Raw genomic sequence first — 57,671 nt, 5'->3', positions numbered from 1 at the left:
ACAGCCATGCAGGCTTGCTGGGCCGTGTCATCGAGAGTAACTATAAAGGCAGTACCTTAGACTCGATTATCGAGCTGGCCAATGGTCATATCATCAAAGCCTCTGAGTTTTTTGATGAAGACGATCCTAGCTTTGATTATAAGCTCAATGAAGCGGTCAAGGTGGCGTGGGTCGATGGCTGGGAGTGGGTATTGCCCGAAGACCATTTAACAGAACCACAAGCACCTGAGCAAAGCGTGGCTATACAAAAAACAGCCATACAAAAGGATGTCAGCTAATGGCGCGTACTAGCCGTTTTAACTTGGGCAATAAAAGCCCGTTTCGTACAGCAACGCTATGGCTCATCTGGGGTTGGCTGCTGATATTTGCTTTGTTGCCAAACATCTTGGTCATCGCGGTCAGTTTTTTGACCCGTGATAGCAGCGCCTTTATTAGTCTGCCTGTCAATATCGACAGCTATATACGTATGGTGGATCCGCTGTATTTTGAGGTGTTTGTTCATTCCCTCTGGATGGCTGGTATCACCACGGTGATTTGTTTATTACTCGGCTATCCGTTTGCTTGGCTGGTCTCCAAAGCCCAGACGCGCTGGCAGCCGCTGCTGATGATGCTTTTGATTTTGCCGTTTTGGACCAACTCTTTGGTGCGGACTTATGCGCTCAAATTATTGTTTGCCAATAATGGTTTGATCAATAAGTCCCTACTGACGCTGGGTATCATCGACGCGCCTATCGATATCTTGTACACGCAAGGCGCGGTGATAGCAGGCCTGACGTATTTACTGTTCCCGTTTATGGTGCTGCCGCTGTATGCGGTCTTTACCGATCTGCGTAACGACATGCTGCTGGCTTCGCAAGATTTGGGTGCGTCGAAAACCCAGACCTTTTGGCACGTGGTGCTGCCACTGACCACGCCTGGGATTATCTCAGGGGTGCTCTTGGTGCTGCTGCCTGCGATGGGGATGTTTTATGTGGCAGACGTGCTGGGCGGCTCGCGTAACCTGCTGGTGGGTAACATCATCAAAAACCAGTTTTTGGACGCGCGTGATTGGCCCTTTGGTGCAGCGGCAAGCGTGCTGTTGACACTGGCGATGGCCGTGCTATTGCTGGCTTATCGTGCCAGTAGCCGCCGCATTGGTAAGACTGATTTTAATGAGGTGGCCTAATGCCTAATAACCAACGCCACATCAAACCGCCGAGCCTCGGCAGTATCGCAGCCAAAGGCTATCTTGGCTTGATTTATGCTTTGCTATATCTGCCCATTATCGTCTTGGTGGTGATGTCATTTAATAAATCAAAAATCGGCTACAACTGGGGCGGCTTTAGCCTCAAATGGTACGAGTCGCTATTTAACAACCAAGCGATGCTCGATGCATTTTGGCATTCTATCGTCTTGGGTTTAGTCGCTGCCACCGTCTCAACCCTAATCGGCACGCTCACCGCCCTTGCCCTACATCGTTACGACTTTCGCGGCAAAGGCTTATTGAACGGGCTGCTATTTGTGCTGATGATGTCGCCTGAGATTGTCCTTGCGATTTCACTGTTGGCCTTATTTTTATTAATTGGTCTGCAGTTAGGCTTTGTTTCGCTACTGCTTGCCCATATTACCTTTTGCTTGCCCTTTGTGGTCATCACCGTGTTTGCGCGCCTAAGCAGCTTGGATGAGCGCTTGATGGAAGCGGCGCGCGACTTGGGCGCTAGTGAATCGACCATGGTACGCACCGTCCTGATTCCTGTCATCTTGCCGGCGGTGATGGCAGGTTGGTTGCTCGCCTTTACCTTATCACTCGATGATGTGGTGGTATCGACCTTTGTCACAGGGCCTAGCTATGAGATTTTGCCGCTGCGGATTTATTCGATGGTACGCGTCGGCCTCAAACCTGAGGTCAACGCCATCGGTACGTTACTACTGGTAGCCTCTTTGGTACTGGTCGTCATCTCACAGCTATTATTACGGCGACGCTAGACGTTGAAGGCTGGCTAATAGCAAGCACTTGATAGAAATATTTGAGTGGAATTCACTGATATATTGTTTATAATGAATTTTTCTCACCCAAGTGCTTAGGTTATCTTATGTTAGAGCTTCGTCATCTCAATACATTGACGGCACTGCGCGCGCATGGCTCGCTGGCTGCGGCCGCCGATGAGCTGCATGTCACCGCCTCTGCCGTCTCGCATCAGCTAAAAGAGCTGGAAAACTATTATGATGTCAGCCTCGTCAATCGCCGCACGCGCCCGCTGAGCTTTACCCCAGCAGGCAAGATAGTGCTGGCATTGGCCGACAGCATCCTACCGCAAGTCACCCGCACCAAATCCAATCTAAAACGCCTCGCCCATGGGCAAGCTGGTCGCCTGCGCCTGGCCTCTGAGTGCCATAGCTGCTTTGATTGGCTGATGCCAATACTCAACCAGTATCGCCGCGAGTGGTCGGATGTAGAGCTGGACTTTGCCACAGGGTTTGAGCCGGAGCCACATCATCTATTGATGGAGGGCGATATTGATCTGCTAATCACCACCAGTGATTTGCCGATAGAGGGTATCAGCTATCAGCCGCTATTTGAGTATGAGAGCCGTTTGGTACTGTCGCCCACACATGACTTGGCGGCGCAAGACTTTATCGCGCCTCATGACTTAATCGATGAAACCTTGATCGCTTATCCCGTCGAAGCCAAACGCCTCGATATCATCGCAGGCTTTATGACGCCAAGCGATGTGAGTTTCAAAAATGTCCGTACCACAGAGCTGACAGCAATGCTGATACAGCTGGTCGCCAGTGAGCGCGGAGTTGCGGCTCTCCCTGATTGGGTGGTGGCGGAGTATGAGAAAAAAGGCTGGGTGGTATCTCGTCCATTGGGGGACGGCGTGCATTGTCAGCTATATGCCGCAACGCGCACGGCCAGTCAAGATATGGCTTATATGCAGGGATTTGCGAGTTTGTTAGAGGGTATTGTAAAGCCGGTTTAAAGTTTTATTTACCATAATCACTCTTTATGGGTAAAAGTTCGGTACCCTAGTGAGGACTTGAAGCATTGGCTGTATGATAATGGTATCAGTGATTTTTCTCACTGAAATAGTCGCAGTGTACTTCGTTGTGTACATGCAGTGAGCTTTTGAATAGTAGATCACGTTATTTTTATTTACCGTAAACGCTATTATAGGAATAAGTACAGCTAACGTCATATTGGCTGGCGCTTTCTTCCCTGTTTCATTTTCATATTCGCTAGCATCAATCCCGACAATATCAATACCATTGCCAGCATCTTCCACCATTGCACAACCTCTCCTGTGAGCAGCACGGAGGTTGTCATACCGAATACTGGCACCAATAGAGCAAACGGCATAACCTTAGAAGCCGTATTTTGACTAAGCAGATGCGCCCACAGTCCAAAGCCTATCAGCGTTGAGATATACACAATAAACCCAAGTGATAACCAAGACTTAAGCGATGCCTTAGTAAACGTCGCCAGCTGCCATGCCTCGGTCTCAAATATGAGAGAAGATAGCGTTAAAATCACGCAAGCGATCAGACCACCCCAAACCACGAGAGTGAGAGCAGACAACGCGGATGCCTTATTCTTTCCAGTATTAGACGAAATAATAGCTCCGTCTGATCCTTGCTGCGTCGCTTGTGTTGACACCTGTTTTGAAGCAATGTTACCAAAGCTCCAGCCTATGGCCGCAATTAAGATACAGACAAACCCAGCCAAAGGCATATCACCACCAAGATTTAACGCAATGACGCTAAGCCCTAGAACACCAACCAGCATACCGATGATTTGCATGCGACTCACTGCCTCACCTAGTATAAAATACGCCAACAATACGGTGATAAAAATTTGAACTTGTAACAATAGTGCCGTCAATCCTGCTGATGCCCCTAAGTGCATGGCAGTAAAGACAAAAGCATACTGCATGACAAACGTACCGATAGCATAGATAAATAATGTACGGTTAAATTTTGGCGGCTTCAGTAAGAAAACCAGTGGTACAGCGGTAAAGAAAAAACGCAGGGCGGTGAGCATTAGCGGTGGAAAGCTTTCAAGTCCCCATGCAATAAAGGTAAAGTTCACACCCCAAATAAAGGTGACTAGTACAGCCAATGCGGTGTATATAGGAGTCATATCGTTGGCCTAGAAAATTATGGCTGGTTATATCTTGTATTAACCATAGGATGTTTTTAGAGAGTGAGTACTACACTTACAAACAATAGAATGGCAATGAGCATCAATGTTACGCCGCCGATTTTTGTAATTAAGTATAGATTATCTTGAGCTTTCCATAGATATCGACTGGCTAAAGCAAATACTTCTGCATAGCAGAAATGGATCAGTAAGACCAAGAAGCAAAAAGCTGAAGCTAAAATCAAAAATTGAGAAAGATAAGTTTGCTCAGTATCGATAAATTGCGGAAATACAGCCATAAAAAATAAGATAGGTTTTGGGTTAGAAAGGGAGGTTAGCAAACCTTCTTTGAATAACCTACCAGCACTTGTGCTACTCACGTCTGAAGTGTTGTCAGACTCTAGGGCAAATGACTTTCTTTTTCCAAAGGCCATTTTAAAACCCAAGTAAAATATATACATTGCGCCCAACAATTGAATGGCCAAGAATATTTTCTTTGATGTTGCAATCACTAGTCCAATACTAGTAGCTGAGACAATCGCTACACCTAGCATTCCTAGAGACAGACCTAAGATGCCATAAGCGGTCTTTTTTCGACCATGCGTCAGGGAGTTTGTAATACTTAGAATGACACCAGGACCTGGGCTAGCAATAGTGGCAGAAGCGATAAGTACGTATAAAGCAATATTATTCATTAAACACGACTACCAGAGTAAGCTTTTGTTGGTATTCTAGCATCTAATTTAGATATCAAACTATGCTTATTTTAGAAAGGACAGTCATTTTGAAAAACAAAAGAGCATACCCCAAGGGAACCAGTCATTTCACCCTTCGAACCTATTAACAGACCACTTAAAACAGACTGGTATAATAGAACCACTTATATCAACCCCCTAAGTAAGCAATATCTAGTAAAAATCATAAAACCAGCTTAAAAAAATAAAACCCAAGCGCGGTCGCCAGCAGTGTCAGCCCAACGTGCAGACCGATCAATGCCAGTCCTGCCAGCAGCCGCCCATCATAGATAAAGCCAAACACCTCAGCGCTAAAGGTGCTAAAGGTCGTCAGCCCGCCCAAAAACCCAGTTATCACAAATACCCGCACATGATCAGGCAAACTACTTCCCATACGCTCAAACCATACTAGCGCCAGACCGATCAGCAGACCGCCCAACACATTCGCGCCAAGCGTACCAAGCGGTATCCAGCTATGTACGGGATTAAAACGCGACAGCCACGCCCGCAGGCAAGCGCCAAGTGCTGCTCCCAAACCGATGGCAAGCCACTGCATAGATTATCCTTCCTTTGTATGGCTTTTAAACTGTATATGGCTGCTAAACATTACACCGCAGGCAGTTCCGTCATCGGCCAACGCGGTACGCAGCTGACGGCTAGATCATCGGCCTGCCCTGCTTGCAGGCGCTCATAGCCTGCATAAGCGATCATCGCCCCATTATCGGTACATAACGCCGGCGGCGCATAATGCACGGTAGCATTGATCTTGGCCAGCTCACGCTCCAAGGTCTCCCGCAAGTGCTTATTGGCACTGACCCCGCCCGCGATCACTAGGCGACTCATCTCTACTTGTTTTAACGCCTTCACGCATTTTTTTACTAGCGTATCGACCATGGCATGTTGGAAGCTGGCGGCAATATCGGCGCGCACTTGTGGGTCGCTGTCAGAGCCAGCAGTGTCTTTGATAAGATTATGCACCGCTGTTTTCATACCGCTAAAAGAAAAATCCAGTCCACGATGCAGCATCGGACGCGGCAGCTCATAAGCACTGGGGTCGCCATTTTCGGCTAATTTAGCGATATTAGGGCCACCAGGATACGGCAGGCCGAGCATTTTGGCCGCTTTATCAAAGCACTCACCCGCGGCATCGTCGATCGACTCACCTAGGATTTCATATTGCCCAATACCCTGTGCGGCGATCAGCTGCGTGTGCCCGCCAGATACCAGTAGCGAGACAAATGGAAACGCTGGCGGATTGGCACCCATCAGCGGCGCCAGCAGATGCCCTTCCATATGATGGACCCCTATCGCAGGGATATCCAAGCCATATGCCAAGCTGCGCCCAAATAGCGCGCCCGTCATCAGCGCGCCGATTAGGCCTGGGCCTTTGGTATACGCGACGGCATCGAGCTCGCTTTTTTTGACATCGCACTGCTCGAGCAGCTCATTGAGCAATGGCACCAGTTTGCGAATATGATCGCGGCTGGCAAGCTCGGGTACCACGCCGCCATAAAGGGCGTGCAGCTCTATTTGTGAATACAGCACTTGCCCGACCAAACCTTGATTGTCGCTACCCATTTGCTCACTGTCAAAGATCGCCAGCCCCGTCTCATCACAAGACGTTTCTAAACCCAATACCTTCATATTTTTGCCTTTATCATACCTTGGTCTGCGTGTTGGTTTTGACCACGCTTTTATCTGCGACTCTCTATCTAAGCACTTGCACAAAAAAAACCGCCATTGTCTGTCACAATGACGGCCAGTTTAGCAAATTTCAATGGCTCATATCGCCTAAATCAGCTCACGGCAGCTACCATATAATCGACCGCTGCATAGACCTCCGCTTCGCTTACTTTGCCAGTCGCCTGCGCGGGCATCTTGTTAAAGCCCTGTGCTGAGTGCATATGTAGCGTCTCTATACCCTTAGCAAGACGCGGCGCCCACGCTGCTTTATCACCGTATTTTGGTGCATCGAGCAGACCTGCTTCGTGGCAGACTTTACAGTTGGACTCGTATAGCTTCGCCCCTGCATCAGCTGCCAACACTTCAGGCTCATCTGGGGTTGGTGGCTCGACTGCTTCGGCCGGTTCAGCTGTCGTCGTTGCTGGCGCTTCTGCCGGCACGGCTGGCTCAGACGTCTGCGGTTCAGGCGCGGCGGCAGGTGCCTCCTCTACTACCGTGCTCGTTTCGGCAGACGCGTCAGCGGGCGGCTCGGCAGTATTATTATCACTACAAGCGCTTAGCATCAACAATGCACTGATGCTGATGGCCGATACGGTCAATGTATTTATACGCTGTGGTTTGTTCATCATGATCACACCTCTATTTGCTATTGTATGTCGATGGCTGCCGACGACAGCGCATACACTGATAGACCATCAAGAGAGCGTTATTCGTTGGTCGCAGGCTCAGCATCGGCGTCTGCTTCCGCATCATTAGCTGGCATGTCAGCTGCGCTATCGGTAGCAGCGGCCTCAGTGGTGCCAGCATTTGTCGCCTCACCTTGGGTGTCTGTGCTTTCAGCATCGGTACTTTCGGCATCAGTGCTTTCTGTCGCCATCGGCGCTGTCTCTGGGAAATCCATCTGTTCAGCGGCAGGAGCGTTGCTACGTGCAAGCTCAGAGGCCTCATCGACACGGTCTTTGGCCAACACTTGATGCGACTCGCCTTCTTTGTCGCCACTACATGCGCTGATACCAAAGCCTAAAGCGACGACAAATGCGGTGCTTAGCGCCGTACTTAGTACTGATTTTTTCATTGCAACATCCTCAATAAAGTGCACATAAAACGATTGATATGATGCAAATAATCATAGCATAAACTCTACCCAAACCGTTATAGACAGTAGGTTTTTTTCTTGATGGCCACACTTGCCAAAAGCAGCTCTACTGATGCATATAGTAGTCCATCTCACCTTGCACTGACCAATCACACCTTATCAAACATTATTCGCTTTTGTTTGGTATTCATGACGCCGCCATACTGTACCAGTGGACAAAAAGGGCGCAACTTAATGATAATTATGAATTAATCAGCAAAAACCATTGACTTTATTGCTATTTTTTATTAGAATACTCGCCCTTGTGCTCTAGCACAAAATTGTCCTAGTTTGAGCTGATGCCGGTAATCTTGAGATATTACGGCTAAATACTACTATACAGCCAAACTAATGCCCTTATATCTCATCCTAATCAAGGAGTCTTCATGCCTGCAGTTAAGGTTAAAGAAAACGAACCAGTTGACATCGCTATCCGTCGTTTCAAACGTGCTTGTGAAAAAGCCGGCGTACTATCAGACGTACGTAAGCGTGAGTTTTATGAAAAACCAACGCAAGTACGCAAGCGCAAAAAAGCCGCTGCTGTAAAGCGTTATAAGAAAAAATTGCAACGCGAAACCATTCGTACCACTCGTATGTACTAATCACTTATTTGATTAGCTAAATACCAGCGTTACAGGAACGCCACTGCTATCGATTGATATCAGTGGCGTTTTTTGTGCTACAATTTTTGTTATTATTACTGATATAGTCGATCCGATATAAAAACGATACAGTGAGATGAAGAGTTGTTTTTCGCAGCATCTGTCGGCGTAGGCACAGCAAGCAAGAAAAACAGTTTTTCATTGAGCGGCTTGATAGCCATGTATCTGATTTATTTGGATTCAAATATATATTGTTATCAGCTCATACGGTATTCATAAAACTATACTCATAAACCATACCCATAAAAAACACCAGCACAGGCTGTTTTTATGGCACGCCTCCCTAGTCTCTAATCCATAAGGATAATAACAATGAGCCAACTCAAACAAACACTGTCAGACAGCATCAAAACTTCTATGAAAGCGCGTGAGCTTGAGCGCGTCAAGGTGCTACGCAATGTGCAGTCAGTCGTCAAACAAATCGAGATCGACCGCCAGATCGAGCTAGACGATGCCGCCGTCTTAGAGGTACTACAAAAGCAGCTAAAACAGCGCCAAGAATCACTCGGTATCTTTACCGAAAATGGCCGTGATGATTTGGCAGCCAAAGAGCAGTTTGAGATCGATGTCATTAATGAGTTTATGCCCGCCCAGATGGACGATGACGAGCTTGCCGCTTTGGTCAATGCAGAGATTCAAGCGCAAGGCGCAACATCGATGCGCGATATGGGTAGTGTCATGGGCGCGCTAAAGAGCAAAACAGCAGGCCGCGCCGACCCTGCCACCATCTCAAAGCTGGTCAAAAACGCGCTACAAGGCTAAGCGCTGAAAAGCTAAACACTGTAAATCTAGGCACTACAAATCTCAGTATAATGGTTTCGCGCGAGCAGCTGTATCTCAGTGAGCATTTACATCAGTAACCGCCCCAATCAGTAACCGCCTAAGGCTCAAAGTCTTGGGCGGTTTTTACATTTTTGATCTCAGCTTTGATATTGGCCAGTAGTGGGCGCGCGCTACCAGCTTGCGCAGTGTTTTGGAGATTGTCTGCCAGCTGCTTGGCTTGTGTCAATGAGGTAAGCGCGGCATCATAACGCCCACTCCACAGCTGGTCATGACTGCGATAGCGCAGCGCATTGATGGTGGCGATATTGGCCAGCTTTGGTGTGATGGTGGTTTTGGCCAGTTTTTCGTTGGCCAATTGCAGGCTTTGCCACGCATAGCGGTCACTTGGCTGCTGCTGAGTTAAAGGCTTGAGTAATGCTTGCGCTTGGAGCGGCTGATTGCTATTGGTCAGCGCCTCTGCCAAATAGAGTCGCAAATCACGGCGCTCAGGATATAGACGCTGCTGATTGGCCAAAATGTCCGCCGCTTTTGCCCAATTGCCTTGCTCAGCTAACAACTGGCTATGAGTAATCGATAAAAGTGGCTCAAGCCCTTGACGCTGAGCTGCGGGCAGTTTGTTTAGCGCTGCAAGCACCTCATTGGCATCATCAAAGCGCTGCTGTTCACCATACCACTGCATCAATGCCAGCTTGGCCCCAGCGCTGTTTTTGGCCGCTGTCGTTAGCACCGTTTCTGACGCATGCTTACCTGTACTCTGTACGCGCCAATAGAGCAGGTCAAACAGTGCTTGGTGGCGCTGCTGCTCAGCCAATGATAAAGGTGGATAGTGCTGGGCTCGGCTTTGCGATTCGCTCAAACGCTCGTTGCTTAGTGGATGCGAGCGCACAAAGCTTGGTAAAAATCGATTTTCAACTTGATTGAGCTGGCTTTGCTGATTCATGGTGGCAAAAAATCTTGGCATCGCCCTTGGATCATAGCCCGCTTGGGTCATAATTTGCATGCCCACACGGTCGGCCTCGCGCTCGTTATTGCGGCTAAACGCCATGCTACTGTTCATCGTCGCAGTCTGGCTCCCCATCATCACGGCCGCGGCAGCATCTCCATCGACCGCCGACGCTGCAATGGCTGCCAGCATACCGCCTATCTGCATCAGTAGCGCTTTTTTGCGCTCGTCTGCCCCGCTCTCATAGTGGCGCTGACTAATATGAGCAACTTCGTGAGCAACGACGCTTGCCAGCTCATCCATACTACTGGCGGCGAGTATCGTCCCCGTGTTGATACCGATGACGCCCCCTGGCGCGGCAAAAGCGTTGATACTTGGATTATCAATAATGACCAAGCCCATCGGTGCCTGCTGTCTTGCTTGTGCATTGAGTCGCCATGTCATGTCTTTGACGGTCTCGTGTATCCACGGGTCATGCTCCATCTTGATGCTTTTATTGATATTGCGTAGTGACCATTCACCGAGCAGCTTATTTTGATACTGCTCAGCAAAGCTCAGCCCTTGCCCGCGTAAGCTTGGCAAGCTTAGCCCTTGTGTGTCGGTGGACTGCCACGAATCATAAGGCGCAGACAGCGCTTGGCGCAGATCGCTGCCGGCGGAGTGGCTACTCTTAGGGGTCACAGCGGTCATCGCCGATATGGTCAATATCGCCGCTGATAGGATAGATAAGGATAGCCGGTGAGCCATGCTGCGCCTATGGATAGAGACAGCATCAGGCGTCAGCAAAGTCGGCGACGATACTAATTCAGGGGCGACTGTACGGCCTTTGAGCGATTGATGAAAATGAAACAAATGCGCATCCTATACAAATAAATCCTAACGTCGTTTCGACTATACGAGCTTGTTTGGGCAAAATCAATTGTCCCGCGCCTGTGACTACCAATCACCACGCAGACCGTCACGATTGTGCAACATGACTGTGCAATCGTTATATCATTATCATTATCGTTATCATTCTAACGAACCGAACATGACGTTGACTATATTCAACTGCAATTGCCCCTGCGCTATTTGTTATAATGACAAGCCATCACCCCTCTCTCAAGTTAAAACCCTCGCATATGATAAGGTTTGTTTATGTCTGCCGATAGTCAGCCCATCACCCGCCCCGCCTCTGACGTTATTTACTTCGCGGCGGATTTGTCTGCAACTGAGCAACAGCAAAGCTGCGAGCTGCTACGCTTGCTGGGTGGCGCAGTACTCATCAGCGATACGCCGCTGGATATGACACCGCCGCGCCTGACAATAAAAAAACTGGTCGACGGCCGCGGACTGGCCTGCCCAATGCCGTTATTAAAGACCAAAGTGGCTCTGCGTGAGGTGGCAGCAGGCGAGTCGCTATACGTGGTGGCGACTGATCCCAACTCACAGGCAGATATCGCCGCATTTTGTCGCCAAAGCCAGCAAACGGGCAGCGCAGCACCCTTGTCTTTAAGCGTCCATGAAGTGACCCATCAACCTGCCAATGATGATAAATCTGTCGCGCATTTCGATACAATATATCACTTCATCATTACCAAAACCGATAGCAACTAACGATGGCTATCCTTTACAATTACAACTATAAAGATTTTTATCTGACTATTTGCTTAACTATTTAACCAAGGTCAAAAATATGGCTAATCCTTCTAATAATGCTGCAAAAACGAGTAAAAAAGACGAGGCAGCGCCGATAAAAAATGAAGCACGCGATGCGGCGCTAAAAGCCGCTGCCGAGCGGCCACCCTATGACGCCAGTACCCTTGGCGACACCAGCACCCGTGACTTGGTGCCTGCGATGCCGACCCACTTGTCCGCGCCAGGCGTCAACTTGGGCGCCTATATCAATACCGTTCATCAAATCCCCATCTTGACACCGACCCAAGAGCAGGAGCTGGCTCATCGCTACTATGACGAAGGCGATGTAGAAGCGGCGCGCTTATTGGTCATGTCACATCTGCGTTTTGTCATTCATATCGCTCGTAGCTATTCAGGCTACGGATTGCCGCAGGCGGACTTGATTCAAGAAGGTAACTTGGGACTGATGAAGGCGGTCAAACGATTTGATCCTAATAAAGGCGTACGTTTGGTATCCTTTGCCGTTCATTGGATCAAGGCAGAGATTCATGAGTTTGTGATTCGTAACTGGCGTATCGTCAAAGTCGCCACCACCAAGGCGCACCGTAAGCTGTTTTTTAATTTACGCAGCTTAAAAAAAACCAATAACCAGCTGACGCTAGAAGAAGCGGATGCCATTGCCAAGGACTTAAACGTCACGCGTAAGCAAGTGCTAGAGATGGAATCGCGTCTGACCTCTTACGACGCCTCATTTGAAGCGCAATCTAGCGATGATGACGATGGCCGCTATGCGCCGCAGTTGTTTTTAGAAGATGGCATCGATCCCGCCGAGCAGCTCGAAGAAGAAGACTGGGAAGAAAACAACTCCTCAGCACTGCTTGCTGCGATGGGCACATTGGATGATCGCTCACGTGACATCGTCGAGCAGCGCTGGCTTTCTGAGCAAAAATCCACCTTGCATGAGCTGGCAGCAGTCTACTCTATCTCAGCGGAGCGCGTACGCCAGATCGAAAAAAACGCCATGGACAAGATTCGCGATGCCATGACCATCGATAGCGTTATCTTACCCGATGACATTCAATAGACAGTACAAAGTACATGGCAGCAAATAGTACAGAGCAGTAGATAGTGCAGAGCATGATGCAGTACATAACACGAGTTTTGCTATGGTAAATTGGATAGGAATTGCGGCGATTAATATGGCCATTGCCGTGGCTCTAGGGGCATTTGGCGCGCATGGTCTAAAAAACCTCGTCAGCCTGCAACAGTTAGAGTGGTGGCATACCGCAACGCTGTATTTATTTGTCCATGCGCTCGGTCTGCTGATCGTCGGCGTATTGATACGTCTAAGGTACGCGACGCAAGCCCCCGCATGGCTGCTACAAGTCGGTATTATCATATTTGCTGGTAGCCTATATGCGATGACGCTGGGCGCGCCGCGCTGGTTTGGCGCTATCACGCCTATCGGCGGCGTACTGATGATAGCAGGCTGGCTATGGTTAGCGATATCCGCGTTTACCATCAAGCCGGCAGCCGCAAAATAGCTTATCAGGGCTGATAGCCATGATAAAAAAATGATAAAGAGTAAGGCGACTGATAGTATGACCCATATGTCAGCGCCGATAAAAGGAACAAGACTGCATTAGGGAGCATCTGTTATGAGTACTATTAGTGTCAATGGTAAACATCTACAAACCACACACCAGACGGTGCAGCTGGTCATCAATGAGCTTGGCCTGAGTAAAGGTCGCTATGCGGTAGAAGTCGACGGCGAGCTGATACCAAAAAGCGAGCTTGCTGGCATGCGTGTCAAAGAAGGCATGAGCATCGAAGTGGTACAAGCCGTCGGCGGTGGCTAGGTCTTAGCGACCGTATAGCTATTTACTCTGCCGTTACGTATCGTCAGTTCGATATAAAATCGCTATGCTGATAATAAACGGCTCTGATTAAATAGTTCTGATATAGCAACCGGCTCTGATATAGTAAATGGCACAAAAGAAAAGACCTTAGCTCATAAGTGCTAAGGTCTTTTCTTTTATGCCGTTTATTTGTTTATAAGAAATTAAGGCCTAATAAGGTAATGACATTATAATAGTAGTTGTGTTGTCCTACGCCCTATTAGACCTTAATAGGATCATACCGCTGGCGCTATCTCGGCTGGCGTCACATCTTGATAACGTCCATCACGCCCTGCCCCTTGTGTTTTCTTACGCTCTTGACGGGTTTTGTACTTACGGACTTGTCTATCGAGCTTGTCTGCCATGTCGTTGATGGCTTTGTACATATCATCTTCAGACGCTTGGACAAACATCTCTTGACCCGCCACTCGCATAATGGCTTCGGCCTTATGGCTCTTCATGCCGCCGTCACTGGCGCCGCTATTATCGAGCGATAGTATCACTTTAATACTCTGTATCTGATCAAAATGTCGCTCTACTTTTTCTAGCTTTTCGCGAACTGCCTTGTCCATGGCTTCGGTAACACTGATATGATGACCACTGATAGAAACATTCATATTATTGTCCTTTTGTTTATAACTCACAATCAACAGATGACATAGCCGTCCTGCCTGTATCACCCTGCCTTACCAACAACTCATTAATCAAATCTAAGACCCTTGTTAGCTATGCCTCTGATAGATAGACCGTTAGCCACCAGTATCTTTAGCAAAAATCAACGTATCCTTATATCGTCTCTTTGGTTGCTAATGAAGATAAATACCGTCAAGGTAAATACATTCTATAAATACGTACTGAGGTTAAACTCTTAGATTTTGTACTTGGGTTTCGTTGTTGGTATGACTCTAATTTGTCATGAAAGCGGCGTAGTAGCAAGCCATTAAATTGTAATTAAATGTAATAAAAACTGTTGTTTCTATCAAGTTTCTATATAATCAAAAAATTTTATTTTTTATATCTAGATATAGAGTGCAGCAACACAGTAGCATGGTCTATGGCTGATATTGACGCAAAAAAATAACGCCGCTCATATCGTGATACTAGCGGCGCTATTTTAGTTTTTGAGCATATAAAATGAAATGGACTGAAGACATATCTATTCGAAAATAAGCGCCTGAACATGAGTGCTTGATGATAAAAAGATGCGTTAATATTTTTGTTTACGCTGGGTGGACGAGCCGATATTCATCGCTTCACGGTACTTGGCCACCGTACGCCGAGCGATATCGATACCATCCGCCAATAGCGTCTCTTTGATACGGCTGTCTGATAAGGGCTTTTTGGGGTCTTCGTCGGCGATCAGCTGTTTTATCATGGCGCTGATAGCGGTCGATGAGATATCACCATCTGCGCTACTGACATGCGAAGAAAAAAAGTGCTTAAGCGAAAATAAGCCCTGCGGTGTCAAGATGGTTTTGCTGGTGGTCAAACGTGAGACCGTCGATTCGTGCAGCCCGACCTCATCGGCAATGACTTTGAGAACCAATGGCTGCATGGCGGTGGCACCCTGCTGCAAAAACGCTTGTTGATGATGCACGATGCTGGTCGCGACTTTTAGTAGGTTTTGATTGCGCTCTTCGATACTCCTGATAAACAATCTGGCATCGGTGAGGTTGTCACGCAGGTACTGATTATCAGGGCTATCATCACCGCGCTTGACCAAGCTGGCGTACTCTTGATTGACCCGTAGCTTGGGTAGCGTCTCAGGGTTTAGGCGTACTTGCCAGCCGGCCTCCTGCGCGTCAGGCAAACCCGTAGGGCGACGAATGGGCGTGACCAGCACATCGGGTATGTCGTAGCTGTCTGGCGACTGAGCATGGTCGGGCTGGTTTTTTTGAAAGACGACGCCTGGTAGCGGGGTCAATGTGCGCAGTAACGTCAAGGCAGGCATGATGTCCTCAGAAGTCAGCCCTGTGTACTCAGTCAATGCCTTGATATTATTGCTGACCAGATACTCACTAGCAGATAAAAGCGCGTGAGCTTCTTTTAGATATGCGGTACTGGGATCGAGCTTTGCGAGCTGCAGGGCAAGGCATTCGCTTAAATCACGAGCGCCAACGCCCAGTGGATCGCAAGACTGGACAATACGAAGCACGGCCAGTATCTCATCGCGCTCGACCCGCTCCTCCCACTGATAAAAGCTGGCCATGGTATCCAAGCTCTGTAACAGCTCATCGATATCGAGCCGAACAAACCCCATCTCATCCATCGAGTCTATCAAATATTCAGCGATCAAAGTATCGGTGTTTGATAAACGCTTAAAGTTTAATTGCCAGCGCACATGGTCTTGAATAGTGGCAGAGGTGCCCCCTTGATAGCTATCAAAGTCCTCATTCGCGTGCTGCGCGCTGCTGGTCGTCTGACTGCTCGCGGCGGATGCATAGTTATCGGTATTATAATTATCGGCACTATAGTTATCTGTACGATAGTCAGTAACATTGTCATCATCATTGTAGGCCGCTGCGTCGAAGTCCTTTAGACTATCATCACCTGCAGGAGCGCCGTTTGTCTCCAGACCAGCTGTCGCCAAACGGTCAATGTCTATGTCTACGCCACTATCTGCCCCATACTCGCCCGTCTCTTTTGCTGTGCTACTAAACGCATCGGTGGCCGTCGTCTGATTCCAGTCATCAAGCGTTAAGCTATGCTCAGCTGTCTCCATACTGTCGTTCGCGCCGCTGTCAGAGCCCTCACTGTCGCCATATTCTTCACCGTCCTCGATGCGTTCGAGCAAAGGATTGCTATCGAGCTTGGCCTGAACCTCTTGCGCCAGCTCAAGACTAGAGAGCTGCAGCAACTTAATGGCTTGCTGCATCTGCGGGGTCAGCTTTTGTGAGGTACTCAGCGTGGTTGCCAATCCGAACGACATACTCATGGGTGGCTTATTACACTCCGACGATGGTGATAGTCAATAAACAACTGGCTAAAATTGTGATTTAGCCCTAACAGGACACGACGATAGCATTTTCTGTTGCAATTTTGCTACGATAATTTATGCCTAGCCCAGATACGCTTATTTTACTATTACTATAAAACCTTCTAAAATCAATGTTTTCGCTATCATTGCTGGCATGCTGACGCAGCCGACTGGCAAAGCCTACAAAATCTCAATATTAGGGCGCGTCCTCAATTCAATCGATAGTTATCTAAATGGGCTAAAATAAACACCAACATAAACGACAACTAAAACACAATTGAGAATATTATGAACCACAACCAAGCGAACGACCAATCATTTGCCGTCGCTGCCATTCAAATGAATAGCCAGCAGGACATCGAGCAAAACCTAGCAGACATTGAGACGGCCATTAGCGCCGCTTCCCAGCAAGGCGCTCACATGGTGGTGTTACCAGAAAACTGCTGTAGCATGGGGCAACAGTCTGCCACAGCCGAGCGCTTCGATGAGCTATCATCGACGATAGCAGGCTATGCCAGTACTCATGGTATCTATGTGCTGGCAGGCTCATTGCCTTGTCCTTATCGCCCTGATGGTATTGTCGTCCCTGATGGTAGGCTGCGTCAAGTCAGCCAAGTGTTTGCCCCTGACGGTACGCGCGTGGCCCGCTATGACAAGATTCATCTGTTTACCGCGACAGTCGCTGACAAAACAGGCAGCTATAATGAAGCGGCGACCTTTGAGCCTGGCACCCAAACCGTCGTGACGCCGCTAGAGACTGAGGATACAGTCTACCAGCTGGGTATGATGGTCTGCTTTGATTTGCGTTTTCCAGCGTTGGCTCAGCGCCTGCGTCAAGCTGGGGCAGATATGCTGAGTGCTCCTTCAGCCTTTACCTATTTGACTGGGCAAGCGCATTGGTCACTGCTGCTACGGGCACGGGCACTAGACAGTCAATGCATAGTGATTGGGGCGGCGCAAGGGGGAGACCACACTTATCAGGACGGTCACACACGGCAGACATGGGGACATGCTGCCATCACCGCCTATGATGGCACGGTGCTCAGCAGCTACGATGACAGCGAGCTACAAAAAGTGAGCGCCACAGAAAACCAGCGCTATGCCATGGTGATGGCGTCTTTAGACAAATCGCAACAGCAGCAAGGACGACAAAAATTGCCGATTTTTGACTGTCATCGTTTGGCATAAAGCCGTCTGACGAATAATTTGATGATTAAATTGTTAATAGGGCAATGCCGTCACAAGGCACAAGGCACAAGGCACAAGGCACAAGGCACAAGGCACAAGACGATAGAATCTTATAAACAATGCCAAGTCTACTCGGTATCACCATCAACTTGTGTGTGAGTGGCACGCGGATGAGCGCGGTCATAAACCTGCGTGAGCTTGGCAAAATCAACATGGGTATAGATCTGTGTGGTGCTGATATCACTGTGCCCGAGCATTTCTTGTACTGCACGCAGGTCGCCACTGCCTGAGAGCATGTGTGAGGCAAAACAGTGACGCAGCAAGTGTGGATACATGTTTTGGGCGATACCAGCGCGGGCAGCGGCTACTTTTAGACGCTGCTGCACCGCTCTGGTCGATAGGCGGGTGCCCAGCTTTTCGCTGATAAACAGCGCGGTGTCCATCTGCTCAACCCACAGCTCACGGTGCGGCAGATAGCGGCGTATGGCCTCAGCGGCTTTGCGCCCTAGCGGTAGCAAACGCGTTTTGTTGCCTTTTCCTGTGACGCGCACGCGTAAGTCAGACAAATCGATATCGCTCACATCAAGTGCCACCAGCTCGCCGACACGAAGACCACTGCTATAGAGCAGCTCAAACATCGCCTTATCACGTAACCAAAGGCGCGCCTGCTCTGGAGTATCGGGCACTTCTTGCTCAAGCAATTGGGTGAGTAAATCGACATCCGCGATAGATGGTAGAGGTCTGGCACTGCGTTTGAGCTGATAGCCAGTGGTTGGGTTGATACGGGCTAGGCCCTCTTCTATCAGCCAACCATAAAAATGGCGAATGGCGGACAGCTCCTGTTGGACGCTGGCCAGAGCAAGCTTGTCTTCATCGAGGCGCTGGCTGATATGCTGAGCCAACTGGCGCTTATCACAGCGCGTCCATGTCAGACGCTTGCCCCGCAAAAACAGCGCCAACTGATTTAACCCAGCAAAATAAGCCGTCAAGGTGTGCTCAGAATGATTGCGTACCGACAAGGTGTTGAGCCAGCGATGCACTGGGGACAGCAGCTCACGCAGTGCCGCATCGGCCTCTCTGCTTGTCGCCAGCGAGCCTGAGCGCCGCGCTTGTGAGGCGTCGTCTGCTGCTAATGCCGCCGCTCGCCCTAAGTCTGTATCTACCTCTTTATCTAAGTCTTGTTTTTGACTGGTGCGTCGCTGCGTCTTGTTATGAGACGTCCTTTTGCTGGACATGACCATTGCTGTTACCTACTCGCCAAACGTACATGCTGGGCAGTTTTTATTAACCCTCAGAGCTTGGTTTGATACCCGCTTGCGCCATCAGCCCATCCGGACTAAACACTCCTTCGTAGACAAAGGCCGTCGGGCCGGTCATCATCACCGAATAACCAGGCTGCCACTTGATAATCATACTACCGCCATATAGCTGCGCGCGTATCTCTTCGCCCTCGTCGAGCCAGCCTTCACGAATACCGACGGCCACCGCCGCACAGGCACCTGTACCACACGCTTGGGTCTCGCCCACGCCGCGCTCATAGACACGCAAGCGAATGTGCCGCTGATTCATGATTTGCATAAAGCCGACATTGACTCGCTCTGGAAAAGCAGGGTGCGACTCGATGGCTTTGCCTAATGTCTCGACATCGGCGCTTAGGACGTCATCGACCTTGATCACCGCATGGGGGTTGCCCATATTGGCCACATAAAGCTGCACAGGCGTGCCATCGACATCGAGATGATAGGCGTTTTGAATCTTGGTGGTGGCTTTTGGGGTAAAGGGAATCTCGTCTGGCTCAAACTTGGGCTTGCCCATATCGACCTCGACCCAGCCGTAGCGGTCGGTGGTCAACGAGATGATGCCGCTGGCCGTCTCGACACGCAGACGCTGCTTAAATGATAGCTTTCGTGCCTGCACAAAACGGGCAAAGCAGCGCGCGCCATTGCCGCACTGCTCTACTTCTGTCCCATCGGTATTAAAAATACGATAGCTAAAATCCACGTCAGGACGCATCGGCGGCTCGACGACGAGCAGCTGATCAAAGCCGATACCGAGATGACGATCACCCAACAATTGCACCAACTCTCTGGTGAGATCTAAGCGCTGGGTCACCAAATCGATGACCATAAAATCATTGCCCAGACCATGCATTTTTGTAAATTCTATTAGCATACCCTTGATATCCTATCCTAATTTTTATGTATGCGTTATATTAGCACGCTGTCAGATACAATGATAATTATCACCGTTAAATACCCAATTATCGTCATCAGTTCGGCCATACGGGCTAGGGCGCATCCTGCCATAGCTGCTCATCTGCATAGAGCGCCTCGACTGTCTCGCGCGGGCGAATCAGTTGATGACGCTCGCCCGCTACCATGACTTCACTGGCGCGCGGGCGTGAGTTGTAGTTACTACTCATGGTAAAGCCATAAGCCCCCGCTCCTGTGATGGCCAGCGTATCGCCTGTCTGTAAGGATAGCAGACGATCTTTTGCCAAAAAGTCGCCCGTCTCACAGATAGCGCCGACGATATCCCACGTTTGGGTATCAGCCGTCTCGATACCAGCGCTTGGCAGCACAGTTGGTATCACTGCCATTTCAGCCTGATAGAGCGCTGGACGGATCAAATCATTCATTGCCGCATCGACGATGGCAAAGTTTTTGTGCGCTGTCGGCTTGAGGACATCGACGCGAGTCAACAGCACGCCTGCATTGGCCACGATACTACGGCCCGGCTCAAAAAACACTGTCAATCCCAGCTCACTCAGCTTAGGCAGTAACGCTTGCGCAAAGTCCTCGATAGATACTGGCATCTCATCGATATAGCGGACGCCGAGGCCGCCGCCCAAATCGATATGGCGCAGCTCAATACCGTTATCACGTAAGCCCTGTATCAGCTCAATGACTTTATCTAATGCCGCCACAAAAGGCGCCACTTCTGTCAGCTGCGAGCCAATATGACAATCAATACCGACAATCTCGATATGCGACAAAGTCGCGGCTTGCTGATAGAGCGCTAGCGCTTCTTGGTGCGCGACACCAAACTTATTGTCTTTTAGGCCCGTTGAGATATACGGATGGGTCTTGGCATCGACGTCTGGATTGACACGTAGCGAGATCGGCGCTGTCTTATCCAGCGTCTTTGCTACCTCGTTGATCAACGCAAGCTCGCTGATAGACTCGATGTTAAAGCAGCCGATACCTTGGGTGAGGGCATACTCAATATCGCCATAGGTTTTGCCGACGCCTGAGAATACCACGCGATCAGCCCTACCACCTGCTGCCAGTACGCGCATCAGCTCGCCGCGTGAGACGATATCAAACCCAGCGCCCGCCTGTGCCAGCACCCCTAGCACCGCAAGGTTTGAGTTGGCTTTTACGGCGTAGCATATCTGATGCTCTACGCTGGCAAAGCTTTTGCTATAGGCGTGATAAACGTCCAATATTGCTTGTTTGGAGTATACATAGCATGGCGTGCCGTAATGATTGACCACCTCATCGATATTGACCTGCTCCATATGCAGTGCGCCATCGCGATAATCCAGCGCAGGCAGATGAGCGGTTAGCGCCTGCGGGTCAATATACAGCCCTTGTGCGGTATGGGTAGTGACGGATTCGCCGATTTTTTGCTCAGAATGACTCATATAAATATCTCTACATTGATCAAGGTGTTAAGAAGATGGCAAGGACAAAAATGCACGACTAGCGCGGCAACAGCCCTATCAAATATTGTATGGCTAGCATATAAACGACTCCCAAACACTGCCATAACAGTGTGGACACCGAGACAATCAAGCTCACAAGCTGGCTCACCCTAAGAGCGGCTACCCTGCGATGCTTAATTGCTAGTTGCTAGTTGCTAGTTGCTAGTTGCTTAGTGAATTAGTGAATTAGTGAATTAGTGAATTAGTGAATTCATAACTTACTAGTTTGGTCATTTGCCTTAGTAGTCGTTGGGATCGGTACTGGGCGCTGGTAGCTGCCAGTCATCACGCGGCTGATACTTATCATCATCAATACCAGCAAAGGCGGCATCTTGCGGATGGCTGGTACTGCCGAGCGTCTCTGTGCTTTGCTGCACCGTTTGGTGACTATCATCCACCAGATACAGGCCGCCCTTTTGCCCGCAGCCTGACAAAGCCAGCAGTGATACGGCACTCACGATAAATACTGGCTTCATAGAAGTAAGGCCGACGCGGCGATGGGCGACTGTGCTGGTCGCGTTCTGGAGATGGGTCGAGCGGCGAGTAAAAAGCATAGCGTGGATGACCTATGTGAATGACCGATAACGATGTATATAACAGTATGATATATAACAATATATAGTGAGCTCAGTATAAAAACTGATACAGTACGACTGGGATGAATTTTGCGCCGCATCTGTCTGCGCAGGCACAGCACGCCAAAAAAGTTTATGCCAGTTCCGCGTCGAAATATAGTGTATCTGTTTTATTTAGAATCGACTATAAATAAGCGAATGAGTCCGCCAAAAAGCGTCCATGGGCGGATTGGGTAATCGCATTATGACATAAAGCGCCCCCTATACTGAATATGATAGGGTAATAAATTCCTCATCGTTTTATTGGCGGACAAACGGACAGTTTTTGAGCAAAAAAAAGCGCATTATCCTGATTTAGACAAATTTTCTTACAATTTTTATTGGCTGCTATTTTTTGTGTTAACGCTCGATAGACATTGACTACACTCGGTGTACAGTTGTATTTGCCAAGCAACGATTTATGGCTTTAACCCTGATAGTTATCATGGTATAGCCACAAAAATGTGTTACATTATAGACGGACCTTGCGACTGTGTTTGGGTGCTAGCGGGCAACTCAACACACACTGATCGACCGTGACAGCCAAGGATACCTCAAATCAGCCATATGCTTGCTTGACCTATGTCAGCTTGGATATCGCTGGTTTTTGTGTATTACCCCGCGACTCATTTACTGAGTCACCATTTAACAAAAATCATCTAAGGATAGAGAGAGTATGAGCGACAGCCTAAATCCCAATTTTTACGACCAAAACGCAGAAACATCCACCCTAACCAACCCTACCTTAGTCCTCAACTGCGGTTCTTCTTCTATCAAATACGCCCTCATCAGCGAAGACAACTCTATCCGTATCACTGGACTGGCCGAAAACTTAGGCCTTGACACCGCCCGTATCAAACACACCACCATCAATGGCGATAAGTTAGAAATCTCTATCCCAGGCGGCCGGCACAAACTGGCCTTACAAAAAATCCTTGAGTTATTAGAGCAATATCACTTTATCGCTGTCGGACACCGCGTGGTCCATGGTGGCCGCGAGTACTCAGAAGCGGTACGTGTCGACGAGCATGTCTTAGACGAAGTCAAACGCCTAAAAATATTGGCCCCGCTACACAACCCAGCTCACGCTTTGGGCATCGAAGCGGTACAAGCCATCTACCCCGAGATTCCGCAGGTGGTGGTTTTTGATACCGCCTTTCACCAAACTATGCCGCCGGTGGCATTTCGCTACCCAGTCCCAAAAGCTCTCTACGAAGAGCATAAAATCCGCCGCTATGGCTTTCATGGCACCTCTCATGCCTATGTCTCAGAGCGCGCCAGTGAAATCACTCAAACAAAAGGCCCGCATGGCTGGCTGACCGCGCATCTGGGCAACGGCTGCTCGGCGACCGCCGTCTATGATGGTAAGAGTCTGGATACCAGCATGGGGCTGACCCCGCTTGAGGGCTTGATGATGGGCACCCGTAGTGGCGATGTCGACCCAAGTTTGCACATGCACCTAAAGCGCCAGCTCGATATGAGCTTAGAAGACATCGATGCGATGCTCAATAACGAAAGTGGCCTACTGGGTATCTCAGGGCTATCGAACGACCTGCGTACAGTCGAAGAAGCGGCCAACGAAGGCCACCAAGATGCCAAACTGGCTATCGAGATGTTCTGCTACCGCGTGGGTAAGTATCTGGCCAGCTTAAGCTGTGCGCTGCCTGAGCTGACAGGTATCGTCTTTACCGGTGGTATCGGTGAAAACTCGGTCACCACGCGTACTCGTATCTTAGAGGTGATGCGTCATTTTGGTATCAAGGTCGATGCCAACAAAAACGCAGGGCTGTTTGGCGGTAGCGAAGGCAGTTTCCACGCAGAGGACAGCCATCTGGAGCTTTGGGTCGTCCCAACGGACGAAGAATGCCGCATCGCTCAAGAAACTCGTGAAGCCTTGAGCCTCGCCTAGATTCTGTCTGCTGACAGATCCATCGTTAGGATGGGTTTGTCAGCGTTTTTGTCCGTGCCTTTGATGAGTGCTATCAAAAAGCGCGGCATCTGTCTGACTCATTCTGGCAAGGATGAACACGTTTTAAAAATACAATAAACCGTAGGATACACTATGCAAACCATTTTACTTGTTCCCATTAGTCGCGGTATCGGTGTGACATCAGCGGCGCTCGGTCTGATTCGCGCTTTTGATTATAACGGTATCAAAGCCGGCTTTATGAAGCCGTTTTTGCAAGATGATACCTTTGATAAGCAGCATAGCTTGGACAGTACCAGCGCTTTGACCATGCATGCTTTTGGTCTCAACCCACCAAAATCGATCAGCCGTCAGCGCGTTGAGCGTATGCTGGGCGATGACAACCTAGACGACTTGATGGAAGAAGTGGTGGTCAATTATCATACGATTGGCGACAATCATGACGTGGTCATCTGTGAAGGTCTGGTGCCGACCACAGAAACCTCTTATGCTTCACAAATCAACCGCGCCATCGCACACGCACTCGATGCCAAAATCATCTTTGTCAGCACCGCCGACACCAAAAATCCGGCGCATTTGGCAGATAAAATCGATGTCCACGCGCGCGAATTCGGCGGTATCGTCAACGCCCGCACCCTTGGGGTGATTTTGATGCGCGTACACGACGTGCCAAATACCTTTGAGACGCAGCCCGTCGCACCAGGCGAGGCCATCGTCAGCTTAGATGACACCTTTATGCAAGAGGTGCAGCGCCTCTCCCCTACTTTTAACACCGATGCATTTCGTCTAATCGGGGTGGTGCCGTTTAGTGACTCGCTGTCTGTACCTCGCACGTGGGATATCGCCACCGAGCTTGATGCCAAGTGGCTCAATGTCGGCGAAGCCAAATCGCGCCGCATCACCCGCATTAGCCTCACCGCACGCTCGGTGTCACGTGTCGACGAGGTGTTTAAACGCGGCACTCTGATCGTCGTACCAGGCGATCGCGATGATTTGCTATTGGCCGCAGGCTTGGCTTGTATCAATGGTATTCCGCTGGCAGGACTGGTATTGACAGGCGGCGTCGAGCCAAGTGCCACCGTCGCTGAGCTATGGCAGTCGGCGCTCAAAACGGGCATTCCGGTCATGAGTGTCGAGTCCGACAGCTACGAGACGGTACAGAGCCTTGTGCATATGAGCTCTGAGATTCCAAGTGACGACACTGAGCGCGCTGATGAAGTGGCGCGTTATGTGGCCGCACACCTAGATTTGAGCTGGATTAAGACTTACTTTAGCCAAAACCATGAGCCGCGCCTGTCGCCTTCTGCGTTTCGTCATCAAGTGGTCAAAAAAGCCCAACATGCCAAAAAACGCATCGTCCTACCAGAAGGCGCGGAACCACGTACAGTCGAAGCGGCCTGCATCTGTCAGAGCCGTGGTATCGCCAACTGTGTGCTGCTCGCCAAGCGCGCCGATGTCGAGCAAGTGGCCAAAAACCGCGATCTGACCATTCCTGATGACCTTGAGATCATCGATCCCGATAGCCTTGATATGAGCAAATATATCGCTGCTGTCGTCGAGCGCCGCAAAGGCAAGACCAGTGCAGAAGTGGCCGCCGAATACCTAAAAGACACGGTCTATTTAGGGACGATCATGCTACAGCTAGACGAAGTCGACGGCTTGGTATCTGGTGCTATTCATACCACAGCAAACACTGTGCGCCCTGCCTTTCAGCTCATCAAAACCGCACCGCAATACTCCTTAGTATCGTCGGTGTTCTTTATGCTGTTGCCTGAGCAAGTGGTGGTCTATGGTGACTGCGCCATCAACCCAGACCCAAATGCCGAAGAGCTCGCCGAGATTGCTATTCAGTCAGCGCAGTCGGCCGCCGCCTTCGGTATCGACCCAAAAGTTGCCATGATCAGCTACTCTACTGGCTCATCAGGGAGCGGCGCGGATGTGGAAAAAGTCACGCGTGCCACCCAAATCGTCCGCGAGCGGGCACCCGAGCTAAAAGTCGATGGCCCGCTACAGTATGACGCCGCCTCTGTGATGAGTGTCGGCAAACAAAAAGCGCCCGACTCACCGGTCGCAGGTCAAGCCAATGTCTTTATCTTCCCAGACCTAAACACGGGCAACACCACTTATAAGGCCGTACAGCGTAGTGCCAATGTGGTCAGCGTCGGCCCCATGCTACAAGGCCTCAACAAGCCGGTAAATGACTTATCTCGCGGCGCACTGGTCGATGATATCATCTATACCATCGCCCTGACCGCCATTCAAGCCTATAGCGACTTGATTTAATCACCACTTGGCTCGCGTAGTACTGTTTTTTGTTTTTCTGTTATTTAACCGACTGTCATACTGATGGTCGGTTTTTTATTAGTGAGATTTAAGCAAATATAGTGCGCTTTTCATGACATCTGCTGCCACACGCTCACAATGATGCTATAGTTCATCTCACGTCTTTGAGCCACTACATTTTTATCCGCTTTTTATTCGTTTATCTATGTCAAATACTGCCCTGCAACCTGCGCAACCTGCACCTGCCATTCGCGCCTATCTTGGCGGCTCGTTTGACCCTGTCCATCGCGGGCATGTACAGATGGCGATGGCAGTCTATCAAAGACTGCTACCACTCGCTCAAGCGCAGCAGCGCGCGCTTTATGTGTCGTTGTTGCCCAATGCCCGCTCACCCTTCAAGCGCCAAAGCAGCGACCCCAAGCATCGTTTGGCCATGCTAAAGCTGGCGATACAAGGCACGCCACTATACATAGATGAGCTTGAGATTTGGCAGCCGCCGCCTGTCTATACCATCGATAGCGTGCGCACTTTGCGCCAGCGTTATCCTGCCGACAGCTTGATATTTATCATGGGTATGGACAGCGCCCGCAGTTTGAATAAATGGCAAGATGGTCTACAGCTGACCGATTATGTACATCTGTGGGTCTTTTATCGCGATACTATGCCAGTCCCTGATACGGATAACGCCAGACAAGCGCTGCAATATTGGCTGCCCACACCTTTGCAGGCAGCAGTCACCGACTCGCCAGCGGCATTGACCCAGCCTATCTCTCAGCCTTCTTTTATTCAAACGCCTACAGACCCTACGATAGAGCAGGCCATCTTGAAAAACCCAGCGTCTGGCCGCATTTATATAGACATGCGGCAAGTAGCAGCCATCTCCAGCACGCAGATACGGCAAACGCTACAGCAGCAGCCCCGTGGTGATAGCGAAGCGGTGCCTGATAGCGCGGCTGGCAACCATACCAAGCCAGTTATAGACGAGCAAATGACCGCAGCATCCGCTATCAATGCTATTATGAACCCGCCCGATCCACTCGCTAAATGGCTAAATCCTGCTGTTTATCATTATATTATCGCCCATCAGCTATATTCTGCGGCGCAATTCCGTTAAAATCGCCTTATCTTTGTTATTTTGCCATGCTCGCCCCTCTAGGACTTGACCGCTGATACGCTGACTGATGTTTTGGCTAATGATTGGACTACTGGCTTAATAGCCACTTTGACATAATGTCACTTTGGCATAATGGTCACTTTGACAATGTCGTCCTAGGCAGACGGATGCTTTAACATTTTATTTTATATATTTACGATTTAAGAGATGAAAATTTATGACCAATACCATGACTGACGACCGTTTAAAAGAATGCTTAGCCGTTGTAGAAAGCGCCCTCGATGATATGAAGGCAAAAAACGTCACCGTGATGAATGTAGAGAGCCTAACCGATGTCATGGAGCGTATCGTCATCGCAAACGGTACCTCAAAGCGCCATGTCCGCGCGATGGCTGACAGCGTCGGAGCCGAAGTCAAGCAAGCAGGCTTTATGCCACTTGGCCGTGAAGGCGGTAACGACTCGGATTGGACCTTGATCGACTTAGGGGCTGTCGTCGTGCATATGATGACCCCGCAAGCCCGCGAGTTTTATGACCTAGAGGGTCTGTGGTCATCGCCTGAGAGCCTAGCTGAGCTGGTCGCTACCCCGCGCGAAAAGAAAGCCGGTCGCCGCAATTAATCTACGGCCACCAGCTGTCTTTTCTACAGACGCATATATATCGACTGATATTAGCCGACTGCCTTATATAGGCTAATGCAAGTGATACAAAAAAGATCAGCGAACCCGTCTGGTCTTTTTTTTGGGTTTTGGTCAACAAGACTGCAACTGCGCCGCGTTTGCGCTACTATGATGTCATGATAAAACCATTTTATCTCCAGATAATCATCTGCTAGGACACGCCATGAGTACCGCCATTGCCAACACCGCCACCCCAAACGCTCATACAGATTTTAATCACCCGTTACCGCTGCATATCGCGACCTTGATAGAGGTACGCGCAGGCAAAGCCATGCCATTCGCCCGCGAAGCCATGAGCGCAATTGACAAAGCACCGATTAGCGCCCCTGTCGCCGTTGACTTTATGGGCTTGACCACAGACGAACAAGCCGATCGTAAGCATCATGGCGGCCCGCTAAAAGCGGTGCACCAGCTGCCGCGCGCCACTTATACCAAGATCAATGCAGCGTTTGATCTTAACGTGCGGGTCGGCACACTCGGCGAAAACCTCATCACTGAAGCAGTAAATGACCTGCCTGAAATGGAAGAGTCTAGCGTCTGTATCGGTGATGTTTTTCAGTATGGTGAAATAGAGAATGCTGCCAGCCTCCAGCTGCGTATCGTCCAGCCACGCCGTCCTTGCTACAAAATAAACGACCAAATCGGCCAGTTTACCAAAGTGCCCAACATCGCGGCATGGGTAAGCAAACAAGGCATCGCTGGCTGGTACTTTCAGGTGGTGCGCGATGGGATGATCGATGCAGGTTTGCCTGTCTATCTGGTCGAGCGTCCTTATCCTTTTGCGATGCTCCAGACGCTATGGCAGTTGTCCAATTCAAAAGAAAAGTATGATGCCAAGGTGATCGATCCGTGGTTGGCGATTGAGTGCTTGGAGGACAGCTGGAAGACCGTTTTGGCCAAAAAAATACGACAAGATACCATCAAGACTCACAACACTGATCGCCCATCGACCTAAAAAACAGATAGCAATACCAACCATAATGGTTGAAAAAATAAATACGCAAAAGCCTTATACTAGGGCGTGCCCTCATTTGAAAAATAGGGATAAAAATGAGACAAATTGCCGTTTGACAGCACTTGGCCAGATTTAGCCATTTTTAATCGTTTTTAAGCCGTTTAGCTGACTGTGTTAAATGACAGTCGATTGGATTGAGGCCACGCCTTAGATCACATTCTTAAGAGTACATCCTTATTGTAAAAGCAAAAACTTTCAAATAGGCCAAACATGGTAAAACCTTTCGCATGGGCTCTGTGCATGATCCTGCCACTCAGCGGCTGCGTGGCAACATCGACGCCGCGTTATGTCATTGATAGCACCAGTTATCAAGCTACGGGCAAAAGCCAGCGCATTAAAACCATCGTCCTGCACTACACCGTCTCAGACAATGAGCGCTCGATAAAAACCCTGACCACCGGTCAAGTCAGCGCCCACTATCTGATTTTGGAGACACGCGATGATAAGATTTATAGCTTAGTAGATGAGAGCGAGCGCGCTTGGCATGCAGGCGACAGCGGGTTTGCCGGTAGGACGATACTTAACGATACCTCCATCGGCATCGAGATTGTCAATGCAGGCATCAAGCCTGAATATCGCAACACTCTAAACAATGGCGCGCTCGACTATCATCCGTACGAGCATTTTGTGGCATTTGATGAATTACAGATTAAAAAAGTCGCCGAGCTGGTGCAAGATATTGCCAAGCGTTATGACATCCCGCCGAAAAACATCGTCGGCCATGCTGATATAGCGCCGTCCCGTAAAATCGACCCCGGTGCCAAGTTTCCTTGGCAGCGACTGTACAATGAGTATGGCATCGGCGCTTGGTATGATGAATTTGATAAGCAGTACTTTATGCATCCAGACGCCTTTGCCGCAGCGACGATACCTGAGATTAAGCAAGCGTTTCGTGATTACGGTTATCAAATCAATGACACAGACGCGTGGGACAAAGCCAGCCGAGATGTAGTCTATGCCTTTCAGCTACATTTTCGCCCGCAGCGACCAACGGGCGAGATGGATTTGGAAACTTATGCTATCTTAAGGGCATTAAATAAAAAGTATGCTGGTCGTGATGACTTTTATTAAGTGATAAACACATTAGGAGACATAAACCATGACTAACTCACAATACAATGAGAAAAATGAACAAGACGAGCTACAGAAATACCTAGAAGAAAAAGCCAAACAAGAGAAGGAGCAAGAAAAGCAAAAAGAACAAGAGCCTGAGCAGCTGTCGGCTTATGAGGCTTGCGTGCTAAGAGAAAACGCTAGAATTCATGAGTTGATCGCTGAGGCTCAGAGGGAGTCTAGAGAGCATGATTTGGATGACTAATCGATTGAAAAACCTTCTATACGGTAATTTTTCTCTCATATAGAACCAAATCATAAACCCAAAACAAAAAAAAGGTGAGCTTTACGCCCACCTTTTCTATCTAAAAAAACCTCAAAAACCACTTAAACCTTAACGCAACCAAGCCCGCGCATTACGGAACATCCGCATCCACGCGCCGTCCTCATCCCATTCTTCTGGTTTCCAGCTGTGATTGTAGGCTTTTAGATTACGCTCAGGGTGCGGCATCATGATGGTGACGCGGCCGTCAGTGCTACATAGACCGGTGACCCCGCCGAGCGAGCCGTTTGGATTGAGCGGATACGTCTCGGTTGGATGACCTTGGCTATCGACATAACGCATGGCGAGCTGACCATGTTTTGCCATACCGTCGATCTCGGTGTTGTCCAGCGTGGCGTAACCTTCACCATGTGCCACAGCGATAGGTAAGATGCTGTCTTGCATACCTTTAAACAAGATAGACTTGGTACGCTCGACTTTGACATTGACCGTACGCGCTTCAAATCGCGCTGATTTATTGGCGATAAAACGTGGGAAGTTTTCTGCGCCTGGGATCAGGTCTTTCAATTGCGCCATCATCTGACAGCCGTTACAAACGCCGAGGCTAAAGGTGTCAGGACGGGCAAAAAAGCGCACGAACTGCATGCGCAATTCGTCATGGAACAAGATAGAGTTCGCCCAGCCTGAGCCTGCGCCAAGTACGTCACCGTAACTAAAGCCGCCACAGGCGACCAAGCCGTCGAAGTCACGTAGATTGATACGGCCTTCTAGCAAGTCGCTCATGTGCACGTCGACCGCTTCAAAGCCAGCTTGGGTAAAGCCTGCTGCCATCTCGGTCTGACCATTGACGCCTTGCTCGCGCAGGATAGCGACTCTCGGCTTAGTGTCGCGGCTATTTAAGTACGGTTCTTCCACTTTTTGGTTAAGATCAAAGTTTAGTGCAGCGATCAGGCCTTGATGGCTGGCATCAGAGATTAAGTCATACTCTTGCTGGACGCACGCTGGGTTGTCACGGCGACGGGCGATTTGGTAGCTGACTTGGCTCCACTCTTGTTGCAGCTCAGCACGGCTAAAGCGTAGGGTATCGTCACCCATGAGCGTTGGGGTTTGAATGATAAGGCTATCTTCTTCAGTGCTTTGACCGACAAGGCTAAGCATATCGCTGACGTTATATTGCTCTGCTAGCTCCATCAAAGCTGCGACGTTTTCTGGTAAAACTTGAACCACCGCACCCAGCTCTTCACTGAACAGTTGACCGAGTAGATTGTCATCAGCCAATGACAACTTGATACCTTGACGGCTGGTGAACTGCATCTCTGCAATCGTCGCCAGCAAACCACCATCACCGATATCATGATAGGCGCTAATGATGCCTTGCGCGTTACCCGCTTGGATAAAGTTAAAGAAATCGATCAAGTCGCTTGGCTTTTCAAGGTCAGGACATTCGTTGCCCAATTGGCTTGCCGTTTGCGCGAGGATTGAACCGCCCAGACGCAGCTTGCCTTTAGATAAGTCAATACGGTAAAACGCACTGTCGCCGTTGATCAGCTCAGGGGTTAGGGTTTTCGCCACGTCAGCGACTGGTGCAAAGGCCGTCACGACCAAACTCATAGGCGAGACGACTGATTTTTCTTGTTTTTCACCTTCATCGTTATCCGTCCAGTTGGCACGCATCGATAGCGAGTCTTTACCGACTGGAATCGCAATACCTAGTGCTGGGCACAGCTCTTCGCCAACGGTATAGACAGCGTCAAACAATGCCGCGTCTTCCGCGTCGTCGCCACATGCCGCCATCCAGTTCGCCGACATGGTGATATCAGATAGCTGAGCGATACGTGCACCGGCGATGTTGGTGATGGCTTCACCAACCGCCAGACGCGCCGAGGCTTTTGGATTGATAAGGGCGACAGGCGTACGCTCGCCGACACTCATCGCTTCGCCAGTCATCGGCTGACCATCTAGCGCCACAAGACCTGATGCTGTCACCGCGCAGTCAGCGACGGGCACTTGATAGCGGCCCACATACTGATCACGCACCACCATACCGGTGATCGAGCGGTCACCGATGCTGATAAGAAATGATTTGCTAGCGACAGTTGGATGACGTAGCACGTCTTTGATGGATTCGGTTAAACTGATATCAGCCAAGTTCAGCGCGGACAACTCAGTCTCTTGACGCTCAAAGCTGCGCTGCATCTTTGGCGTACCACCGAGCAATACTTGCATCGGCATATCAACCGGCTGCTCATCCAATAGCTCATCATCAACGATAAGCTGACGCACTTCAGTCGCTTCACCTAAGATAGCATACGGGCAGCGCTCACGAGCACAGATCGCATCAAATTGCGCTTTACTCTCTGGGCGAATCGCGAGGACATAACGCTCTTGCGCCTCATTTGACCAGATGGCCATTGGCGACATGCCTGCTTCTAGCGACGGGATTTTACGTAGGTTTAAATGCGCGCCCATGTCATGGTCATCGACCAGCTCTGGCATGGCGTTTGACAGGCCGCCTGCACCAACATCATGGATAGAGACGATTGGGTTGCCGTCTTTACTGGCATTACTAGCGTCAGCATCGTTACCCGCTAAGGCCCAGCAGCGATCGATGACTTCTTGACAACGGCGCTCCATCTCGGCGTTATCACGCTGCACTGAAGCAAAGTCTAGACCTTCATCCAACTCACCGCTATCGACCGAAGACGCTGCGCCGCCGCCCAGACCGATTTGCATCGCAGGGCCACCAAGGACGATAAGCAGGTCGCCTTCACGAATGGCGTTTTTTTCAATGAGGTTGCGTTTGATATTGCCATAACCGCCCGCCAGCATAATTGGCTTATGATAGCCGCGCATCTCGCTGCCGTCTTTGGCCGCTGAAGTATCAAGCTGAAAACTGCGGAAATAGCCGCATAGGTTGGGACGACCAAACTCATTGGAGAAGTTGGCGCTACCAAGTGGCGCTTCGGTCATAATCTCAAGGCTAGTCGCCATACGATCTGGCGTACCGTAGTCTTGCGTGCTTAATTGACCAGACTGCTCCCACTTCTCAGGCATCTCAGGGATATGCAAGTGCGATACGTGGAAGCCTGTCAGACCGGCTTTTGGCTTACCGCCGCGGCCCGTTGCACCTTCATCACGAATCTCACCGCCTGCGCCCGTTGCCGCGCCAGCATAAGGAGCAATCGCCGTTGGGTGGTTGTGGGTTTCGACTTTCATTAAGATGTCGATGGCTTCTTGATGGAAGGCATACGGATGGATTGAGTTGGCGTCCATCGCATCGGTCGGCACCGGATAATAACGCAGCCCCTCTGCCCCTGCCATTACCGCCGCGTTGTCTTTGTAAGCAGACAAGATGCCCTGCGGGTTTGATTGATAGGTGTTTTTTATCATCTGAAACAATGACTTTGGCTGCACTTCGCCATCGATCGTCCAATCGGCATTAAAGATCTTGTGACGGCAATGCTCAGAATTGGCCTGCGCAAACATCATCAGTTCAACGTCGGTCGGATTACGCTGCAGCTCATTGACATAGGCATTCATCAGATAATCAATGTCTTCGCTCGATAGCGCAAAACCAAACTGAGTATTGGCCGACTCAAGGGCACTGCGTCCTTCACCCATCACATCGATACGATTGAGCGCCGCTGGTGGTTCGTCATCAAACAACTTGCTCACGTCGTTTAAGTCATAAACCAAGCTCTGGGTCATACGGTCAAATAACAACTGCTCAGCATTTACTGGCAACTTTTCGTCTGCTTCACCATCGACCGTGAGGGTATAAACAATGACACGTTCGACGCGATTGATTTTAATTTCACAGTTATTAAAAATATCGGTCGCTTTACTTGCCCATGGCGAGATCGTCCCAAAACGCGGCCCGACGATCACTTGTATCTGATTGTCCTCTGGAGCGACAAGCTCAGTGCCCGCTGTGACGCCCAGCAAGTCCCGCGCTTTTTGCGCCTCTTCATCAACAAGCTTTCGTGATAGCACATACACTTGCTGAGTATGGATCTGGCTGACATTTAGTTCGGTCTTTTGCTGAAACTGACTGATGAGTTGCTGCGTCTGAAAATCGGTAAGAAACGGTTGTCCGGCGATGGTCATCATAAAGGCATAATCCATAAGAAAGGCATCTCTGCCATGCAAAGTAAATGGTCTGCGTATTATAACAAGAAGCCCCATAATAAGCAGGCCAAAACCACGATAAATTGCCAAAGTGACGGCTTCTTTACTTGATGCAGCAGCAATCTGCTGTGCTAATGGCTGCCCTTTTGCCCGTTAGGACCGCATGGCGCATTGCCGCTCACTGGTGCTTTATGCATAGATAGTCTTATTCATATAATCTTACTTAGCTTATCTGTTTAGCATTGAGAGTTTGCAAAGCAGCAAGCTTTGATGGATGCCGTCACAATTTTTACCTAATACTTATAGTCCTTACAAACCGTCACATCGCATTACTGGCAGCCTATATAAATGCTTTGCCAGTAGTCGTTATGCTAGATGGCAGTTACTGGATAGCAGAAGGTTTTTATATTTTTATCCAAAGTCTCTGCTCAAAGCCAATCGACATCACTAGCAAATAACACACTATCAAATACCAACAATCTATAACCCTAACAAACTATAAAGAAAAGGAAATCCCTATGAGTAGACAAGACCATATCGATAAAGTGCAAGAATTGGTAAAAGACGTCAAATTTGCCATGATGACCACCCGTACGCATGAAGACCACCTGCATGCCTGCCCGATGACCACCAGCGAAACCAGTATCGGCGCCAAAGAGATTTGGTTTATCGGTGATAAAACCACCGAAACTGTTAAAGATATTGAAAGAAACCCACAAGTAAACTTGGCTTATGTCAGCCAAGACGCCAAAAATTACGTCTCGATCAATGGTAAAGCCGAGCTGGTTGAAGACCAAGAAAAGCTCGATGAGCTATGGTCGCCGATTTATAATGCGTTCTACGAGCAAGGCAAAGAAGACCCAAATGTCCAGCTCATCAAAGTCGTGCCACATGGCGCTGAATATTGGCTCAGTGGTAGCTCAGTGGTCAATATGTTTAAGATGACCACAGCTGCGGTCATGGATGGCAAAAAAGCGACCAATCTGGGGGAAAACAACTCAGTAACGCTATAAAGGCAATCGCGCTATTAGAAGTATTACATAACAAGAAGTATAAATATAAGCGATAACCATAGCAAAAAAACGCCAGTGGCTGATGCGACTGGCGTTTTTTTGCTTGGTATTAGGTGTTAAGTATGATGTGTTGAGGATTATGTGCTGATATCGAGTATTAAAAACTAGGGTCTTTGACCGGTAGATGACTTTATAGACACAGTTAAATATATAGACACAGTTAAATATATAGACACAGTTAAATATATAGACACAGTTAAATATCAGCCGTTTTGTTTGAGGTACGGCCACGCCGCTTTTAGATAAATCATCATCGACCATAGCGTCAAAACCACGGCGGCCACCATAAGCGCGTAACCAATGGTTTCAAGCGACTCCCAGTTTAGCAGCAGTACGGTAATCGCCACCATCTGAAAAGTGGTCTTGAGCTTACCGACATAAGAGACCGCCACACTGGTGCTTTTGCCCAGCTCAGCCATCCACTCACGTAGCGCCGATACCGCGATTTCACGCGAGATAATCACAATCGCTGCGATGGCCATGATGATATTTGGGTGCCACTGCACGAGGATAATCAAAGCTGCCGCCACCATCAGCTTGTCAGCGACAGGGTCCAAAAAGCGGCCAAAGGCTGAGGTGACATTGAGCTTACGAGCAAAATAACCATCGAGCCAATCGGTAATCGCCGCTAAGATAAACACACCCGTCAATAATAAATGGCGCAGTAAGCTATCGCTAAACTCACTCATCCCTACCCGCGCGATGACATTATCTGAGATGGCAGGCATGCCAATTCCCATCGCTGGCGGCCAGTAAGCAATGGCTACAAACAGCGGAATCATTAAGATACGAGCAATGGTCAGATTGTTTGGCAAGTTAAAAATACTTTTGGTATTTTGCTTACTTGGTGGTTCCTGCGTATGCAAATGCGTACTCTCAGTCATGGCAAACCCAGTTTTATATAGACATAATAATGGCAGATAGCTTAGCACTTTTCGGGCAAGCCGTCATGCCATCTCTTATACTGCCCCCAAAGATAAAACGTAATGTCATGTAACCAAAATCGCCGAATCGTAGCCAAATCACCATCAGTTGCGTTATGATAGCCATGCAAACGAAAACACTTGTACACTTAAATATGTAAGTAAATATATCTGCCTATTGAACGGATTATAATTGCCCTAATCTTAGTAAGTATAGTCAGTACTGAAGATATCTTTGTAGAGCTCTTTGTAGATAAGAACCAACACGGCCATGTACAGTACCTTTAAGCATACTACTGATGTGTCTAGTGCCATGCAGTGTCGATGAAAACACGTAATAACCGCATAATAACAACAAGACACCACCACTGCCTTGTAGCACGATTTTGCTACCTGTCCAGTTTTCCTCAGCCCACAGCACCTCCTCTGTGGGCTTTTTTTTGGCTGGTAGGTTTTCTACAGCAGATTATGGAGTGTCTTTTTCTTTTTTGCTCTTAAAGGGCTCAGAAAACTGCAAAATCAAAAAACCAACCGCTGACAGAATAATGGCAATCTCGTAGCGACCATAGGCCACCGAAATACCGATTGCGCCCGTGTTCCATAAACTGGCCGCCGTGGCAGTGCCTTTTGAACCCATCTCGTTTTTAAATATCGCCCCGCCGCCGATAAAACCCATACCCGTGATGATGGCATACATAATCCTCGCCTCACCTGCTGATTCATAGATATCCATACCCACCAGCATAAATGCACAAGAGGCTATCGTCACTAGCGGAAACGTCCTCAGCCCCGCGCCGTTGTCTTTCATCTCGCGGTTGAGCGCGATGGGCAATGATAAAATAAAGGCAATACCCAATTGAAAAAAGTGGTACTGCATGAGGTCTAAGTCTATATCGAATCCAAACATAGCATCTCCTCCTTGGATATTACCAACGGGCCTCCCGCCCAGCGCCGGTTATTATAAATGCCCTCTGGCATTATCAAGGGGTAGCAACGCACCACCCTGCAAGCGCGGCGCAGATCACATCAGCTGTCTGCTGCGCCATGTGATAGCAGCTCTCGATATTGCCTTGCCCGCACCAGTCGCCACTGACGATCCATTGACGAGACGCATCAGTGAGTACGCCTTGGGCGGGGGTTTGCGCATCGGAGCGCGTCGCGGCATAGCGCCAGCGATGACAGTCGATCTGTGTGGGAGCACAGGCATCATCCCAGCCCAAAGCATGCTGCGCTGCTGTCAATAGTGCAGCTTGTACAGACCCTATCTCTTCATCGACCTGCTGCTCGGACCAGTCGTTGCGGGCATGGATGGTGATACTCGGTAGCAGCGTTTCATGGGCAGGTTTTCGCTGCTCTATAAATATCCTATCGATGATCGAATCATTGACATAAGCGACGTCCCATCTGCCACCGTCTTCTGCATCCGTCAGCGCCGCAGGAAATGCCTGCCCTTCATCCCAGCCGAGCATCAGCGTGTAGCAAGCTTGCATCTTGATAGTGCTGATGCTCTCTTGTTTGTCAAAGCCACTGCCAGCCATCAGCTCGCCCGCTTGCACGTTTGGCGCGGTACAGATCACCCAGTCAAATAACCCAAGACTATGGCCTGCTTCATCAAACAGCTCAGTCTTTTGCTTAGTTTGTTGCTTATTTTCATCAGCTACTGGCTCAGTGTATTGCGCCAGTGGTGCCACACGGGTTTGAAAGCGCATGGTGGTGTGCTGTAGCTCGCCTGCCAGCGCGCGCCCCCAACTGGTCATCTTTGGGGTACTGATATAGCGAGCTTGCTCGGTATTCCAGCGCTCTTTTTTTATGATAGATGGCCGCTGACCCGCCGTATGGGCAGTGGTCAGCTCGACCACGTTGGCACACCATGGCTGTATCATACCCACGTCGAGCCATGGCGCTATAAACTGCTGAAAGCTGGTGGTCTTTGCAGTAAAAAACTGCGCCCCAAACGCCCATTGCCAGTTTTTATATGTTTGGCTGTCGCGGCGATATCGGGTGGCCAAACGCCCCACGCTGCGTGATTTTTCAAAAATCGTCAGCTGCGGCATCGGCTGGGCGGCAGGCGTATGACCAAACGCACGCTCCAATAAAGTGGCGGTAAACAGTCCCGTCAACCCGCCACCTATGATGGCGATGGTCGGTGCAGCGGTATCAGCAGGATGACAAGAGTGGAGTGTGTGCTCAGACATAACGACAGTCGGCCTTGTGGTGTTTTGATCAAAAAATAATGTGTGTAAGCCAGCATGTGCAGGCAGTCTTGTGCAGATAGCGAGGCTCATAAAAGCTATTGAACCCTTAAAACCTGCTGATATCAATATCATCTACGTAAAAAAGCCATGCTACCGTCGATAACATGGCTTTTTTTATTGTTGATACTATTATTACTATTTATTTACCCGCTTACTCACCGCGTTCCGCCTTGACCACCTCAACCAGCTGATTGATCACTGAACTGTCGGCAAGCGTGGATAAGTCGCCCAAACCCACATACTGCCCTGCAGCCAAATTACGCAAGATACGGCGCATGATCTTGCCTGAGCGGGTTTTGGGCAGTGCATCGACGATATAGATGGCATCAAGATTGGCAATCGGGCCGATCTCTGTACGCACATGGCGATTTAGCTCGGCTTTTAGCGACTCTGTGGCCGTCTCGCCAGATTTTAGGATAATAAAGGCACAGACCCCCATGCCGCGTATCTCATGCGGCATACCGACGATAGCCGCCTCAGCGGTCGCCGGATGCGCCACCACTGCGCTTTCGATCTCCGCTGTGCCTAAGCGATGGCCTGAGACATTGAGTACATCATCGACACGGCCGGTGATCCAGTAGTGTCCATCTTCGTCGCGCTGCGCGCCGTCCCCTGTAAAGTAATAACCTGGGTACTCACTAAAATATGTCTTTAAAAAGCGCTCATGGTCGTTATAAATCGTACGCATCTGCCCCGGCCAGCTGCTTTTAATTGCCAGATTGCCTTCGGCAGCGCCTTCTAAAACCTCGCCATCACTATTGACAATCTCTGGCTTGATACCGTATAGCGGGTTCATCGCCGCCCCTGGTTTTGGCGCCACCGTACCTGGTATAGGGGCCATGAGAATACCGCCTGTCTCAGTCTGCCACCATGTATCGACGATGGGGCATTTGCCACTACCAACGATATGATAATACCAGTCCCAAGCCTCTGGGTTGATTGGCTCACCGACCGTACCCAGCAGGCGTAGGCTGGAGCGATCCGACTCACGGACAAAGGCATCGCCCTCTTTCATCATCGCTCGAATCGCTGTCGGCGCCGTGTACAAAATCGTCACGTCATGCTTATCAATGATATGACCAATGCGCGCCCACGTTGGATACTCAGGCACTCCCTCAAACATCACGGTCGTCGTACCATTGGCAAGGGGTGCATAAGTGGTATAAGTGTGCCCCGTCACCCAGCCGACATCCGCAGTACACCAATAGACGTCATCGTCTTTGACATCAAACACGTCACGGAAAGTTGAGATGGCATACGTCAGATAGCCGCCTGTGGTGTGCAGCACGCCTTTGGGCTTACCCGTGGAGCCTGAGGTATATAATAAAAACAACGGGTCTTCGGCATTCATCACTTCAGGCTCGCAATGCTCAGACTCGCCATCGATTAAGGTATGGTACCAAATGTCACGGCGGCCACTCATCGGTACTGAGTTACCAGTACGATGTACGACGACGACGTTGGTGACCGTGTCGGTGCCATCCATGTCCAACGCCCGATCGACGTTGGCTTTTAGCGGGGTGTGTTTATTGCCGCGCACGCCTTCGTCTGCGGTAATGATGACTTTGGAGCGACTATCAACCAAGCGATTGCCCAAGCTCTCGGCAGAAAAACCGCCAAATACCACAGAGTGTACTGCGCCGATGCGGGTACAGGCCAGCATACCGATCATCGCCTCTGGTATCATCGGCATATATAGGGTCACTCGATCGCCTTTTTCGACACCCAGCTTACGCAGTGCATTGCCCAACCGGCAGACTTCTTCGTGCAGCTCTTTAAATGAGATGATTTTATGCTGTGACGGATGATCGCCTTCCCAAATGATGGCAGGCTTGTAAGGATGGGTCTTTAGATGACGATCGAGACAGTTGACAGAGATATTGAGCTGACCGTCTTCAAACCATTTGATACGAAAATCGTCCAAATCATAGCTGACGTCGCTGATTTTGGTGGGTTTTTTTATCCAATCGACCAGCTCGGCACGCTGTGCCCAAAAGGCATCATTACTCTCAGGAGATTCGATAGATTGCTGGTAGTCTGTTTGGTATTGCTCCGCACTGGTATTGGCGGCGGCAAGAAAGTCGTCTGCAACAGGAAATGATTTTTGCGTCATAGTATTCATCCTTTTTCATTATTATGACTCGCACAAACCGCCGCGCGCGACTGCCTGTACAAGCAATAAGGGTCATCTTCCATAATGTGTGACACTCTGTGTTAGTTTGACAAATAAGCGGGACGGTTGCAAGGCATCAACGCCCATTCATAACAATTTCACTGTACAGCCGTATACTTGCTTATTGCTGGCGCGCGACTGCACCATTACATTTAATCCTTGTAACCTGATATGAAATATGGACAATAGCTACACGTCAGCGGCGATGACACGCGCCTATATTGGCTTTTTTTCGCCGATGAGGGTTTTTGGCTGTTGTCACTTACTTAACCTGTTCAGCTTCCCTTTATATGGGCTGATTTAGACGTCACGCGCATCCCCCACCCCTTTTTATTTATGAGATCCCCATGAGTAACCATCGTCCCGCTTCCCACTCTACCCATTACGACGTCATCATCATCGGTGCGGGCGCATCCGGTCTATACTGTGCGCTTACCGCTGGTCGCCGTGGTCGCCGCGTGCTGGTGCTCGACCATGCCAATAAAGCAGGCAAGAAAATCCTCATGTCAGGGGGCGGACGCTGCAATTTTACCAACTATGTCGTCGAGCCGAGCCATTTTATCGGCGACAATCCGCACTTTTGTAAGTCGGCCTTGAGCCGTTATTCCAATTGGGAGTTTATCGGTATGGTAGCGGCGCACCATATTCCCTATCATGAGCGCGAGCACGGTCAGCTATTTTGTGACGACTCAGCCCAAGACATCGTGACCATGCTGCTAGATGAGTGCGCGGCAGCCGGTGTGCATATCAAGCTTAGTACACAGATTGATGGCGTAAAACCGATCGATAGTGCCAACAGTGCACGCTTTGAGTTGAGCACCAGCAGATCGCTGAGTAAAAAAGAAAAGCAAGCAAGAAAAGAGGCCACAAGCTCGCCGACGTTGCCACAAACCACTTACCGCTGTGAGTCGCTGGTGGTGGCAACGGGCGGCTTGTCGATTCCGACGATGGGTGCCAGCGGTCTTGGCTATGAGCTGGCGCAGCAGTTTGGTCATACTCTGGTGGCAACCGATGCCAGCCTCGTGCCTTTTACCTTTACCGATCAGACTGGCGAGCTTATCCGCTCACTGGCAGGCATCAGCCTACCGGTAATTGCCAGCAATGAGCGCATCTCCTTTAGACTGCCGCTACTATTTACCCATCGCGGGCTCTCAGGCCCTGCCATGCTTCAGCTTTCAAACTATTGGCATACTGGAGAAACCATCCGTATCAACCTGCTGCCAGATACTGATATGACTGCGCTCCTGCTTGCTCACAAAAAATCCCATCCGCGCCAGCTGGTTCGTACCGTTTTGGCTGACCATACCACCAGCCCGCTACCCAAAAAACTGCTCTCCGCCCTACAAGCGCATCTGTGGGATGATATCAAAGAAACCGAGCTTGCCAATATCAAGGACGAGCGGCTACTGGAGCTGGGCGCGGCGCTCAACAGCTGGCAGCTCAAACCCTCTGGCACCGAGGGCTACCGCACCGCCGAGGTCACGCGCGGCGGGGTGACCACCGACGAGGTATCATCAAAGACCATGCAAAGCAATTTGCAAGAGGGCTTATATTTTATCGGTGAGGTTCTAGACGTCACCGGCTGGCTGGGCGGCTATAATTTTCAGTGGGCGTGGGCCAGTGGCCATGTATGCGGCGAGGTAGTATAAGTTGTATAAGCCACATTATCATGCCTCCACTGCTCTTGCTCTGTGCAAAAAACCCAACCCGACCAATCTTGCGTCAGTGAGATAATGACTCAAACAAGCATAATATGTGTTATTTTGAATATATAGTAAGATAATACTACATTGAGGCATCTGACGCTTGGCTCCCGTTATGCTGCATAAGCCATATACTATTTTTATGAGGTGATACATGCGTCCGATCAAACATATTCATGGTGACAAAGCGCCGCACTGGATAGGTGATGGTTTTTATGTAAAAACCTTAATCAACCATTTGGATAATGACTCCGACATTAACTATCGCCATACTGACCCGTTTTTGTTATTTGACTATGGCCAACCGACCACCTTTGCCCTAAACCCTCATTATCAGACTAAGCCGCACGGCATCGGACAACATCCGCACAAAGGCTTTGAGGCAGTGACTGTCGCGTATGCAGGTGAGATCAGCCACGCTGACTCGACCGGCGGTCGCGGCGATATTTTGGCAGGTGATGCCCAGTGGATGACCACAGGGCGCGGAATCACGCATGAGGAGTTTCACTCTGAGGCGTTTGGTGCGCGCGGTGGGCTCTTTAGCATGGTACAGCTGTGGGTCAATCTGCCGAGCGCTCATAAACTAACAGCGCCAAAATATCAGAGCATCAAGCGCGCCGACATGCCGATGGTGACGCTGACAGCAGATAGTAATCATCAAACAGCGATTGGCACAGCGGCGATTATCGCTGGTGATTGGCAAGGCATCAAAGGGGCGGCCAGTACCTTTACGCCCATCAACCTCTGGGACATCGCACTACACCGTGCAGGTGCAACGACGCTACAGCTCCCTAATACCCACAATGTGCTCCTGCTGGTACAAGAAGGCGAGGTGCTGGTGAATGGCACCGCCATCAGTGCGGGTCATTTGATACAATTTGCCGCGCCTACCCAGCACCGCGCTGAGATGGCGGCGGAGCAAGTGGCAACTCATGACCGTATTGAGCTGTGCCTTCTCGCCGCTCACACTGACGAGCTGGACGCTACTCCTGTCGAAGCGCCTATCCAAAAAACGCCTGTCGAAACGTCTGCCAAACTGCTGCTACTTAGCGGTGAGCCTATCGGCGAGCCTGTAGCAGCCCACGGACCCTTTGTCATGAATACCAAAGAAGAGCTGCATCAAACCTTGCGTGATTATCAAGCGGGTCGTTTTGGTCAATAACCCCTGTATCAGTCGCCGCTATGTCAATGACCGCTATATCGTCGATACTAGGGCGTATCTCAATTCAATCAATAGCCATCTAAATGGGCTAAAAATGAGGACACACCCTACTAAAGGGTCTGTCAAAATTAACAAATATCGAAGTCCTAACATCGAATTTCTCATAAAAAAGCCGCTTTACAAAGATGTAAAGCTGCTTTTTAACGCTTAAGATTTAAAGTTAGTCATCGCGACGTTAGGCTTGTTTTTTATTCAAAAACGCATAGTCAGTATAGCCCTCACTGCCGCCACCATAAAAAGTCTGCGGATGCTGCTCGTTAAGCGGCGCCGCTTGGCGGATACGCTCGGCCAAGTCGGGGTTGGCAATATAGTCGCGACCAAATGCCACCGCATCGATGTAGCCGGCTTGGATATTTTGCGACGCTTTTTCGGCAGTATAGCCGCCAGCTGCGATAATCATGTTGTCGAACGCTTGGCGGATACGCTGGCGGAAGCCTTCGGTATAAGGCGTACCACCCGCCCAATCAGGCTCTGAGATATGCAGGTACATCAGGCCGCGCGCATTGATCTGCTCGATCAGCCAAATATTATCGTCTTCATCGTAGCCAGCATCTACGCCATTAAACGAGCCTTGCGGTGACACACGAATACCGACATGATCGGCGTCCCATGCATCGACACAAGCATCGATGACATCGAGCGTCAAACGCGCGCGGTTTTCGCGACTACCACCATACGCATCTTCGCGCTTATTGGTTTGCTCAACCCAAAACTGATGCAGCAGATAACCATGAGCGCCATGAATCTCTACCCCATCAAACCCCGCTTCTTTGGCATTTTTTGTCGCTTGCGCAAAGTCTTTGATCACTTGCTCTATCTCATCTAGTGTCGCTGGCCGCGGCGGCGTGGCCTCCACACGGATCGCTTGCTCGTTGCTATCACGTAGTGAGGTTCGAGCGCCGACCTTGACATCGGAGGCGGAGATCGGCGCTTGCCCATTTGGCTGCACGCTTTTGTGCGCGACCAGTCCTGTGTGCCACAGCTGCACGACGATTTTGCCGCCTTTGGCATGGACATTATCGACCACAGCTTTCCATGCAGTGACTTGATCTGGCGTATGAATACCAGGCGCGCCAGCATAGCCTTTGGCTTGAAAGGATACCTGCGTTGCTTCGGTGATGACCAGCCCTGCCCCTGCGCGCTGCGAATAATACTCGCCTGCCAATGCGGTCGGCACATCGCCTGGCTCGACTGCGCGCAGACGGGTCAGAGGTGCCATAATGATGCGGTTTTTTAGGGTTTGGGTGCCCATTTTTACGGGTTCAAATAAATTATCGTGTGCCATATTGTGCCCTATGGTGTTTGTCGTTATTGGTGAATGTTCGTTATTATGCTGCTGATTATAGTCGACGCTAAATAAATCAGATACATCGCTATCACGTCGCTCAATGCTTTGTCATGCAGACTTATTATGGTATCGGTGCGCTTCGTATCGATATGCGCTGCGACCGAATAGAGACATAAAAAGTCATGAATAAAGACATAAAAAGTCATATTGAACGACCGTTATCTTTATAGGGGGCGGATGGATTTATTCAAGCAAGCGTTACAAACAAAAACACCTTTGGTCTTTATCTATCCTGCCCCTTGCTCTGTCATCCATGCAGCAAATCAACGCAGCCAATCATGCTTAATGATATGACGATAAAACCTCGGCTAAATATGTCACAATGACGTGTACCATACTGCCCTGCGACCTATATTAGCGATCAAGCAAAGGATAAAATGCCTGTCGCCGATACCAATAAAACCATGGGTGAACAAACCAGTAAATAAATAGATCAGCAAAACTGATAAGGAAACTATAGTGAGTTCAGTATAAAAACGATACAGTGGGACTGGGATGAGTTTTATGCAGCATCGAGCAGCGCAGGCACAGCACGCAAGGAAAATTTATACCAGTTTCACGTTGACATATAATGTATCTGTTTTACTTAGAATCGACTATAGATATGTCATGCGATGGAGTATAAAGGGGATGCAGTTTAGACAAAAAAGCAAGTTAGCATGTAGTATGGCGCTTGGACTATTGTGCGTGGGCATCAGCGCTTGTCAGCCACCGGCGGCAGATAACACCCCATTGGAGGATACCGCTGCGGATGCGCCAACCACCGAATCACCAAACGCCCCTGTGCCGACCACTACTGACACGCCCAAGCTGACAGAAGCCAAAACGCCAAAAGCGCTGACCAAAGCACTGGTGGCGCTATCTGAAGAAACCCTAAAACAGCAGCTGATCTGCACCAAACTACACGGCACCATAAACGCCATCGATCATAAAAGTCAGGCAGAAAGCATCTACACGGTGCAGCGCCAAATACAAACGTGCTTACCAAGCGCCAATAATACCGAAGTGCTGCAACTGCTGATCGAGTATCAAGCGATGTATCAGCGTTTTTTGCAGTTTAACCCGCCGACCGACAGCGCCGCGTTTTTCACAGTGATGAATGCCGTCGAGCGCGGCGAAAAAATCACCGTGGCACAACTAAAACAAGTGCCGCCACGGGTTCGCTATCTCATTGGTCTGGTCATGGGCCGCTCTGATATCGAGGTGCGCTATATCGGCGCAGGCAATTTTGAGTTTTATCATAATCTGACCACCATGGCAGAGATATTTACCCCTTATCTGCCAGACGATCAGCGTGATTTTATCCAGCGTATGGCGCAGGACAACCAGCATAAGCTGTGGTTTGATGCCGCGATTACCATACCCTTTGATACTGTGGTTGAGCGCGCGGTGTTTTGGGAGGAGTTTATGACGCGCTATCCTGACAGCTATTTTTATGATGATGCCAAACGGTTATTTACGCTGTATCGATATCTACTGTTTTTTGGCTCAGAGCGTACGCGGTGGACAGATGATGAGATACGGACATTGACTCAGTCTGCAAATAATAGGCTGCTACAGCAGCTGGCCAGCCGTCCAAATAGTCAGCTGGCAAAAGACGCACAGACTTTTTTGGCATTTATGCAGCAGACGGCGAGCGAGCGCCAGCAGAGCTATCCGATACCTGCTAGCAGTGAACGTGGCGGCGATGACACCAATAAAGACAACATCGCCCGCTATCAATTAAGCCGCGCCCTACACCTCGCGCTACCACAGTCAGTAGATAGCAAGGACTGCTTGACAGGTATTGTGTGCATAGACGCGCAAGCCGCTGCATAAAAAGCACTAGAAGTGATAGCCAAGCTTCATGCCTAGCGCGTAGCCAGTGCCGTCGTCGATATTTGCCACACGGCCATCGACCTTGGTATCGACAGGGCCACCCTCAAACCACATGTACTGGCCACCGGCAGAGACGCTCAATTGCTCGCTAAGCTTATACTGTGCGCCCAGTCCCAAGGTGGTGATGGCGTCATAAGGCCCCAATAAGCTAAGCGGTGCGCCAGTGCCATGGTCATAACCGGCGCGAATCTCTCCTGAGAGCTGTGGGTTAAACTGCTTACCCAGCGCCACCTCGACCGCGTAGCCATCTTTTTTGTAAGCGGCGAGCGGCTCTTGTGTGGCCACGGTAGCCACCGGCGGCGTCACGCTAAAATCGCTCCAGTCCACCCAGCGCGCATTGAGCATCCCAAGTAGCTGGTATTTTTCACTCAGACCGGTTTGAAAATCAAAGTTGAGCGATTGTGGCATTTTTACCTCTGACTTACCAGATAATGGTAAGGCAACCTCATCGGTAGCAGGGCTGGGCGTGACCCCATCACCGCCAGCAGCAGGCGGCAAAATCACTTGCAAATTCTCCACCCCTGCCACCTGATACTTGGCAGGCGCGCGATAGGTCAATGCCGCTCGTAGGGCAATCTCGGGTATCTCATAAGCCATGCCCAGTACTGGTGCGAGGGTACTTTTGTCTTCAAAGTCCAGCGTATAATAGGTCGGCGCTTCTGCCACTGGCGTGGCAAGTCCATTGACCGTCTCTAACGCTGCTGCTTCCGCTGCGCTAATGGTGCCGTTGTTTTGCTTATCGACCAGATTGTTATACTCCGCCAGAGTTGGCACGCCAAACGCGGCACCGACCAGATCCAGCACTTCCGCCACTGCCGTAGTCATGCCCACAGGCTGCGCGCCTGTGACTTTACCCTTTAGTGTCTGGTGCTCAAGCCCGCCATACAGCCAGATATTGTTGGTTACCTTACCGCCGCCCAATAACGTGATACCTGTCGTCTCGATGCGCGCCTCTGTCGGCCCCATTTCATTATTAAATATATTGCCTGCTGGATATTTGGTATCGACTCCAAAAGGCTTTTCGTAAATCAGCGCCAACGCGGTGTTGGTGGTCGGTGCAATTTTTATCGCCGCTCCAGGCAAGTCAAAATCATCCATCATGTCGTCGATTTTGTTGCCGGCGATATCGGTGCCTTCGATTTTTGGATCGATATAGGCGTAGGACAGCTCAGCGTAGTTGCCCGGCTCAAAAAACGGCGCAACAGACTGCTTGCTATACTCTAGGCCAGCGGCATGCGCAGCGCTGATACTTAAACTCAGACTCAGTGCGGTGAGACTACTGGCCGCCAGCAGATATCGTGAGGCTTGATTAAAATAAAAAAAACGAGAAGTCGCAACCGTGCGAGCCAACCGTGCAGATGGCAGTGATGTCATGACAATATCCTTTTGTCAGTAAAAAACGCTAAGATAGGACAAAACGCGAGACCACCGTCCTATCTCTAGCTTGTGTGTCTCTCGATTAAATAGCGAAAGCTAACATTTGTCAATATAAAAGCAACACCGTCATCCAATAGGCAGTGTTTTATTCGTATTAAATAGTGGCAATATCGCGTATTTAATGTGTCAAAAACATCGATCAAACAGAGAAAAAACATGCAAACGCCAACCGAAGCGCCCCAAACAAAGCATCGAAAACACCTTGCAAAAAAATACTTGCCAGCGGCTTGTAGTATGGGGCTTATGTTGGCCTTGAGCGGCTGTCTTGCGACAGAAAAGCTCGACTATCAGCTAATGCGACAAGAAGATGCAAGATGGGTCGCGGTCGAGCAACTGACCGATAGACTCATCGCCGTTGGTAAGCCTAGCGCGCCTATTGAGGGCGTGGATAATGCGATTGTGTTTGCAGGGGAAAAACACAGCTATCTGGTACAGAGCGCAAACCAAGATCCTGAGCTGACAGCTATACTGAATCACGTCGATCTGGCGCATTTTTCCTTTAAACCCATGCCAACAAAAGACACGCCGCACTTTGCGATAAGAGTTGGTGAAAGCGGCTGCCCCTCAGTGCAGGGCTGTATGGCTTTGAGACTAGGGTATGAAAAACCAACGCAGCAGCTCGCCGCCGGTGAAACGGATCAGCTTGAGGGCGCTGGCTTTACGTGTCACGATGGCTTTGCTGGCGGCATGACCCGCTGTACAAAAACCTTGCGGCGTCTGCCCGTCACGGTAGCACCGGCCATAAAAAATAGCGAGACGCTGCCTTACCGTTTTGCTCAGCCAATCGCCCTGACGTTTTATCATTATCAGCCAGACACCACGTTGGCAGAAGAAAAAAGGCTAAAGGCGCTGATGCCTCTTGCCAAAGCCTTTGACATCATTACCTTTCCTATTCAGCTGATCATGATCGGAGGCGCAAATTAACCACGCCGCCGCGGGCTTGACATGGTATTTGGCTGCTAGTATTTGGCTGCAAATCCTTACCTTTCAGCGATGAGATGGCCTGCGCGACTTTAGGATTTCAGCAGTTTTTTAACCGACAACTCAAGCGACAGATAAGTGCCGATTAATATCACCACCGAGCCAATGATGGCGCGGGTATCGAGCGCCTCGCCCAGCAGCACATAGCCCAAGATAATGGCAAAAATCGGAATCACCAAAGTGATGCTCGTCGCCCGCGTCGGTCCGATATTTTTGATCAATTGGTTCATAAAGATGAGGGCAATCGCTGTAGAAAAGACACCTATACAAACCACCGACACCCACGCCTTGGCGCTGATGCTCTGCTCATAAGGAAACGCATAAAAAGCCACAGGCAGCATCAAAATACTGGCGATGATCAGCGAGCCTGCAGTGATGGCCACGGGTGAGACATTATATAAATAATGACGGGTGATATTGGCTCCGACTGCATAGCCGACGCAGGCAAGTAGCGCATAGCCCATCGGCAACAAACCGTTAGCCAATCCGGCCTCTGAGACACCGCCAGCAAACAAGCTTTCGCTCATCAAGATAGCGACCCCGATTACGCCGATGACCAAGCCCAGCACTTGTCTTTTGGACAGCCGGTCTTTAAAAAAAGTACTGGCGATAAAGCCGCTCATCATCGGCACAGAGGCATTGAGCACCGCCAACACCCCTGCGTTGACCGACTGAGCAGAAAAAGAAAACAACACAAACGGCAGAGCCGCAGAAAAAATACCAACCAACGCCAGCAGCTGCCAATGATCGCGCAGGCCGTCACGGTTTTTCTTATTGACCATGACAAACACCAGCATCACCAGTCCAGCAAATATCACCCGTAGACTGGCAAACGCTAATGAGCCAAACTCAGGCACGCCAATGCGATAAAACACAAACGACAGCGACCACATAAACGACAGCGTGATAAAAATAATGAGATCGCGTTTGCTCATGGGTTCGTCCTAGTTAGCGCTGAGACTGCCTTAGCAGTCATAAAAAATGCCATGTGATAAAACATGGCAATGATAACAGCTTAGGACGTATTGAACATAGCGTAAGTAGCGATTAAATATCGACATCTGATTGTTATTTTGACAAATCCACTTTATCTAAGACAAAATCAATATCTTTGTCACCGCGGCCTGATAAATTGACCAAAATCGTCTCATCAGGCGACATGTCTTTGGCCGCGCGCATCGCATAGGCGATGGCGTGCGCCGTCTCTAGAGCAGGTATGATGCCTTCAAGCCGCGATAGCGCCATAAATGCCTCTAGGCACTCTGCATCTGTCGCTGACTCATAAGTGGCCAGATTGTTATCCTTCAAGAGTGAGTGCTGCGGGCCGACACCTGGGTAGTCGAGACCAGAGGCGATCGAATGCACAGACGCAGGCTCGCCGTCTTTATCGAGTAGCACGTAGCATTTAAACCCATGAATCTCGCCTTTGACTCCAAGTGTCATGGTGGCGGCATGATTGGCCGTCTCCAGCCCCTCGCCAGCAGGCTCGACCCCTATTTTTTCTACGCTGTTATCACCCAAAAACCCGCTAAAAAGACCAATGGCATTGGAGCCGCCGCCGACACAAGCGACTACTTTGTCAGGCAATTTTCCAGTAGCGTCCAAAAACTGTACTCGTGCCTCACGGCCAATCACTGACTGAAAGTAGCTGACGATTTCTGGATATGGCGCAGGCCCGAGCGCCGAACCAATGGCAAACATACTGGTGTCCAGCTCATTGAGATACGTCTCAAAAGCACTGTCGACCGCTTCTTTTAGCGTCCCCGCCCCATGTGACACAGGCACGATATTGGCACCCAAGATTCGCATACGGCTAACGTTTGGATGTTCCTTTTTGATATCGACCACACCCATGTGTATCTCGCACTCCACGCCCATCAGCGCCGCGGCCGTGGCTAGTGCTACCCCATGCTGGCCTGCGCCCGTCTCGGCGATGACTTTGGTTTTGCCCAGTTTTTTGGCGAGTAAGACTTCACCTAGGCAGTGGTTGATCTTGTGCGCGCCCGTATGGTTGAGGTCTTCACGCTTAAAATAAATCTGCGCGCCGCCGCAGTGTGCGCTTAGTCGCCTAGCATGAAATATCGGACTTGGTCTGCCCACATACGTCTCACGCAAGCGCTGCATCTCAGTGATAAAGTCATCGTCTTTGATGATATTGCGAAACCCAGCTTCGATCTCACTCATGGCTTGAGCCAGCTGAGGATGAGCGATTTTGCCGCCGAACTCGCCATACAGCCCGTCATTACTCGGCAAGATTGATTGATGCAGACCGTAGCTGTCTGTTACGTTTTTTGTATTATGGTTTTGTGTGGTATGGCTGCTGGCGGTGTTTTCTGTTGTCATCGTAAACCCTTATATCTATTAAATATGACGCCGTGATTTTGCTCATTAAAAACAGATTTGACTGTAACAAACTTGGTTAACACATTTAGTTGTATCTTTGTTCTAGTACATTGAAACAAATTTTAAGCCAACTTGTCATCTAGGTCAAGTCGCATCGTATATTTGACTGCCCTATCCTCGCGTCATGCACCGTTTTTTATGCACGATATGTCACTGAGACGGCAGACATCGCACAAACTGTCACCAAGAAATAATAAAGTAAGGTAATATTGCTAGACTCTCGTTCATTAGATAAATCAGACCATCAGGAAGCTTATGCAGCGTCGTCAACTTATCAAAGCCATGGGCTTAGGGCTGGGAGCCGTCAGCACCTCTGCAGCCATCAGCGGTTGCCAAACTCTCGCCAAGCAGCCAAAACTGCCTACGACTGTCACCCAAGCGGGTCACTTTCCTAACATCATCGTCGGTAGTGGCTACGGCGGCGCAGTATCGGCACTGCGCTTGAGCGAGCAAGGGCATAAAGTACTGATACTTGAGATGGGCATGCGCTGGGACAGAACGCCTGAGCACGATACCTTTTGCAAAATGATCAGCGCCGATAAACGCTCAAGCTGGTTTAGCAATATGCCAAACGCCCCGATTCCGATTCCCATTCCTATCAGGAAGTATCCGGGCGTGCTCGATTTGATCGAGTATGACGAGATGAAAGTTTTTGCAGGACGCGCTTATGGCGGCGGCTCTATCGTCAATGGTGCAATTGCTATCCAGCCAAGGCGCGCGCATTTTGAAACCGTCTTTCCGTGGATAGATAGTGACGAGATGTACGATACTTATTTTCCCCGTGCTATGAAAAACCTGAAAGTCAGCAACATCCCCGAATCGTTTTTTAATGAGTCCAAGCATTACGAATTCACCCGCGCCGCGGAACGCCAAGCGTCGAGGGCAGGACTGAAAACCGAGTTTTTTGGCAACAGCTATGACTTTGATTACATGCAAAAGGAAGCGCGTGGCGAAGTCTATGCCTCAGCACTCGGCGGTGAAGTCATTTATGGCAATAACGCTGGCAAGTTTTCACTTGACTTAACCTACCTAAAAGACGCCGAAGCCACGGGCAATGTCACGGTAAAAACCCTACGCAAAGTCAATAGCATCCAAGCGCTCGATAATGAGCAACTCAGATTAGAAGTTCACGTCCTTAATACCACAGGCGGCATCGATAACATCGCTAGTATCGAGCATTACACTTGCGACAAACTATTCCTCAACGCTGGTAGTACCGGCACCTCAGAGCTACTGCTCAAAAGCCAAGCCGAAGGCAAGCTGAATAACCTAAACAAACACATTGGCCAGCATTGGGGCCCTAATGGCAACATCATGACGGGGCGCAATTTCGTCCATGCCGCGGGCACTACCCAATCGACCATTCCGGTCAAGGGCATCAATATGTGGGACGGCGACAGAGACGGCTCTAAGTATAAAATCTTTGCTGAGCTTGCGCCCCTACCACTCGGACTTGAGACGTGGACGACGCTGTATCTTGCCATTACGGACAATCCAGAGCGCGGCAATTACTACTATGACAAAGCCAGCAGAACCGTGAAACTCAACTGGAAACGCGAGCAAAACGAGTATTCGGTGAACGCTGCTAAAGAGCTGATCGACAAACTCGCCAAAGTAAATGGCGGCTCGACTTCAAGCTTGCTGTTTACCAAAGGCTTCGGTGATGACTTTTGCTATCACCCGCTAGGCGGCTGTGTGCTCGGCTTGGCGACTGATGACGTAGGCCGCGTCAAAGGGCATAAGAATATCTACGTGCAAGACGGCGCGCTCATCCCCGGTAGCGCTGGGGTCAATCCGTATGTATTTATCACTGGGCTTGCTGAGCGGAATATGGCGAGGGTTTTAAAAGAAGATTTTGGGTAGGGTGTTAGAGTTTTAGAATTTTCTTAGGTGGAAAAACCTCTTGGTAGCATTTCTTTATAAATATATTTATGCCTATTATGAATTAAGATAAAACTGCTATGACTATATCAAAAATCATGTTTGGTCTTAAACGGTGGGCTACATATGCGCTAACCTACTTAGGCACAGCTTGTTAAGACCGAACACTTTTTTTCAAGCGCTTACTTACAGTTGACTTTTCTCACTGATTGTCTTTAAGTATTTATTATTGCGGAATATAACCATAATAAGCTCGCAATACACTCTGACAGAGATTGCACCGAACACCATAACCATTAACCCTGCAAAAAATCCTGCCGCACCCATACCTGAGAACATCACACTAATACCGCCAACAAAAACGGCAAATAGCGATAGCCAATATATAATAGTGATAACTCTGGGTGTAATGAAAGAATCAAATGATAATAACGAATTCATGGTCTAATGTCCTAAATGGAATGCGGATTGTTAAAGCTAATGACAAAATAAGGCTTAATATTAAGTGTAATATTGTAGCAACATTATACCTATGTAGATTAACAAAACAATCTAATTAGAGACATAAGTTCACTTTAATCGTGATTAATTTTCATACTGCTTTTAAATAATTGAAAAAGGACAAAAAATGAAACTACGTATTCTAAAGTCTGCCGTGACCAACCCGTGGTTTAACCTCGCCACCGAAGATTGGATATTTAATACCCTCGACGCAGACTCGCACACATTATTCCTATGGCGAAATAGCGAGACCGTGGTCATTGGCCGCTCACAAAATCCATGGGTGGAATGCAAAATCGATAAGATGGAAGCAGACGAGGTGTTTTTGGCGCGGCGACAGAGTGGCGGCGGCGCGGTGTTTCATGATTTGGGCAATACCAACTTTACCTTTTTATCACCCAAAAACGACTATGACCAAGACGCAAACTTTACCATTATTATTAACGCGCTTAAAAAATTAGGCATAGATGCGGATTTATCTGGGCGCAACGACATGCAAGTTGGTGATAAGAAAATATCCGGCAGCGCCTTTAAACATGCCGCCGATCGCAGCTTTCATCATGGTACGTTACTCGTCAATGCCAACATGCAAAAGCTCGGCGACTACCTCAACCCCCATCCGCTTAAACTCAAAGCTAAAGGCATTAAATCGGTTCGTGCGCGCGTGGCAAACTTGGTTGAGTTTAATGAGAATATCAATCATGAGATTTTATCTGATGCGATTATCGAAGCGTTTTATGAATATTATAATGATACCGCGCCAGTAGAAGAATTGGATGAAGCCAGTCTCGCTAAGCAGCCGACATTAAACAAATATTATCAGCAAATGGCGGATTGGGATTGGCGCTTTGGCAAGACGCCTGAATTTACTCATCACATAGAGACGCGATTTGATTGGGGCATTATTGATTTGCACCTTGATGTGAAGCAAGCAGTGATACGCGATGTGGTTATCTTCTCTGATGCGCTAAACGTTGAATTAATTGATCTATTAAAAGAGACATTGACTGATATCAAATATGACAAACATGAGATTAATGCCAAGCTTGCTGAATTAGGTAAGGCTCATGCTGATTTGGCAGCGCAAATTGATGACGTGTCTAAGTGGCTGACTAGTGAGATGGAAGGTTAGGTTTTTGCTTGATATCTGTAATGAATGCATAGACTCAACTTCCTTTTGCAGCCAATTACTCAAAAGCATCTATACTTTACGCCGACTGAGATTGATATATAGCCTACACCTTTAAATAAACTTAAGTTTGATATTTAGCGTCATAGCCCTCTATAATGTGATGCACATAATAGATCCGCTATAAAAGTCCAAACTTTAAACGTTTAAGCAAGGTAGCACTATGGCAGCCTATATCACCGTCGGCGCAAAGACCTCTCACGGTGGGATGGTCATCTCCGGCTCACCGCACACCACTCACAACGGTATCTCTGTCGCGCGTAAAGGCGATAAAGTCATCTGTAAAAAATGTAAAAAGGTCACTACTATTGTTAGTGGTGACCCGTCGTTTATTGTCGATGGCGCACCTATTGCTCGCGGCGGCGATGTGACAAGCTGCGGCGCTAAGCTGATTGCGATTCAGCAGTCATTTGCGGAGTCGGATTTTGATGTGATGGGAGTTGAGCAGGCAGAGCCTTTGGTGTTTGCAAATTCGGAGCCTGATAGTGAGTTAAGCAATAACTTTGTACAAGACAATGGTGCATTTGGTATAGGAGGTAAAAAAGATTGGATTAAAGGTGCCTTTTCTCTCGGACTATGGAGCCAAGAGCAAGGAAAATCACCTTTAGAAACTCGTAGATTGTTAGATGAGTACAACACTGGCAAACACTATACCAACAAAGCACACCCCTTATTATCAACCGATAAGCCTAAAAACTATGTTGGTAATGAAGAGATGTTTAACCACTATCTACATGGTCAAGGTCAACCCTTAACACTAGAAAATCTAGGTTCCCTAGAGTTATTGAAAAAAGCAGTTGTTAGAAAAGGAGCATTCAAACAAGATGGATCAATACAAAGTCGATTTATTCATCAATTAGTTAGAAAATTCAAAATAAATGATAAAGACTACACTTTTGAAAACTCTTACAATGTTGGTAAAGAAATTGGGATATGGGCTTATGGTAGTGGCGTAATAGCTGGTAAATTCGAAGGTATAATAAATAAAAACTCTGTAAGTGATATTAGAATCTCTGGAAAAATCAACTACTTCTTCAAAGATAAATTTAAAGATCCTTACGATACATTTGACTGGATACCAGGAAGCTGGGATCCGAACGGTACGCCCTATAAAATCACAGGGAGTTGGTCGAACTATATAAACATAACTATTAAAAAATAGGTAAGGATAAAAGTTGTTTAAAAAACATAAAAACCTCTTAGTTTTATTATTCATTACTCTGTTAACTATAACAGTATTATCACTTCTTAATCATAAGATATATCAACCGCCAATCCTAGGTAAGTTAAAACTGAAATATATCTCTAGCGAAAATTACCAATTGACTTACAAGGGTGAAAAAATAGCAGGCAAAGTAACAGCTGTTGATAGCTGGTATGTACAAAACCCTTATGTTTATGGCTCAACCACGAATTTTAAAACGTCGATAGGCGATGGAATAATTTATTTCTTTATCAATGTGTGTGACGGAAATATTTTCGAAACAGAGAGTTCTATAGAATTTGAAAATTATTTGAATGGTAAGAAAATACTGAAAAATAAAAGAAACTGGATGAGTGGCGATAATGCTATAGATATCAAAAGAGCTGAATACTCCTCAAATATCGACTGTAATAACTATCAATAATTTAACAAAACACCTATCACGAAATTTTATAACCCCATCCATGTTAATATCTTAACAAAAAAAATCAGTATATATTGCGTTAAAAATCACTGATAAAAAATCAATAAGTAATCGAACATAATAGACACCACCCCTGTTAAAATATTTTCTGAATCCGAGTATAATTATCAAAACTATAAATCACGCAACCTAAAAAATCTGGAAATAAGTGATCGCACTAAAAAAGAGTATTATAGTCATTTTTTCTAATTTATATTTTTTCAATAGTCTTTAGTTTTTAAACAAGTCCACATATCAAAACTATCAATCATACAGATATGTCAACTAGATTCAACCCCTTACAGTACGTTGACACAGGTAGAGAACTAACAGATGAAGCAGTGGATGACTGGAGATTAACTTATCATATTAAAAATATCTAACTCTAAGACAATCGATATATAGTCAGTTCGAAATAAAATCGATGCGCTCATATGAACGGGCAACTGGTATAAATTTTCCTTGCTTGCTGTGTCTACGCTGACAGATGCTGCG

The 57,671-nt window shown here is 48.9% G+C and carries 50 protein-coding genes (1 of these 50 running past the window's edge); 27 read left to right on the top strand and 23 right to left on the bottom strand.

Going from position 1 to position 57,671, the window contains the following annotated elements; all coding sequences use genetic code 11:
• The 4 genes from potA to J3491_RS07510 all read left to right on the top strand — a co-directional run.
• On the top strand, positions 1 to 278 hold the 3' portion of the coding sequence (gene potA, locus J3491_RS07525; RefSeq protein WP_243456217.1) for a spermidine/putrescine ABC transporter ATP-binding protein PotA. The gene continues 988 nt to the left of window position 1, outside the view; 278 of the gene's 1,266 nt are visible here — the last part of the coding sequence; the start codon falls outside the window, past its left edge; the stop codon is at positions 276 to 278.
• Positions 278 to 1,165 carry a spermidine/putrescine ABC transporter permease PotB gene (gene potB / locus J3491_RS07520; protein ID WP_075101819.1) on the top strand — a complete coding sequence of 296 codons (888 nt, stop codon included), beginning with the start codon at positions 278 to 280 and terminating at the stop codon, positions 1,163 to 1,165. Before potA ends, potB begins: the two co-directional genes overlap by 1 nt.
• Positions 1,165 to 1,965: a spermidine/putrescine ABC transporter permease PotC gene (gene potC, locus J3491_RS07515; protein WP_100748799.1), complete on the top strand. Its 801-nt coding sequence runs from the start codon at positions 1,165 to 1,167 to the stop codon at positions 1,963 to 1,965. The genes potB and potC overlap by 1 nt, the downstream gene beginning before the upstream one ends.
• A gap of 107 nt (positions 1,966 to 2,072) precedes the next feature.
• A complete protein-coding gene (locus J3491_RS07510) occupies positions 2,073 to 2,963 on the top strand; it encodes a LysR family transcriptional regulator (protein ID WP_100748798.1) in 891 nt (296 codons plus the stop codon).
• A 212-nt stretch (positions 2,964 to 3,175) separates the two neighbouring features.
• Here the strand turns inward: J3491_RS07510 and J3491_RS07505 are convergent, their stop codons facing one another.
• From J3491_RS07505 to J3491_RS07480, 6 genes are all read right to left on the bottom strand, one after another.
• Entirely contained in the window at positions 3,176 to 4,120 is a 945-nt protein-coding gene (locus J3491_RS07505; protein ID WP_007393579.1) for an EamA family transporter, read from the bottom strand.
• A gap of 56 nt (positions 4,121 to 4,176) precedes the next feature.
• Positions 4,177 to 4,815 carry a LysE family translocator gene (locus J3491_RS07500; RefSeq protein ID WP_100748796.1) on the bottom strand — a complete coding sequence of 213 codons (639 nt, stop codon included), beginning with the start codon at positions 4,813 to 4,815 and terminating at the stop codon, positions 4,177 to 4,179.
• A 223-nt stretch (positions 4,816 to 5,038) separates the two neighbouring features.
• A complete protein-coding gene (crcB, locus tag J3491_RS07495) occupies positions 5,039 to 5,410 on the bottom strand; it encodes a fluoride efflux transporter CrcB (RefSeq protein WP_075101823.1) in 372 nt (123 codons plus the stop codon).
• Between the two features lie 50 nt (positions 5,411 to 5,460).
• Positions 5,461 to 6,498 (bottom strand): tRNA (adenosine(37)-N6)-threonylcarbamoyltransferase complex transferase subunit TsaD, encoded by a 1,038-nt coding sequence (gene tsaD, locus J3491_RS07490; RefSeq protein ID WP_207969705.1) that lies wholly within the window; start codon positions 6,496 to 6,498, stop codon positions 5,461 to 5,463.
• Between the two features lie 152 nt (positions 6,499 to 6,650).
• A complete protein-coding gene (locus J3491_RS07485) occupies positions 6,651 to 7,166 on the bottom strand; it encodes a c-type cytochrome (RefSeq protein ID WP_207969704.1) in 516 nt (171 codons plus the stop codon).
• 77 nt (positions 7,167 to 7,243) lie between these two features.
• Entirely contained in the window at positions 7,244 to 7,612 is a 369-nt protein-coding gene (locus J3491_RS07480; protein ID WP_207969703.1) for a prolipoprotein diacylglyceryl transferase, read from the bottom strand.
• Positions 7,613 to 8,058: 446 nt separating this feature from the next.
• Here J3491_RS07480 and rpsU point away from each other — a divergent pair, with 446 nt between their 5' ends.
• Positions 8,059 to 8,274, top strand: a complete 216-nt coding sequence (gene rpsU, locus J3491_RS07475) for a 30S ribosomal protein S21 (protein WP_010195908.1) — start codon at positions 8,059 to 8,061, stop codon at positions 8,272 to 8,274.
• Positions 8,275 to 8,646: 372 nt separating this feature from the next.
• A complete protein-coding gene (locus J3491_RS07470) occupies positions 8,647 to 9,096 on the top strand; it encodes a GatB/YqeY domain-containing protein (RefSeq protein WP_075101827.1) in 450 nt (149 codons plus the stop codon).
• Positions 9,097 to 9,214: 118 nt separating this feature from the next.
• Here J3491_RS07470 and J3491_RS07465 read toward each other — a convergent pair whose 3' ends face one another.
• Positions 9,215 to 10,912 (bottom strand): M48 family metalloprotease, encoded by a 1,698-nt coding sequence (locus J3491_RS07465; protein ID WP_243456215.1) that lies wholly within the window; start codon positions 10,910 to 10,912, stop codon positions 9,215 to 9,217.
• Between the two features lie 285 nt (positions 10,913 to 11,197).
• Here J3491_RS07465 and J3491_RS07460 point away from each other — a divergent pair, with 285 nt between their 5' ends.
• From J3491_RS07460 to thiS, 4 genes are all read left to right on the top strand, one after another.
• Entirely contained in the window at positions 11,198 to 11,656 is a 459-nt protein-coding gene (locus tag J3491_RS07460) for a sulfurtransferase TusA family protein (RefSeq protein WP_207969702.1), read from the top strand.
• A gap of 241 nt (positions 11,657 to 11,897) precedes the next feature.
• Positions 11,898 to 12,761, top strand: coding sequence for an RNA polymerase sigma factor RpoH (gene rpoH, locus J3491_RS07455; RefSeq protein WP_198335748.1), 864 nt, complete (start codon positions 11,898 to 11,900; stop codon positions 12,759 to 12,761).
• 82 nt (positions 12,762 to 12,843) lie between these two features.
• Positions 12,844 to 13,221 (top strand): DUF423 domain-containing protein, encoded by a 378-nt coding sequence (locus tag J3491_RS07450; protein WP_100748790.1) that lies wholly within the window; start codon positions 12,844 to 12,846, stop codon positions 13,219 to 13,221.
• Positions 13,222 to 13,335: 114 nt separating this feature from the next.
• Positions 13,336 to 13,536: a sulfur carrier protein ThiS gene (thiS, locus tag J3491_RS07445; RefSeq protein WP_075101831.1), complete on the top strand. Its 201-nt coding sequence runs from the start codon at positions 13,336 to 13,338 to the stop codon at positions 13,534 to 13,536.
• A 275-nt stretch (positions 13,537 to 13,811) separates the two neighbouring features.
• Here the strand turns inward: thiS and hpf are convergent, their stop codons facing one another.
• The gene (gene hpf / locus J3491_RS07440) at positions 13,812 to 14,192 is read right to left on the bottom strand and encodes a ribosome hibernation-promoting factor, HPF/YfiA family (RefSeq protein WP_075101832.1); all 381 of its coding nucleotides are present in this window, start codon (positions 14,190 to 14,192) and stop codon (positions 13,812 to 13,814) included.
• Between the two features lie 590 nt (positions 14,193 to 14,782).
• On the bottom strand, positions 14,783 to 16,510 hold the full coding sequence (gene rpoN, locus J3491_RS07435; RefSeq protein ID WP_100748789.1) for an RNA polymerase factor sigma-54: 1,728 nt from the start codon (positions 16,508 to 16,510) through the stop codon (positions 14,783 to 14,785).
• A 330-nt stretch (positions 16,511 to 16,840) separates the two neighbouring features.
• Here rpoN and J3491_RS07430 point away from each other — a divergent pair, with 330 nt between their 5' ends.
• On the top strand, positions 16,841 to 17,740 hold the full coding sequence (locus J3491_RS07430; RefSeq protein ID WP_207969701.1) for a nitrilase-related carbon-nitrogen hydrolase: 900 nt from the start codon (positions 16,841 to 16,843) through the stop codon (positions 17,738 to 17,740).
• 128 nt (positions 17,741 to 17,868) lie between these two features.
• Here the strand turns inward: J3491_RS07430 and J3491_RS07425 are convergent, their stop codons facing one another.
• From J3491_RS07425 to lptM, 4 genes are all read right to left on the bottom strand, one after another.
• On the bottom strand, positions 17,869 to 18,975 hold the full coding sequence (locus J3491_RS07425) for a tyrosine recombinase XerC (RefSeq protein WP_241900596.1): 1,107 nt from the start codon (positions 18,973 to 18,975) through the stop codon (positions 17,869 to 17,871).
• A gap of 49 nt (positions 18,976 to 19,024) precedes the next feature.
• Positions 19,025 to 19,912, bottom strand: coding sequence for a diaminopimelate epimerase (dapF, locus tag J3491_RS07420; RefSeq protein WP_105244683.1), 888 nt, complete (start codon positions 19,910 to 19,912; stop codon positions 19,025 to 19,027).
• A gap of 115 nt (positions 19,913 to 20,027) precedes the next feature.
• The gene (gene lysA / locus J3491_RS07415; protein ID WP_207969700.1) at positions 20,028 to 21,386 is read right to left on the bottom strand and encodes a diaminopimelate decarboxylase; all 1,359 of its coding nucleotides are present in this window, start codon (positions 21,384 to 21,386) and stop codon (positions 20,028 to 20,030) included.
• 299 nt (positions 21,387 to 21,685) lie between these two features.
• Complete coding sequence (gene lptM, locus J3491_RS07410) at positions 21,686 to 22,000, bottom strand: LPS translocon maturation chaperone LptM (RefSeq protein WP_243456213.1); 315 nt, start codon at positions 21,998 to 22,000, stop codon at positions 21,686 to 21,688.
• Positions 22,001 to 22,736: 736 nt separating this feature from the next.
• Between lptM and J3491_RS07405 the strand changes: the two genes are divergently transcribed.
• The 7 genes from J3491_RS07405 (at position 22,737) to J3491_RS07375 (ending at position 30,396) form a co-directional block, all read left to right on the top strand.
• A complete protein-coding gene (locus J3491_RS07405) occupies positions 22,737 to 23,969 on the top strand; it encodes an acetate/propionate family kinase (RefSeq protein ID WP_207969699.1) in 1,233 nt (410 codons plus the stop codon).
• A gap of 153 nt (positions 23,970 to 24,122) precedes the next feature.
• A complete protein-coding gene (gene pta / locus J3491_RS07400; RefSeq protein WP_207969698.1) occupies positions 24,123 to 26,270 on the top strand; it encodes a phosphate acetyltransferase in 2,148 nt (715 codons plus the stop codon).
• Positions 26,271 to 26,475: 205 nt separating this feature from the next.
• Positions 26,476 to 27,384 (top strand): nicotinate-nicotinamide nucleotide adenylyltransferase, encoded by a 909-nt coding sequence (locus J3491_RS07395; RefSeq protein ID WP_207969697.1) that lies wholly within the window; start codon positions 26,476 to 26,478, stop codon positions 27,382 to 27,384.
• A 217-nt stretch (positions 27,385 to 27,601) separates the two neighbouring features.
• Entirely contained in the window at positions 27,602 to 28,003 is a 402-nt protein-coding gene (gene rsfS, locus J3491_RS07390) for a ribosome silencing factor (protein ID WP_207969696.1), read from the top strand.
• A 223-nt stretch (positions 28,004 to 28,226) separates the two neighbouring features.
• On the top strand, positions 28,227 to 29,018 hold the full coding sequence (locus tag J3491_RS07385; RefSeq protein WP_207969695.1) for an MOSC domain-containing protein: 792 nt from the start codon (positions 28,227 to 28,229) through the stop codon (positions 29,016 to 29,018).
• A 300-nt stretch (positions 29,019 to 29,318) separates the two neighbouring features.
• Complete coding sequence (locus J3491_RS07380; RefSeq protein WP_243456211.1) at positions 29,319 to 30,149, top strand: N-acetylmuramoyl-L-alanine amidase; 831 nt, start codon at positions 29,319 to 29,321, stop codon at positions 30,147 to 30,149.
• A 28-nt stretch (positions 30,150 to 30,177) separates the two neighbouring features.
• Positions 30,178 to 30,396: a hypothetical protein gene (locus tag J3491_RS07375; protein ID WP_207969693.1), complete on the top strand. Its 219-nt coding sequence runs from the start codon at positions 30,178 to 30,180 to the stop codon at positions 30,394 to 30,396.
• 129 nt (positions 30,397 to 30,525) lie between these two features.
• Here the strand turns inward: J3491_RS07375 and purL are convergent, their stop codons facing one another.
• Positions 30,526 to 34,524 (bottom strand): phosphoribosylformylglycinamidine synthase, encoded by a 3,999-nt coding sequence (purL, locus tag J3491_RS07370; protein ID WP_207969692.1) that lies wholly within the window; start codon positions 34,522 to 34,524, stop codon positions 30,526 to 30,528.
• A gap of 536 nt (positions 34,525 to 35,060) precedes the next feature.
• Here purL and J3491_RS07365 point away from each other — a divergent pair.
• Positions 35,061 to 35,555 (top strand): pyridoxamine 5'-phosphate oxidase family protein, encoded by a 495-nt coding sequence (locus J3491_RS07365; RefSeq protein WP_075101845.1) that lies wholly within the window; start codon positions 35,061 to 35,063, stop codon positions 35,553 to 35,555.
• A 263-nt stretch (positions 35,556 to 35,818) separates the two neighbouring features.
• On the opposite strand, the gene pgsA is transcribed toward J3491_RS07365, so the two are convergent.
• From pgsA to acs, 4 genes are all read right to left on the bottom strand, one after another.
• Positions 35,819 to 36,499, bottom strand: a complete 681-nt coding sequence (gene pgsA, locus J3491_RS07360) for a CDP-diacylglycerol--glycerol-3-phosphate 3-phosphatidyltransferase (RefSeq protein WP_075102629.1) — start codon at positions 36,497 to 36,499, stop codon at positions 35,819 to 35,821.
• 505 nt (positions 36,500 to 37,004) lie between these two features.
• Positions 37,005 to 37,445: an MgtC/SapB family protein gene (locus tag J3491_RS07355; RefSeq protein ID WP_075102627.1), complete on the bottom strand. Its 441-nt coding sequence runs from the start codon at positions 37,443 to 37,445 to the stop codon at positions 37,005 to 37,007.
• A 73-nt stretch (positions 37,446 to 37,518) separates the two neighbouring features.
• Positions 37,519 to 38,733, bottom strand: coding sequence for an NAD(P)/FAD-dependent oxidoreductase (locus J3491_RS07350; RefSeq protein WP_207969691.1), 1,215 nt, complete (start codon positions 38,731 to 38,733; stop codon positions 37,519 to 37,521).
• A gap of 211 nt (positions 38,734 to 38,944) precedes the next feature.
• The gene (gene acs, locus J3491_RS07345) at positions 38,945 to 40,906 is read right to left on the bottom strand and encodes an acetate--CoA ligase (protein ID WP_207969690.1); all 1,962 of its coding nucleotides are present in this window, start codon (positions 40,904 to 40,906) and stop codon (positions 38,945 to 38,947) included.
• A 407-nt stretch (positions 40,907 to 41,313) separates the two neighbouring features.
• Here acs and J3491_RS07340 point away from each other — a divergent pair, with 407 nt between their 5' ends.
• Together J3491_RS07340 and J3491_RS07335 are read left to right on the top strand one after the other, a co-directional pair.
• A complete protein-coding gene (locus J3491_RS07340; protein WP_207969689.1) occupies positions 41,314 to 42,615 on the top strand; it encodes a BaiN/RdsA family NAD(P)/FAD-dependent oxidoreductase in 1,302 nt (433 codons plus the stop codon).
• A 208-nt stretch (positions 42,616 to 42,823) separates the two neighbouring features.
• Positions 42,824 to 43,831 carry a pirin family protein gene (locus J3491_RS07335; protein ID WP_207969688.1) on the top strand — a complete coding sequence of 336 codons (1,008 nt, stop codon included), beginning with the start codon at positions 42,824 to 42,826 and terminating at the stop codon, positions 43,829 to 43,831.
• Positions 43,832 to 44,066: 235 nt separating this feature from the next.
• On the opposite strand, the gene nemA is transcribed toward J3491_RS07335, so the two are convergent.
• On the bottom strand, positions 44,067 to 45,176 hold the full coding sequence (nemA, locus tag J3491_RS07330) for an alkene reductase (protein WP_207969687.1): 1,110 nt from the start codon (positions 45,174 to 45,176) through the stop codon (positions 44,067 to 44,069).
• Between the two features lie 693 nt (positions 45,177 to 45,869).
• On the opposite strand from nemA, the gene J3491_RS07325 reads away from it, so the two are divergent.
• Positions 45,870 to 47,057, top strand: coding sequence for a hypothetical protein (locus J3491_RS07325; protein WP_207969686.1), 1,188 nt, complete (start codon positions 45,870 to 45,872; stop codon positions 47,055 to 47,057).
• A gap of 6 nt (positions 47,058 to 47,063) precedes the next feature.
• Here J3491_RS07325 and J3491_RS07320 read toward each other — a convergent pair whose 3' ends face one another.
• Positions 47,064 to 48,491 carry an outer membrane protein transport protein gene (locus J3491_RS07320; RefSeq protein ID WP_207969685.1) on the bottom strand — a complete coding sequence of 476 codons (1,428 nt, stop codon included), beginning with the start codon at positions 48,489 to 48,491 and terminating at the stop codon, positions 47,064 to 47,066.
• A 219-nt stretch (positions 48,492 to 48,710) separates the two neighbouring features.
• On the opposite strand from J3491_RS07320, the gene J3491_RS07315 reads away from it, so the two are divergent.
• Complete coding sequence (locus tag J3491_RS07315) at positions 48,711 to 49,478, top strand: YidX family protein (protein WP_207969684.1); 768 nt, start codon at positions 48,711 to 48,713, stop codon at positions 49,476 to 49,478.
• An 89-nt stretch (positions 49,479 to 49,567) separates the two neighbouring features.
• On the opposite strand, the gene J3491_RS07310 is transcribed toward J3491_RS07315, so the two are convergent.
• Together J3491_RS07310 and trpB are read right to left on the bottom strand one after the other, a co-directional pair.
• Entirely contained in the window at positions 49,568 to 50,470 is a 903-nt protein-coding gene (locus tag J3491_RS07310; RefSeq protein WP_207969683.1) for a DMT family transporter, read from the bottom strand.
• Positions 50,471 to 50,603: 133 nt separating this feature from the next.
• Positions 50,604 to 51,878, bottom strand: a complete 1,275-nt coding sequence (trpB, locus tag J3491_RS07305) for a tryptophan synthase subunit beta (protein WP_207969682.1) — start codon at positions 51,876 to 51,878, stop codon at positions 50,604 to 50,606.
• A 315-nt stretch (positions 51,879 to 52,193) separates the two neighbouring features.
• Between trpB and J3491_RS07300 the strand changes: the two genes are divergently transcribed.
• Positions 52,194 to 53,801: a GMC oxidoreductase gene (locus J3491_RS07300; protein WP_207969681.1), complete on the top strand. Its 1,608-nt coding sequence runs from the start codon at positions 52,194 to 52,196 to the stop codon at positions 53,799 to 53,801.
• 204 nt (positions 53,802 to 54,005) lie between these two features.
• Here the strand turns inward: J3491_RS07300 and J3491_RS07295 are convergent, their stop codons facing one another.
• A complete protein-coding gene (locus J3491_RS07295) occupies positions 54,006 to 54,260 on the bottom strand; it encodes a DUF4282 domain-containing protein (protein ID WP_100748766.1) in 255 nt (84 codons plus the stop codon).
• A gap of 187 nt (positions 54,261 to 54,447) precedes the next feature.
• On the opposite strand from J3491_RS07295, the gene lplA reads away from it, so the two are divergent.
• The 3 genes from lplA to J3491_RS07280 all read left to right on the top strand — a co-directional run bounded on the left by lplA (position 54,448) and on the right by J3491_RS07280 (position 57,137).
• On the top strand, positions 54,448 to 55,452 hold the full coding sequence (gene lplA / locus J3491_RS07290) for a lipoate--protein ligase (protein WP_207969680.1): 1,005 nt from the start codon (positions 54,448 to 54,450) through the stop codon (positions 55,450 to 55,452).
• A gap of 220 nt (positions 55,453 to 55,672) precedes the next feature.
• Positions 55,673 to 56,671 carry a PAAR domain-containing protein gene (locus J3491_RS07285; RefSeq protein ID WP_100748764.1) on the top strand — a complete coding sequence of 333 codons (999 nt, stop codon included), beginning with the start codon at positions 55,673 to 55,675 and terminating at the stop codon, positions 56,669 to 56,671.
• 13 nt (positions 56,672 to 56,684) lie between these two features.
• Entirely contained in the window at positions 56,685 to 57,137 is a 453-nt protein-coding gene (locus tag J3491_RS07280) for a hypothetical protein (RefSeq protein ID WP_075102234.1), read from the top strand.
• The last annotated feature ends 534 nt before the right edge of the window (positions 57,138 to 57,671 follow it).

Origin of the sequence: Psychrobacter halodurans (assembly GCF_017498075.1) — a bacterium.
Lineage (GTDB): Bacteria > Pseudomonadota > Gammaproteobacteria > Pseudomonadales > Moraxellaceae > Psychrobacter > Psychrobacter celer.
Note: the sequence above shows the minus strand (reverse complement) of the source record. Positions and strands in the feature narration are given on the sequence as shown.

Excerpts from the sequence above, each read along its gene's own strand:
- potB (WP_075101819.1), top strand. The coding sequence starts at position 278 with ATGGCGCGTACTAGCCGTTTTAACTTGGGCAATAAAAGCCCGTTTCGT.
- potC (WP_100748799.1), top strand. The coding sequence starts at position 1,165 with ATGCCTAATAACCAACGCCACATCAAACCGCCGAGCCTCGGCAGTATC.
- J3491_RS07510 (WP_100748798.1), top strand. The coding sequence starts at position 2,073 with ATGTTAGAGCTTCGTCATCTCAATACATTGACGGCACTGCGCGCGCAT.
- J3491_RS07505 (WP_007393579.1), bottom strand. The coding sequence starts at position 4,120 with ATGACTCCTATATACACCGCATTGGCTGTACTAGTCACCTTTATTTGG.
- J3491_RS07500 (WP_100748796.1), bottom strand. The coding sequence starts at position 4,815 with ATGAATAATATTGCTTTATACGTACTTATCGCTTCTGCCACTATTGCT.
- crcB (WP_075101823.1), bottom strand. The coding sequence starts at position 5,410 with ATGCAGTGGCTTGCCATCGGTTTGGGAGCAGCACTTGGCGCTTGCCTG.
- tsaD (WP_207969705.1), bottom strand. The coding sequence starts at position 6,498 with ATGAAGGTATTGGGTTTAGAAACGTCTTGTGATGAGACGGGGCTGGCG.
- J3491_RS07485 (WP_207969704.1), bottom strand. The coding sequence starts at position 7,166 with ATGATGAACAAACCACAGCGTATAAATACATTGACCGTATCGGCCATC.
- J3491_RS07480 (WP_207969703.1), bottom strand. The coding sequence starts at position 7,612 with ATGAAAAAATCAGTACTAAGTACGGCGCTAAGCACCGCATTTGTCGTC.
- rpsU (WP_010195908.1), top strand. The coding sequence starts at position 8,059 with ATGCCTGCAGTTAAGGTTAAAGAAAACGAACCAGTTGACATCGCTATC.
- J3491_RS07470 (WP_075101827.1), top strand. The coding sequence starts at position 8,647 with ATGAGCCAACTCAAACAAACACTGTCAGACAGCATCAAAACTTCTATG.
- J3491_RS07460 (WP_207969702.1), top strand. The coding sequence starts at position 11,198 with ATGTCTGCCGATAGTCAGCCCATCACCCGCCCCGCCTCTGACGTTATT.
- rpoH (WP_198335748.1), top strand. The coding sequence starts at position 11,898 with ATGCCGACCCACTTGTCCGCGCCAGGCGTCAACTTGGGCGCCTATATC.
- J3491_RS07450 (WP_100748790.1), top strand. The coding sequence starts at position 12,844 with ATGGTAAATTGGATAGGAATTGCGGCGATTAATATGGCCATTGCCGTG.
- thiS (WP_075101831.1), top strand. The coding sequence starts at position 13,336 with ATGAGTACTATTAGTGTCAATGGTAAACATCTACAAACCACACACCAG.
- hpf (WP_075101832.1), bottom strand. The coding sequence starts at position 14,192 with ATGAATGTTTCTATCAGTGGTCATCATATCAGTGTTACCGAAGCCATG.
- rpoN (WP_100748789.1), bottom strand. The coding sequence starts at position 16,510 with ATGAGTATGTCGTTCGGATTGGCAACCACGCTGAGTACCTCACAAAAG.
- J3491_RS07430 (WP_207969701.1), top strand. The coding sequence starts at position 16,841 with ATGAACCACAACCAAGCGAACGACCAATCATTTGCCGTCGCTGCCATT.
- J3491_RS07425 (WP_241900596.1), bottom strand. The coding sequence starts at position 18,975 with ATGTCCAGCAAAAGGACGTCTCATAACAAGACGCAGCGACGCACCAGT.
- dapF (WP_105244683.1), bottom strand. The coding sequence starts at position 19,912 with ATGCTAATAGAATTTACAAAAATGCATGGTCTGGGCAATGATTTTATG.
- lysA (WP_207969700.1), bottom strand. The coding sequence starts at position 21,386 with ATGAGTCATTCTGAGCAAAAAATCGGCGAATCCGTCACTACCCATACC.
- lptM (WP_243456213.1), bottom strand. The coding sequence starts at position 22,000 with ATGCTTTTTACTCGCCGCTCGACCCATCTCCAGAACGCGACCAGCACA.
- J3491_RS07405 (WP_207969699.1), top strand. The coding sequence starts at position 22,737 with ATGAGCGACAGCCTAAATCCCAATTTTTACGACCAAAACGCAGAAACA.
- pta (WP_207969698.1), top strand. The coding sequence starts at position 24,123 with ATGCAAACCATTTTACTTGTTCCCATTAGTCGCGGTATCGGTGTGACA.
- J3491_RS07395 (WP_207969697.1), top strand. The coding sequence starts at position 26,476 with ATGTCAAATACTGCCCTGCAACCTGCGCAACCTGCACCTGCCATTCGC.
- rsfS (WP_207969696.1), top strand. The coding sequence starts at position 27,602 with ATGACCAATACCATGACTGACGACCGTTTAAAAGAATGCTTAGCCGTT.
- J3491_RS07385 (WP_207969695.1), top strand. The coding sequence starts at position 28,227 with ATGAGTACCGCCATTGCCAACACCGCCACCCCAAACGCTCATACAGAT.
- J3491_RS07380 (WP_243456211.1), top strand. The coding sequence starts at position 29,319 with ATGATCCTGCCACTCAGCGGCTGCGTGGCAACATCGACGCCGCGTTAT.
- J3491_RS07375 (WP_207969693.1), top strand. The coding sequence starts at position 30,178 with ATGACTAACTCACAATACAATGAGAAAAATGAACAAGACGAGCTACAG.
- purL (WP_207969692.1), bottom strand. The coding sequence starts at position 34,524 with ATGATGACCATCGCCGGACAACCGTTTCTTACCGATTTTCAGACGCAG.
- J3491_RS07365 (WP_075101845.1), top strand. The coding sequence starts at position 35,061 with ATGAGTAGACAAGACCATATCGATAAAGTGCAAGAATTGGTAAAAGAC.
- pgsA (WP_075102629.1), bottom strand. The coding sequence starts at position 36,499 with ATGACTGAGAGTACGCATTTGCATACGCAGGAACCACCAAGTAAGCAA.
- J3491_RS07355 (WP_075102627.1), bottom strand. The coding sequence starts at position 37,445 with ATGTTTGGATTCGATATAGACTTAGACCTCATGCAGTACCACTTTTTT.
- J3491_RS07350 (WP_207969691.1), bottom strand. The coding sequence starts at position 38,733 with ATGTCTGAGCACACACTCCACTCTTGTCATCCTGCTGATACCGCTGCA.
- acs (WP_207969690.1), bottom strand. The coding sequence starts at position 40,906 with ATGACGCAAAAATCATTTCCTGTTGCAGACGACTTTCTTGCCGCCGCC.
- J3491_RS07340 (WP_207969689.1), top strand. The coding sequence starts at position 41,314 with ATGAGTAACCATCGTCCCGCTTCCCACTCTACCCATTACGACGTCATC.
- J3491_RS07335 (WP_207969688.1), top strand. The coding sequence starts at position 42,824 with ATGCGTCCGATCAAACATATTCATGGTGACAAAGCGCCGCACTGGATA.
- nemA (WP_207969687.1), bottom strand. The coding sequence starts at position 45,176 with ATGGCACACGATAATTTATTTGAACCCGTAAAAATGGGCACCCAAACC.
- J3491_RS07325 (WP_207969686.1), top strand. The coding sequence starts at position 45,870 with ATGCAGTTTAGACAAAAAAGCAAGTTAGCATGTAGTATGGCGCTTGGA.
- J3491_RS07320 (WP_207969685.1), bottom strand. The coding sequence starts at position 48,491 with ATGACATCACTGCCATCTGCACGGTTGGCTCGCACGGTTGCGACTTCT.
- J3491_RS07315 (WP_207969684.1), top strand. The coding sequence starts at position 48,711 with ATGCAAACGCCAACCGAAGCGCCCCAAACAAAGCATCGAAAACACCTT.
- J3491_RS07310 (WP_207969683.1), bottom strand. The coding sequence starts at position 50,470 with ATGAGCAAACGCGATCTCATTATTTTTATCACGCTGTCGTTTATGTGG.
- trpB (WP_207969682.1), bottom strand. The coding sequence starts at position 51,878 with ATGACAACAGAAAACACCGCCAGCAGCCATACCACACAAAACCATAAT.
- J3491_RS07300 (WP_207969681.1), top strand. The coding sequence starts at position 52,194 with ATGCAGCGTCGTCAACTTATCAAAGCCATGGGCTTAGGGCTGGGAGCC.
- J3491_RS07295 (WP_100748766.1), bottom strand. The coding sequence starts at position 54,260 with ATGAATTCGTTATTATCATTTGATTCTTTCATTACACCCAGAGTTATC.
- lplA (WP_207969680.1), top strand. The coding sequence starts at position 54,448 with ATGAAACTACGTATTCTAAAGTCTGCCGTGACCAACCCGTGGTTTAAC.
- J3491_RS07285 (WP_100748764.1), top strand. The coding sequence starts at position 55,673 with ATGGCAGCCTATATCACCGTCGGCGCAAAGACCTCTCACGGTGGGATG.